The sequence below is a fragment of the Streptomyces coelicoflavus genome (assembly GCF_045041415.1).
Classification (GTDB): domain Bacteria; phylum Actinomycetota; class Actinomycetes; order Streptomycetales; family Streptomycetaceae; genus Streptomyces; species Streptomyces coelicoflavus.
The window spans coordinates 6,017,931-6,074,315 of sequence record NZ_CP108218.1 but is presented as its reverse complement, the minus strand read 5'-3'; the positions used below and the strand labels follow the sequence as shown (position 1 = coordinate 6,074,315).

Here is a 56,385-nt window from a genome sequence, read left to right as displayed (position 1 = left end):
GGCCGCCTCCGCGCCGTCGGACGCCTCCCCCACCACCTCCATGTCGGGCTCGGAGTCGACCAGCACCTTGAAGGCGCTGCGCAGCAGCGCCTGGTCGTCGGCGAGCAGGACACGGATCGTCATACGGGGTCCCCCGTGGCTTCGGTGGCGGCGTCGGTGCGGCTCTTGACCGGAAGGATCGCATGCACGCGGAAACCGCCGCCGTAGCGGGGACCGGTGGTGAGGGTGCCGCGCACGGCGGTGACCCGCTCGCGCATGCCGAGCAGCCCGTGCCCGCCGCCCTCGGCGGGGGCGTCGGGGGCCTCGCCGTCGGCGATGCCGTCGTCGAGGACGGTCACCTCGATGTCCGGCCCGACCCGTACGACGCTGACCTCGGCCTTCGCCTGCCGGCCCGCGTGCTTCTGCACGTTGGTCAGGGCCTCCTGGATGATGCGGTACGCGGCCAGGTCGACGGCGGCGGGCAGTTCGGTGCCCTGGTCGGTGCGGGCCAGCTCGACGCGCAGTCCGGCGTGCTGGAAGGTGCCCACGAGTTCGTCGAGGCGGGCCAGGCCCGGGGCGGGCTCGGTCGGTGCCTCAGGGTCGCCGGACTGGCGGAGCAGCCCGACGGTGGCCCGCAGTTCGTCCAGCGCGCTGCGGCTGGCCTCCCGTACGTGGGCGAGCGCCTCCTTGGCCTGGTCGGGCCGCTTGTCCATGACGTGCGAGGCGACGCCGGCCTGCACGTTGACCAGGGCGATGTGGTGGGCGACGACGTCGTGCAGGTCGCGGGCGATGCGCAGCCGCTCCTCGGCCACGCGGCGCCGTGCCTCCTCCTCCCGGGTGCGCTCGGCCTTCTCCGCCCGGTCCCGGATGGCCTGCACGAAGGCCCGGCGGCTGCGGACGGCGTCCCCGGCGGTGGCGCCGATGCCGGTCCAGGCGAAGACGGCGAGGTTCTCCTGCGCGTACCAGGGCAGGGGGCCGGCCAGCATGGCGGCGCCGGTGAGCACGGTCATGGTGAGCAGGCCGACCCGCCAGGTGGTGGGCCGGTCGGTGGAGGCGGCGACGGTGTAGAGGGCGATGACGGCCGCCATGACGACGGGGGCGCGGGGGTCGCCGGTGACGCTCTCGACGACGGAGACGCCGCCGGTGACGGCGAGCACCGCCATCGGCGCGCGGCGCCGGAAGGCCAGCGCGGCGGCGCCGGCGGTCATCAGGGCGAGGCTGAGCGCGTCGGGGGTGCGCAGGCTCCAGTTGACGCCCTCCGGGCCGTGCGGGTCCACGAAGGAGCCGGCGACCATGCAGATCAGGACGGCCACGGCGAGGGCGGTGTCCATGGCGGAGGGGTGGGCGCCGAAGACGCAGCGGGCTTTGGCGAGGGTGCTCACGGTTTTTTACGGTAGCTGGAGTGGGGGTGGCTTATGAGCGGGCCCGCGTTCAGTGGGCGTCGCCTGGGGGTCTGGGGGGCTGCCCCCCAGACCCCCTGCTTCGCCCTGAACGGCCTCGTCCTCAAACGCCGGACGGGCTGGTTGTTCTCGGTCTGCGTCAGGAAGGCGCCGTACGAGCCACCGCACAGGGCACCCGCATGCGTCAGGTGCCGCCCGGAATGAGCCCGTCGTCGCTCAGCAGCTCCCGTACCTCCTCCAGGGTCGCGTCAGGGGACGGGAGGATGAGGTCGGAGGGCTCCAGGGCGTCGTCGGGGAGGGGGTCGCCCAGTTCGCGGACCTTGGCCAGGAGGGCCTGGAGGGTCGCGCGGAAGCCGGGGCCGTCGCCGTTCTCCATCTCGGCGAGGAGCTCGTCGTCCAGCTCGTCCAGCTGGGTGAGCCGGCCGTCGGCCAGCTTCAGCTGTCCCTCCCCCATGATCCGTACGATCATGTCGGCCCTCCTAGGCGACTGCTGCGGTAGGCAGCTACTGCTTGTCGAAGCGCGGGGTGTCCTGCGGCTGCTGCTGGGGCTGCGACGGTGCCTGGCCCTCGCCCTGGCCGCCCTCGATGGCCTGGCGGTCGGAGGTGGAGCCCCCGGAAAGCTCGGCCTTCATGCGCTGCAGTTCCAGCTCTACATCCGTACCACCGGAGAGCCGGTCCAGCTCGGCCTGGATGTCGTCCTTGTGCATGCCGGACTGGTCGTCGAGGGCACCGGAGGCGAGCAGTTCGTCGATGGCGCCGGCCCGGGCCTGGAGCTGGGCGGTCTTGTCCTCGGCCCGCTGGATGGCCAGGCCGACGTCGCCCATCTCCTCGGAGATGCCGGAGAAGGCCTCGCCGATGCGGGTCTGCGCCTGGGCCGCCGTGTAGGTGGCCTTGATGGTCTCCTTCTTCGTGCGGAAGGCGTCCACCTTGGCCTGGAGGCGCTGGGCCGCAAGGGTGAGCTTCTCCTCCTCGCCCTGGAGGGTGGCGTGCTGCGTCTCCAGGTCGGTGACCTGCTGCTGGAGCGCGGCGCGCCGGGAGAGCGCCTCGCGGGCCAGGTCCTCGCGGCCCAGCGCCAGCGCCTTGCGGCCCTGGTCCTCCAGCTTGCCCGACTGGGACTGGAGCTGGTTGAGCTGCAGCTCCAGGCGCTTGCGGCTGGTGGCCACGTCGGCGACGCCGCGGCGCACCTTCTGCAGCAGCTCCAGCTGTTTCTGGTACGAGTAATCGAGGGTCTCGCGCGGGTCCTCGGCCCGGTCAAGGGCCTTGTTGGCCTTCGCGCGGAAGATCATCCCCATACGCTTCATGACACCGCTCATGGGCTTCGCGCGCCCCCTTCTGACCGACTCCAGCTCCAGCGACTGCAACAGAACCCACAGTACGGGCCCTGCATCCATTACCGCACTGTTCGGGGACGGATGCGCTCATCCCCAAGGACGACTGTGCACGTTCCCCGTCAGGCGCAGGGAGTAGGTACTTCCCGGGGTTGTCCGGAAAGTCCGGGTGTCCTGGGACGTACGCACCATCCGCTCCGTACTTCCGCTCTGTCCACTTACAGACGTCCGGCGTTGCCGGATCGTTCCCCACCGGACTGGGGTCCACACCCCGGCACCCCGTACCCTTGGGTTTTGTGTTCCGTAGCCGTGCCAAGGATGAGAAGGCCCAGAGCGCCGTCAGCGCGCCGGTGACCGACTCCAAGCAGCCCCGTGACCCGCAGGCCCCCAAGGGAAGGCCCACGCCCAAGCGCAGTGCGGCCCAGTCCCAGCGCCGCAGCGTCGCCCATACGCCGATGACGCGCAAGGACGCCGCCAAGCGGCAGCGCGAGGAGCGGCGGACCGCGATGGCCCGGCAGCGCGAGGCGCTGGCGAAGGGCGACGAGCGGTACCTGCCGGCCCGCGACAAGGGTCCGGTCCGCAAGTTCGCCCGTGACTTCGTCGACTCGCGGTTCAACATCGCGGAGTACTTCCTGCCGATGGCCGTGGTCATCCTCGTGCTGAGCATGATCAGGGTGGCCTCGCTGCAGAACATCGCGCTGCTGCTGTGGCTGGTCGTGATCGTGCTGATCGTGCTGGACTCGATCGTCACCGGCTTCCGGCTGAAGAAGCGGCTCGCCGAGCGCTTCCCGGACGAGCGCAGGCGCGGCGCGGTCGCCTACGCCCTGATGCGTTCCCTCCAGATGCGCCGCCTCCGGCTGCCGAAGCCGCAGGTCAAGCGCGGGGAGCGGCCCTGAGCACCACGCCGTTCGCCGGGGGCGCGGCCGAGGCCTGGACAGCGGGGCTGTCCGGGCTTCGCAATGTCGTACGGCAGGAGATGGTGGCCCGGCAGCTGGACGAGCAGATAGCCGGGCGTTTCGCCGTGGGGCGGCGGTTGCGCGTGCTCGACGTCGGGATGGGCCAGGGCACCCAGGCGCTGCGGCTGGCGCGGGCCGGGCACCAGGTGACCGGCGTGGAGCGGGACGCGACGATGATCGCCGCGGCCCGGGAGGCGCTGGCCGGCCAGCCGGAGGGCATCCGGGAGCGGATGCGGATCGTCGAGGGCGACGGCCGGGACACCGGCGTGCACTTCCTGCCGGGCAGCTTCGACGTGGTGCTCTGCCACGGCGTCCTCATGTACGTCGAGGAGCCCGACCCCCTGCTCGCGGGCCTGGCCCGGATGCTCGCGCCCGGCGGCCTGCTGTCGCTCGTGGTGCGCAACGGCGACGCGCTCGCGCTGCGCCCCGGTCTGCACGGCGACTGGGCGGGCGCGCTGGCCTCCTTCGACACCGTGAACTACCGCAACCGCCTGGGCCTCGACGTCCGCGCGGACCGGCTGGCGACGCTCACGGCGAAGCTCGCGGGCATCGGCGCCCCGCTGCACACCTGGTACGGCGTACGGGTCTTCACGGACACGGCGTCCGACGGCGCCCCGGCCCCCGCCGACCTGGACGCCCTGCTGGCCGCCGAGGAACGGGCCGGCCGGACCGATCCGTACCGCGCGGTCGCGGCCCTGCTCCACCTGTGCGGGGTACGCGGCTAGCCGATGTCCCGGCTCCGGCGCCCGTTCGGGTGATCACCGGGGGCCGGACGGCGGGGGCGCGGTGAGACTCGGGCCATGGACACTTCCCGCGCCCGTCTGCCCCGGCTGCTCGCTCCGATCGCCGTCCTGGCCTGCTCCGTGCTGCTGTCGAGCGGCTGTTCCGGCGCCGGTTCGGGGGCCGAGCAAGGCTCGGGGAGCGCACGGGAGGGCGACACGGCGCGGGCGGCGGCGCCGCGCGCGGCCAGTGATCTTCAGGCCGACTATGAGCGGGTGATCAAGGACGTACTGCCGTCGGTGGTGCAGATCCAGGCGGGCGACTCGCTGGGGTCGGGGGTCGTGTACGACGACAAGGGCCACGTCGTCACCAACGCGCACGTGGTCGGGGACGGGAAGTCCTTCCGGGTGACGACCGCCCGCACCGAGGGGGCGCTGGGCGCGAAGCTCGTCTCCTCCTACCCGGAGCAGGACCTGGCCGTGATCAAGCTGGACAAGGTGCCCGACGGCATGAAGGCGGCCCGGTTCGCGGACTCCGCGAAGGTCGAGGTCGGGCAGATCGTGCTGGCGATGGGTTCGCCGCTCGGCCTGTCCTCCAGCGTGACGCAGGGCATCGTGTCGGCGATCGGCCGGACCGTCACGGAGGGCGGCAGCGGGGGCGGCACGGGCGCGACCATCGCCGACATGGTGCAGACGTCGGCGGCCATCAACCCCGGCAACAGCGGGGGCGCCCTGGTGAACCTGGACGGGCAGGTGATCGGCATCCCGACGCTGGCGGCGACCGACCCGGGCCTCGGCGACAGCGCGGCGCCCGGCATCGGGTTCGCGATCCCGGCGTCGATGGTGACGACGGTCGCGGATCAGATCGTCAAGGACGGCAGGGTCACCGACTCGGGCCGGGCCGCGCTGGGCATCACCGCCCGGACGGTCGTCGACGGCAGCTACCGGCCGGCCGGTGCGGCCGTCGTCGAGGTGAGCGACGGCGGGGCCGCCGACGACGCGGGACTGCGGTCCGGGGACGTCATCGTGAAACTCGGGGACACGGACATCACCACCATCACCTCGCTGTCCGAGGCGCTGGCGTCGATGCGGCCGGGCGACCGGACGAAGGTGACGTACACCCGCGACGGCGACGAACACACCGCCGAGGTGACGCTGGGCGAGCAGTGACGGGGAGTTGCCCGCCCCCGCCCGCCCCGGGGCGACGGCCCCTCAGGCGTCGGACTCGGCCTCGGCCTCGGCCTCCGCCTCCTCGGCGTGCAGGCTCATCGGGCCGTAGATCTCCGTGGAGTCCTCGAAGAGCCGCACCTGGTCGGTGCCGCCCTCCTGAAGGTCCTTCCAGTGCTCCCCGATCCAGGACTCGGCGTCCCCTTGCGTGGTGAACTCCTCGGGCTGCACCGCGGGCTGGACCTCCGTCCCGTCGGCCGTCTCGAACCGCCACGTCCATGCCGCCATGTACGCCTCCAAGATGTGTGCACATGCAGAGCGGAAGCCGGATCTTGGTCCGGCCCCCGCCCGCAGCCTATGCGCTGACGCGGGCGCACCGTAGAAGGCCTGGACGTGCGGGGTGCGCTCGTGTGGGGGCTCGGGCGCGCATGTCGCCGGGCGACCGGCGAAAATCGGTGCGTGGACGTGACTCTGCTCGGCACCGGTGCCCCCGCGGGACTGCCCCGCCCCGACTGTCCCTGCGCGGCCTGTGCCGCGGCGCAGGGCGACGACGCGCGCGCGGCGACCGCGCTGCTGGTGGACGGGGCGCTGCTGCTCGACCTGACGCCGGGCGCCGCCTTCGCCGCCGCGAGGGCCGGGCACTCCCTGGCCGGCGTACGGCAGGTGCTGCTCTCGCACCCGCACGACGGTCCCGCCGTGGAGGTGCCGGCCGGGCTGCCGCAGCCGGGCCGGGTGCCGGACGGACGGGAACTGGCGCTGCTGACCGGGCACCGGGTGCGGGCGGTGGCGCTCGACGCGCCGGGCACCGGCTACGCCGTGACGGGACCGGACGGCGGACGGATCCTGTACGTGCCGCCGGGCGGGGCCCCGGCCGGTCTGGAGGCGCCGGCGGAACCGTACGACCTGGTCCTCGCGGACGTCGTGGGGCGGCCGGACGCGCTGGCGAGGCTGCGGGCGGTGGGCGCGGCGGGCCCGACGACGGACGTCGTCGCCGTCCACCTGGACCACGACGTGCCGCCGGGCCGGGAACTGGCGCGGCGGCTCGCGGCGGCCGGCGCGCGGGCGGTGCCGGACGGCACGACGCTGGCGGTGGGCTCGTACGAGGACGTACCCGACGTACCGCGGCGCACCCTCGTGCTGGGCGGCGCGCGGTCGGGCAAGTCGGTGGAGGCGGAACGCCGCCTCGAGCCCTTCCCCGACGTCCTCTACGTCGCCACCGGCGGCTCCCGCAACGGTGACGCCGAATGGGCGGCCCGGGTCGGCGCGCACCGGGAACGCCGCCCGGGCTCGTGGCGGACCGCCGAGACCTGCGACCTGGTGCCCCTGCTGGCGGACGAGGGCCCGCCCCTCCTCGTCGACTGTCTGTCCCTGTGGCTGACGGACGCGATGGACGCGGTCGGCGCGTGGGACGACGCGGAGTGGGCCGACGGCGGCGAACGGGCGCTCAGGGACCGGGTGCGGGAGCTGACAGAGGCGGTCCGCGCCACCCGGCGCACTCTGGTGGCGGTGTCGAACGAGGTCGGTTCGGGCATCGTCCCGGCCACGGCGTCCGGCCGCCGCTACCGCGACGAACTGGGCCGCCTCAACGCGGCGTTCGCGGCCGAGTGCGAGCAGGTGCTGCTGGTGGTGGCGGGCCAGGCGCTGGTGCTGCGGGGCTGAGGCGCCCCTGGGCCGGTTCACGGCGGGGCTCAGGCGTCCTTGCGTGCGATGACGCGGTGGACGCGGGTGCCGGTGAGGACCGTGCAGCCCTGGGCCACGAGTTCGGCGTTCAGTCCGACGGGGTGCACGGGGAACAGGCGGCGCGGGTCGGCCACGTCGACGAGCAGGTGCCCGCCGGGCCGCAGCGCCCCGAGCGCGGCCCGCAGTTCGGCGCGCGGGTCCGGGACGCGCTCCAGGTACTGGAAGAGGCTGACGACGTCGTAGCGCCCCCGCAGCCGCGCCGCGATGTGCCGGTCCGTCAGCCGCCCGACGAACGCCTCCTCCACCCGCTCCACGGCGCGGGCCCGCAGCACGCGGTGGGTGGGGTCCAGACCGTCGAACGAGGTGTACGGGAAGTGCGTACGGGCGGTCAGCGGGAAGTCGGCGTCCCCGGTGCCGACGTCCAGCCAGCTCTCGGGCTCGGGACAGCGGCGGGACATCGCGCGGGCGGCCAGGCCGTGCCGCAGCCGGACACCGGCCCGGACCAGGGGGCGCTCCGGGCCGGGCGTGAGCGGCGGGTTGCGGAAGACGTGCCGGCAGTCCGCACACCGCTCGATCAGCGACCGGTGGGGTGCGCCCTGCCGCGGCCCGTCACCGCGCAGCCGGGCCCTCAGCCGCCGCGAGCCGCACCAGGGGCAGTCCTGGCGGTACGGCCCGTACGACGGGACGGGAGGCACCGGCGGGACGGGAGGCACCGAGGGGGCGGAGGGTCCGGACACGGGCGGCTCCCGACACGAGACGAGGGCGTACGCGAGAACGTACGACATTCCAGGCAAAACGTTACGTAGGTGATCGCCTTCCGGGGTGCAACGACGCAGCCCGGGCGCGCTGCCCACGGGCCCTCCTCCGGGTTCGGCCGGGGCCGGTACTGTTCGGCGAATGAGCTCGCTGAATCTCGACGACTTCACCGACCTGATCGAGCGCCCCGACGGCGGGATCCGCCGCGACGCCGAGGCGCGCCGGGAGCGTCAGGCCGTCCCGCCCGGATCGCTGGGCCGCCTGGACGACCTGGGCGAGTGGCTGGCGGCCGCACAGTCCGCGGTACCGGTACGGCCGGTCGTACGGCCCCGGGTGGTGCTCTTCGCCGGTGACCACAGGATCGCCGAGCTGGGCGTCTCGGCACGGACCGCGGGCGGCGCCGGTGAGCTGGTGCGCCAGGTGCTGGAGGGCGGCCGGCCGGTGTCGGTGCTCGCCCGGCGCCTGGACGTGCCCGTGCGCGTCGTCGACATGGCCCTGGACTGCGACCCGGAGGCGCTGCCGGCCGAGGTGGCGGGACACCGGGTGCGGCGCGGCGGCGGACGCATCGACGTCGAGGACGCGCTGACCCCCGAGGAGGCGGAGGCCGCCTTCCGGGCCGGGATGGCGGTGGCCGACGAGGAGGCCGACTCGGGCACGGACCTGGTGGTGCTCGGCGACGTGAGCGTGGGCGGTACGACGGCGGCGGGCGTCCTGGTGGCGGCACTGTGCGGGACGGACGCGTCGGTCGTCACCGGCCGGGGCGGGCTGGCCATCGACGACCTGGCCTGGATGCGCAAGTGCGCGGCGATCCGGGACGCGCTGCGACGTGCGCGGCCCGTCCTCGGCGACCAGTTGCAGCTCCTCGCCACGGTCGGCGGCGCGGACCTCACGGCCATGACGGGCTTCCTCTTGCAGAGCGCGGTGCGGAAGATGCCGGTGATCCTGGACGGCGTCGTGACGGCCGCGTGCGCGCTGGTCGGGCAGCGGGTCGCCTTCCGGGCGCCGGACTGGTGGCTGGCGGCGCACGACAGCGGGGAGCCGGGGCAGGCGAAGGCGCTGGACCGGATGGCGCTGGAGCCGCTGCTGTCGCAGGGCGTGAAGGTGGGCGAGGGAGCGGGTGGGCTGCTGGCCCTGCCTCTGGTGCAGGCGGCGGCGGCCTTGGCGGCGGAGCTGCCGGAGGTCTCCGACGGTGAGCCGGTGGTCGAGGGCGAGTGACCGGGGTTCAGTGACCGGGGCTCCTTGGTTGCCCGGCGTGGGTGTGGGCCCGGGGTGGGTCGCGCGCCCGGCGCTACTGGGTGCCGCTGCGCCCACCCGTGCCGCCCCAGCGGCACGACTGCCCGCAGCCAAAGGGGGCGGGCGACTGCCCGCAGCTACTGTCACCTTGGGTTGGGGCGGCCGCCGATCCAGTCCTGGAAGGTGCGGCGGGGGCCGGACCAGCGGCGGTCGTGGTGGTAGGCGCGGAGGCGGGCCTTCGCGCGGGCGCGGGGGCGGCGGGCGTAGCAGCGGCGGGCCCACAGGGAGCCGGGGCGGGCCAGGCGGACCGCGCCGACCAGGGCGATCACCGGCACGATGACCCCGAAGATCGCCAGCCGCGCCTTGCCCTTGGCCAGGGCGAGGAGGGAGAACAGGAAGTTGCCGGCGACCGTCGCGATGACGTTCGTGCGGTCCTGGAGCTCGTCCTGGGACATGCCGTCGACGCCGAAGGGCGTGAAGCCCGCGAGGACCAGCCCGACCAGGGCCGCGGTGAGCACCACGACCTCCACGCTCTTGCGCCCCGCCTCGGTCCAGTAGACGTCGTCGAGGTGCAGGATCAGCGCGAACTCGTCCAGGACGAGCCCCGCCCCCATCCCGAAGACCACCGCGGCCAGGGCGGAACCGAACCCGTGGCGGCCCCCGGCGACGGCGCCGAAGCCGCCGACGACGGTGAGGACGACCCCGGGGACCACGTGGTGGATGTGCACCCCGCCCGCCTTGACGTTCCCGAAGGGGCCCTTGCCCGCCCGGATCAGACGCGTGACGACCCGGGTGATCACGAACGTCAGGACGAACGCCGTCAGCGCGAGGAGCAGCGGCAGCTTGCCCGGCTCCACGATGTTGCGCTGCCACCAATCTCCCATATGCGCACGTTACGGTGATACGTCCACCGGGGCCCGTCAGCGGCCCGCCGACCGCCCGGTAGTCTGCGCCGGTGCTCAGGACCCTCTCCCCCGACGGCCTCCGGTTCGCCTTCGGGACTCTCACCGTGCTCCCGGTCAAGGTGACCCGCTGGGACCGGGACGCCGCCCGCGGCGGCATGCTGTGGGCGCCGCCGGCCGGGCTGGCGGTGGGCGTCCTCGCCGCGGGCGCCGGACTGCTGCTGCTCGCCCTGGGCGCGGGGAACCTGCTCGCCGCGGTCGCGACGGCCGCCGTACCCGCCGTGCTCACGCGCGGGCTGCATCTGGACGGACTGGCCGACACCGCCGACGGTCTGGGCAGCGGCAAACCCGCCGAGGACGCCCTGCGGATCATGAAGCAGTCGGACATCGGACCGTTCGGCGTGCTCACCCTCCTGTTCACGCTCCTGGCCCAGGTGGCCGCCCTCGCGCAGGCCTACGACGGCTCGTGGGCGCGGGGCGCGCTCGCCGCCGTGGTGTCGGCGACCGCCGCCCGGCTGGCGCTCACGACGGCGGCCCGGGCCGGGGTGCCCGCCGCCCGGCCGGAGGGCCTGGGCGCGGCGGTCGCGGGCGTCGTCCCGGCCGGCCGGGCGCTGACCGCGACGGCGGCCGTCACCCTGGCCGGCGCGGCGGCGGGCGCGTGCCTGGGCCCGTACGACGCCCTGCGCACGGCGCTCGCCGTGGTGTGCGCGGTCGCCGCCGCCGAACTGCTGCTGCGGCACTGCGTCCGCCGCTTCGGCGGCGTCACCGGCGACGTCTTCGGCGGGGTGGCGGAGACGGCGGCCACGACCGCGCTGGTGGTCCTGGTCCTGGGCTGACGCCCCGCGGTTCAGGCTGCGGTCCCGGGGCTCAGCAGGCCTCCCGCCACGCGTCCAGCTCGTACTTCTTCAGCATCGAACTGAGCCGCAGCTCGCGGGAGTCGGCGCAGAAGCGTTTCGTCGGCAGCTCGTACTCGACGTGGAAGACGGCCTTGTCCGCGTCGATGAACGGCTGGTTGTCGGCGCACTCGCCGTACTGGGCGCACTGCTCGTTGACGGCGAAGTCGAAGTCGTCCACCAGGTCCGGGATCTGGTCCAGGTCGTTCTTCAGGCCGACGGCCATGCCGCGGTCGTGGGCGAGCTTCGCGATCAGCCGGTTGTAGCGGAGCTGGTCGTCACCGGTGAGCGGGAAGCCGGTGTCGTTCTTGTAGCCGTCCATGTTGTCCGGCTCGACCGCGTCGAAGCCCTTGTCGCGGCACATGTCGAGGCGCTCGGCCATCAGCGGCTCCAGGACGTCGGTCGCGCGGATGTCGAGCCACCGCTCGCCCTCCCAGCCGTTGCCCTTGCCCAGCACCGCCGCCGGGAACGCGTCGGCGTCGGGCCGGAAGTCCTCCCAGGCGCCGGTGGAGACGTAGCAGATGACCTTGCGTCCGTCCTCGTGCAGGCCCGCGACCGTGGCCCTGCCGTGGTCGAAGCCGTCGATGTCGTAGACCGGTACGTCGACGGACGTGTCCAGTGTGCCGCTCAGCTGCCACTGCCAGGCGGTGCCCGGAGCCGGCCGCCAGCGGCCGGCTGCCTCGCCGCCGTCACCTCCGTCACCGCCGGTACCGCCCTCGCCGGGGGCCGGCGTGCAGCCCGCGAGCAGCAGCAGGAAGAGGGCTGTCGACAGGACCGGGCGTCTCACGGGGGGTGCTCCAGAGGGGGGGGTTGGGGCGGCGGCGTACCCGGGGAATGATCTCCCATCCACGGCTCGGCGCGGAAACCGCGGCCCCGTGGGAGCAAGCGCGGCCGGGGGCGAGCGTAGGCTCGTGCCGAGTGTTCGCCTGCCCAGGCGAGGACCGCATCGCAGGAGGGATCTAGGGTCGGATGTCGGGCCCGGTCGACCCACCCGCATTCGGCCACACCAGACTTCATACGGAAGCGAGATTTCACCACCGTGACTGCTCTCACTCTCTCCACCGCCGCGGCGCCCGGCCTCCGGGCCGACGCGATCGTGATCGGTGTCGCCAAGGGCGCGAACGGCCCGTCCGTCGCACCGGGCGCCGAGGCCGTGGACAAGGCGTACGACGGCCGGCTGGCCGGCGTCCTGGAGACCCTCGGTGCCTCCGGCGCCGAGGGCGAGGTGACTAAGCTGCCCGCTCCGTCCGGCTTCAAGGCGCCCGTCGTGGTGGCGGTGGGCCTCGGTGCCGAGCCCGACAAGGACGCCGGTTTCGACCCCGAGGCGCTGCGCCGGGCCGCCGGTGCGGCCGCCCGCGCCCTGGCCGGCGCCAAGAAGGCCGCCTTCGCCCTGCCGCTCGCCGAGGCCGCCGACGCCGGTGTCGTCGCCGAGGGCGTGCTGCTCGGCGCGTACTCCTTCGACGCGTACAAGGAGTCCGCGAAGGAGGCGAAGGGCGCCAAGGCCAAGGCCAACGGCAAGGCCCCGCTGGCGGAGGCCGCGCTGCTCGGCGGCAAGCCCCGCGACAAGGCGTACAAGGCGGCGATCGAGCGTGCCGCGGCCGTCGCCGAGGAGCTGAACCGCGCCCGCGACCTGGTCAACACCCCGCCGAACGACCTCGACCCGGAGGCGTTCGCGGCGGTGGCGCAGGCGGCCGCCAAGGAGCACGGCATCAAGGTGCAGGTGCTCGACGAGAAGGCGCTCACCAAGGGCGGTTACGGCGGCATCCTCGGCGTCGGTGCCGGTTCGGCGTCGGGTCCGCGGCTGGTGAAGCTGTCGTACACCTCGCCCAAGGCCAAGAAGTCCCTCGCCTTCGTCGGCAAGGGCATCACCTACGACTCGGGCGGCATCTCGCTGAAGCCGGCCGGGCACAACGAGACGATGAAGTGCGACATGGCCGGCGCCGCCGCCGTGTTCGCCGCGGTCGTCGCCGCCGCGCGGCTCGGCCTGGAGGTCAACGTGACCGGCTGGCTGGCGCTGGCCGAGAACATGCCGTCGGGCTCCGCGACGCGCCCGGGTGACGTGCTGCGGATGTACAGCGGCAAGACGGTGGAGGTGCTCAACACCGACGCCGAGGGCCGGCTCGTGCTCGCCGACGCGCTGTGGGCGGCCTCGCAGGACAAGCCGGACGCGATCATCGACGTGGCGACGCTGACGGGCGCGATGATGCTGGCGCTGGGCAGCCGGACGTACGGGATCATGGCGAACGACGACGCGTTCCGCGCCGCGGTGCACGAGGCGGCGGAGGAGTCCGGCGAGCCGGCGTGGCCGATGCCGCTGCCGGAGCACCTGCGCAAGGGCATGGACTCGCCGACCGCGGACATCGCGAACATGGGTGAGCGGATGGGCGGCGGTCTGGTGGCCGGTCTGTTCCTGCGGGAGTTCGTCGGCGAGGGCATCACCTGGGCGCACCTGGACATCGCGGGGCCCGCCTTCAACGAGGGCGGACCGTTCGGGTACACGCCGAAGGGCGGTACCGGGACGGCGGTGCGGACGCTGGTGCGGGTCGCCGAGCGGGTTGCCCTCGGAGATCTCGGCTGACGTACGCCTGAGAGCTCGGGGGTGCGGGTGATTGCGCGGCTGCGGCCCGTCGTGGCTTGTCGCGCAGTTCCCCGCGCCCCTGGGTGGGATGCTCTGCCGTCGGCCAAGAGGAACCACAGCATGCCGCGCCCACGCGGCGGAGCCGCAGATCGACACGGCCCCGCGTCCCTTGGCCGGCTGTCCTGGCGTCGGCCGAAGAAGAACCGCAGGACGAACCCCGCTCACGTGAACGTGGGGTGTCTCACACCCCGGCCCCACGTCTCGTTCGTCTCTCACAAGTGCGAAGATGGAGCCCGGCAGGACAGGGCCCACCCAAGGGCCGAGAACAATGAGCGGCCGGACACCAGCCGCCGACCGGTCACTGGAGACCGGCGTGGCGCACATGCATGGAGGACGTGACGTGGCGAACGACGCCAGCACCGTTTTCGACCTAGTGATCCTCGGCGGTGGCAGCGGTGGTTACGCCGCGGCGCTGCGCGGGGCGCAGCTGGGCCTGGACGTCGCCCTGATCGAGAAGAACAAGCTTGGCGGCACCTGCCTGCACAACGGCTGCATTCCCACCAAGGCCCTGCTCCACGCGGGCGAGGTCGCCGACCAGTCCCGCGAGAGCGAGCAGTTCGGCGTCAAGACGTCCTTCGAGGGCGTCGACATGGCCGGCGTGCACAAGTACAAGGACGAGGTGATCGCCGGCCTGTACAAGGGCCTGCAGGGTCTGGTCGCCTCCCGCAAGATCACCTACATCGAGGGTGAGGGCCGGCTCTCCTCCCCCACCTCCGTCGATGTCAACGGTCAGCGTGTCGAGGGCCGCCACGTCCTGCTCGCGACCGGCTCCGTGCCGAAGACGCTGCCGGGCCTGGAGATCGACGGCAACCGGATCATCTCCTCGGACCACGCCCTCACGCTGGACCGCGTGCCGAAGTCCGCGATCGTGCTGGGCGGCGGCGTCATCGGCGTCGAGTTCGCCTCCGCGTGGAAGTCCTTCGGTTCCGAGGTCACGGTCATCGAGGGCCTCAAGCACCTCGTCCCGGTCGAGGACGAGAACAGCTCCAAGCTCCTGGAGCGCGCCTTCCGCAAGCGGGGCATCAAGTTCAACCTGGGCACCTTCTTCCAGAAGGCCGAGTACACGCAGGACGGCGTCAAGGTCACCCTCGCCGACGGCAAGGAGTTCGAGGCCGAGGTCCTGCTCGTCGCCATCGGCCGCGGCCCGGTCTCGCAGGGCCTGGGCTACGAGGAGAACGGCGTCGCGACGGACCGCGGCTTCGTCCTCGTGGACGAGTACATGCGGACCAACGTCCCGACCGTCTCCGCCGTCGGCGACCTCGTTCCCACCCTCCAGCTCGCGCACGTCGGCTTCGCCGAGGGCATCCTGGTGGCGGAGCGGCTCGCCGGCCTGAAGCCGGTCCCGGTCGACTACGACGGCGTGCCGCGGGTGACGTACTGCCACCCGGAGGTCGCCTCCGTCGGTCTGACCGAGGCCAAGGCGAAGGAGGTCTACGGCGCGGACAAGGTCGTCGCCCTGAAGTACAACCTCGCCGGCAACGGCAAGAGCAAGATCCTCAAGACCGCGGGCGAGATCAAGCTCGTCCAGGTCAAGGACGGTGCCGTGGTCGGCGTCCACATGGTCGGCGACCGCATGGGCGAGCAGGTCGGCGAGGCGCAGCTGATCTACAACTGGGAGGCGCTGCCGGCCGAGGTCGCGCAGCTCATCCACGCGCACCCGACGCAGAACGAGGCGATGGGCGAGGCCCACCTCGCGCTGGCCGGCAAGCCGCTGCACTCCCACGACTGACCCCCTCGGTCACTGGGCGCGACGACACAGACTTCCGCAATTTCGTAAGGAGCAACCGAAACCATGGCGGTTTCCGTAACCCTTCCGGCGCTCGGCGAGAGCGTCACCGAGGGCACCGTCACCCGTTGGCTGAAGGCCGAGGGTGAGCGCGTCGAGGCCGACGAGCCGTTGCTCGAGGTCTCGACCGACAAGGTCGACACCGAGATCCCGGCGCCCGCCTCCGGCGTGCTGTCCTCCATCAAGGTCGCCGAGGACGAGACCGTCGAGGTCGGCGCCGAGCTGGCGCTGATCGACGACGGTTCCGGCGCCCCCGCCGCCGCGCCGGCCCCGCAGGCCGAGCAGGTCGCCGAGCCGGCTCCCGAGCCCGCCCCGGCCGCCCCCTCCACGGAGCAGGCCGCCCCGGCGCCCGCTCCCACCGCCGACGCCGCCGCCGGTCAGAGTGGTGGCGGCTCCGCCGAGGGCACGGACGTGGTCCTGCCCGCGCTCGGCGAGTCCGTCACCGAGGGCACCGTCACCCGCTGGCTGAAGTCGGTCGGTGACAGCGTCGAGGAGGACGAGCCGCTGCTCGAGGTCTCGACCGACAAGGTCGACACCGAGATCCCGGCGCCCGCCTCGGGCACGCTGCTGGAGATCGTGGTCGGCGAGGACGAGACGGCCGAGGTCGGCGCCAAGCTCGCCGTCATCGGCGCGGCGGGTGCCGCCCCGGCGGCCGCCCCCGCCCAGGAGGCCCCGGCCGCCCCGGCCCAGCCCGAGCCCACCCCGGCTCCGGCAGCTCCGACCCCGGCCCCGGCCCCCGCGCAGGCCGCTCCGGCTCCGGCTCCGGCCGCGCCGGCCCCCGCCCCGCAGGCCCCGGCGCCCGCGCCGGCCCCGGCCGCCGCTCCGGCTGCCCCGGCCGCCGCCCAGCCGGTGGACGACGGTGCCTACGTCACCCCGCTGGTGCGCAAGCTCGCCGCCGAGAACGGCGTCGACCTGTCCACCGTCAAGGGCACAGGCGTCGGCGGCCGTATCCGCAAGCAGGACGTCGTCGCCGCCGCGGAGGCCGCGAAGGCCGCCGCCCCGGCTCCGGCTGCCGCCCCCGCCGCGCCCGCCGCGAAGAAGGCCCCCGTCCTGGAGGCCTCCCCGCTGCGTGGCCAGACCGTCAAGATGCCGCGCATCCGCAAGGTCATCGGCGACAACATGGTCAAGGCGCTGCACGAGCAGGCCCAGCTGTCGTCGGTCGTCGAGGTCGACGTCACCCGTCTGATGAAGCTGCGCGCCCGTGCCAAGGACGCGTTCGCGGCGCGCGAGGGCGTCAAGCTCTCGCCGATGCCGTTCTTCGTCAAGGCCGCGGCCCAGGCGCTGAAGGCGCACGCGCCGGTCAACGCCAAGATCAACGAGGCCGAGGGGACCATCACCTACTTCGACACCGAGAACATCGGTATCGCGGTGGACTCCGAGAAGGGCCTGATGACCCCGGTCATCAAGAACGCCGGTGACCTGAACCTGGCCGGCATCGCCAAGGCGACCGCCGACCTGGCGGGCAAGGTGCGGGCCAGCAGGATCAGCCCGGACGAGCTGGCCGGCGCGACCTTCACCATCAGCAACACCGGTTCGCGCGGCGCGCTGTTCGACACGATCATCGTGCCGCCGGGCCAGGTCGCCATCCTCGGCATCGGTGCCACGGTCAAGCGTCCGGCCGTCATCGAGACGGAGGACGGCCCGGTCATCGGCGTCCGCGACATGACGTACCTGACCCTGTCCTACGACCACCGTCTGGTGGACGGCGCCGACGCCGCCCGCTACCTGACGGCGGTCAAGGCGATCCTGGAGGCGGGCGAGTTCGAGGTCGAGCTCGGCCTGTAATTCCCCCCGCCAGTGGGCCCCTGCGATGCCCCCGCCCGGAACTTTCCGGGCGGGGGCATCGCCGTGTTCCGGCCGGGGCACGCTGTGTAAGTCTCGTCTCACCTGCGTAAAAGCGCCCCCATGCGCCCTTCCCGCCCGTCGTGACGGCCGTATTGTCTAAGCGTCAGCCGCCCCAGGGGTCCGAAAGGCGACCCTCCCGAAGGAGCTCTCATGACCGCGCCCGTCGTCCACTCGCTGCGCGAACAGATCCGCGAGCACATCCTGGAAGGGATCATCAGCGGACGCTGGCAGCCGGGCGAGCGGATCGTGGAGCGCCGGATCGCCACCGAGCTGGAGGTCAGCCAGACGCCGGTCCGCGAGGCGCTGCGGGAGCTGGAGTCGCTGCGGCTGATCGAGTCGGCGCCGAACAAGGGCGTACGGGTGCGGAACCTGACCGCCGCCGACCTGGAGGAGAGCTACCCGGTCCGGGCCGGTCTGGAGGCGATCGCGGCGGAGCTGGCGGCGGACCGGCTGGCGACGGACTGCTCGGCGCTGGAACCGCATGTCGCCGCCCTGTACGCGGCCGACCGGGCGTCGGACGGCACCGGCCAGGTGCGGCACACGGTGGGCTTCCACCGGGAGCTGGTGCGGGCGGCGGGCAACTCGGTGCTGCTGCACACGTGGGAGGGGCTGGGGATCGAGGTGTTCACGGCGCTGTCGATACGGTGGCTGGGGACGGTGCAGCAGTCGTACGCGGAGGAGCACGACGAGCTGGTGGCCGCGTTCCGCCGCCGGGACCCCCGCATCCCGGAAATCGTCAAGTCCCACGTCCTGGGCTGCGCGCCGCGCCCCTAGTTCTTCTTCGCCCCCGCCGCCCCTTCCCGTCCCGTCCCTGGGGGCTCCGCCCCCAGACCCCCGTTCGCGCCCACGCGGCGGAGCCGCACATCGACACAGCCCCGCGCCCCTGGAGAACGGCGCAGCCGTTTCCAGGGGCGCGGGGAACTGCGCGAGCAACCACGACGCAGCGGCACCCGCCACACAACCGAACCACCCGAGCCGCACCGCGCTCACCTGCACAAACCCCCAACTTCAAGGTCACCCCGTGCCACCGTCGGAGGCACCCCGTGCCGACTTTCTCGTGATCAAGAGGTTTTGCCCCTCAACCCTTTGATCGATCATCGATCAGCGAGTTACAGTCACGTTTGGACTCCCACCGGAGCCCAGCCCTGTCCTGCCAAAGACCTAGGGCACCCCCGAACCCTTGCCGATGAGGGAACCCCCTTCGACTGAGGAAGGCGGCGACATGACGACCGACCCCAAAGCCATCCAGCCGAGCGAGCTCGACCAGCTCCCGGACCGCGACCCGGAGGAGACCGCCGAATGGCAGGCCTCCCTGGACGCCGTCACCAAGGCGGCCGGGCCGCACCGTGCCGCGTACCTGATGCGCCGCACACTGGAGCGCGCCGAGGGCGCCGGCCTCGCGCTGCCGAAGCTCCTCGAGACGGACTACGTCAACACCATCCCCACCTCCGCCGAGCCCGCCGTGGACGGCGACGAGGCGCTGGAGCAGCGGATCACCGCCTGGAACCGCTGGAACGCGGCGGCGATGGTGACCCGCGGCAGCAAGCACGGCGTCGGCGGCCACATCGCCACCTTCGCCTCCGCCGCCTGGCTCTACGAGACCGGCTTCAACCACTTCTTCAAGGGCAAGGAGGGGGACGGCTCCGGCGACCAGCTCTACATCCAGGGCCACGCCTCCCCCGGCATCTACGCCCGCGCCTTCCTCGACGGCCGTCTGTCCGAGGAGCAGCTGGACAACTTCCGCCGCGAGGCCGGCGGCAACGGTCTGCCGTCCTACCCGCACCCGCGCCGGCTGCCCTGGCTGTGGGAGTTCCCCACCGTCTCCATGGGCCTCGGCCCGATCTCCGCGATCTACCAGGCACGGTTCAACCGCTACCTGACCAGCCGCGGCATCAAGGACCTGACGAACTCCCACGTGTGGGCGTTCCTCGGTGACGGCGAGATGGACGAGCCGGAGTCCACCACCGCGCTCACCCTCGCCTCCCGTGAGGGCCTGGACAACCTGACCTTCGTCATCAACTGCAACCTGCAGCGCCTCGACGGTCCGGTCCGCGCCAACTTCAAGATCGTGCAGGAGCTGGAGGCCCAGTTCCGCGGCGCCGGCTGGAACGTGATCAAGTCGCTGTGGGGCACGGCGTGGGACGAGCTGTTCCAGCTCGACACCACCGGCGCGCTCGTACGCCGCCTGCGCGAGGTACCCGACGCGCAGGTGCAGACGTACCAGACGCGCGACGCCGCCTACATCCGCGAGGACTTCTTCAACAAGGACCCGCAGCTCGCCGAGATGGCGAAGCTGCTGTCCGACGACAAGATCCTCGACTGCTTCCACTTCTCGCGCGGCGGTCACGAGTCCCGCAAGGTCTACGCCGCCTACCGCGCCGCGCTCGCCCACAAGGGCGCGCCGACCGTGATCCTGGCCCAGACGGTCAAGGGGCACACCCTCGGCACCGGCTTCGCGTCCAAGAACGCCAACCACCAGATGAAGAAGCTCTCGGTGGACGAGTTCAAGGACATGCGCGACCTGCTCGGCCTGCCGATCGCGGACAGCGCCTTCGTCGACGGCGTGGTCCCCTACGCCCACCCGGGCGCCGACTCCCCCGAGGTCCGCTACCTCCAGGAGCGCCGCGCCGCCCTCGGCGGTCCGGCCCCGGCCCGTCGGGTGCACCCGGTCGCCCCGCTGCCCGCGCCCGCCGACAAGGCGTTCACGGCCTTCGACAAGGGCTCCGGTTCGCAGAGCGTGGCCACCACGATGGCCTTCGTCCGCCTGGTCAAGGACCTGGTCCGCGACAAGGAGACCGGCAAGCGCTGGGTGCCGATCGTCCCCGACGAGGCGCGCACCTTCGGCATGGAGTCGCTGTTCCCGTCGCTGGGCATCTACTCGCCCAAGGGCCAGACGTACGAGCCGGTCGACCGCGACCAGCTGATGTACTACAAGGAGGCCAAGAACGGCCAGATCCTCAACGAGGGGATCACCGAGGCCGGTTCGATGGCCGACTTCATCGCCGCTTCGACGTCGTACGCGACGCACGGCGAGACGATGATCCCGTTCTACATCTTCTACTCGATGTTCGGCTGGCAGCGCACGGCCGACCAGATGTGGCAGCTCGGCGACCAGCTCGGCCGCGGCTTCCTGGTGGGCGCCACCGCCGGCCGCACCACGCTGACCGGTGAGGGCCTCCAGCACGCGGACGGCCACTCCCCGGCCATCGCGGCGACCAACCCGGCCGCGCTGTCCTACGACCCGGCGTTCGCGTACGAGATCGCGGTGATCGTCAAGGACGGTCTGCGCCGCATGTACGGCGAGGCGGCCCCGGGCGAGGACCAGAACGTCTTCTACTACCTGACGGTCTACAACGAGCCGATGCCGCAGCCGGCCAAGCCGTCCGGCATCGACGAGGGCATCGTCAAGGGCCTGTACCGCTTCAACACGGCGGAGACGGCGGGCCTGACCCCGGCCGCGAACGCCCCGCGCATCCAGCTGCTCGGTTCCGGCACGGCGATCCACTGGACGCTCAAGGCGCAGCGGCTGCTCGCCGAGGAGTGGGGCGTCGCCGCCGACGTGTGGTCCGCGACCTCCTGGACGGAGCTGCGCCGGGACGCCATGGACGCCGACGCGGCGCTGCTGCGCGGCGAGGAGCGGGTGCCGTACGTGCGCCGGGCGCTCCAGGGCGCCGAGGGTCCGGTCCTCGCGGTCTCCGACTACATGCGGCAGGTCCCGGACCAGATCGCGCAGTGGGTCGAGCAGGACTACTCGTCGCTCGGTGCCGACGGCTTCGGTCTGTCGGACACCCGTGACGCCGCCCGCCGCCACTTCGGCGTCGACGCCGAGTCCATCGTGGTCGCGGCCCTGGCCCAGCTCGCCAGGCGCGGCGAGGTCAAGGCGACGACCGTGAAGGAGGCGCGCGAGCGCTACGGCCTGTGAGCACGAGGCCGATGTGAGTGGAGGCCCCCGCCGCGGCGGGGGCCTTCCGCGTCCTCCTGCATCATGTGGGGATGCGTGCTGCCCGCCTCATCAAGATGGTGCTGCTCCTCCAGTCCCGCCCGGCCATGACCGCGGCCGAGCTGGCCCGGGAGCTGGAGGTGTCGGAGCGCACGGTGACGCGGGACGCGCAGGCGCTGTCGGAGGCGGGCGTGCCGGTGTACGCGGAGCGGGGGCGGGCCGGGGGCTACCGCCTGGTCGGCGGCTACCGCACCCGGCTCACCGGGCTGGCCCGGGGCGAGGCGGAGGCGCTGTTCCTGTCGGGGGTCCCCGGGGCACTGCGCGAGATGGGCCTGGAGGACGCGGCCTCGGCGGCTCGCCTGAAGGTGTCGGCGGCCCTGCTCCCCTCCCTGCGGGACGCCTCCCGTACGGCCGCCCAGCGGTTCCACCTCGACGCGCCCAGCTGGTTCCGCGAGCCCGAGACGCCCGAGCTGCTGCCGGCGGTGGCGGACGCGGTCTGGGACGACCGGCGCGTCGCCGCGCGCTACCGGCGCGGGGAGGAGGAGGTGGTGCGGGAGCTGGAGCCGTACGGGCTCGTGCTGAAGGCCGGCGTCTGGTACCTGTGCGCGCGGGTGGCACGGGCGGCGGGCGGCGGGTCCTTCCGGGTGTACCGCATCGACCGGTTCACGGCGGTGGAGGCGGGCGGGGAGCGCTTCGAGCGGGACGGGGACTTCGACCTGCCCGCGTTCTGGGCGGAGCGGGCCGAGGAGTTCGCGCGGTCGATTCTGCGGGCGGAGGTGATGGTGCGGCTGTCGGCCGACGGCGTACGGAGGCTGCCGCACGTCGTCGACGCGCCGGCCGCCCGGGAGGCGCTGGAGGCCGCCGGGGCGCCGGACGCGGAGGGCTGGGTGACGGTGACGCTGCCGGTGGAGTCGGAGGAGGTCGCGCACGAGCAGCTGCGCGGGCTCGGGCCGGAGGTGGAGGTGTTGGCGCCGGCGGCGCTGCGGGGGCGCTTCGCGCGGGATGCGGGGCGGTTGGCGGGGTTGTACGGGGGGTGAGTCCACCGGGGCCCGGCATAGGAGCGCAGCCCGGCGTCGCAGGGTGCCCGGCGTGGGTGTGGGCGCGGGGTGGGAGCGCAGCCCGGCGGTGCGGGGTGCCGCTGCGCCCACCCGTGCCGCCCCTGGGGGTACCTCCCAGGCCGTTCAGGCACTGGGGGAGGCACGACTGCCCGCAGCTACGGGGCGGCAGCAGCGGCAGCGGCAGCGGCAGCGGCAGCGGCGCGTATAACGATCCGTCGTACTCCGCGTGCGGCGTTCTCGTCCAGGGTCGATGCTGGAGCCGTGATGGACGAGACGGAGTTCTGGGAGTTGATCGACGCCGCCCGGCAGCGGGCCGACGGTGATCCCGAGGACCAGGCCGACCTGCTCGTGGAGCGGCTGCTCGGCATGGACCCGGACCTGGTGCTCGACTTCGCCCGCCACTTCGAGGCCCGCTACAACCGCGCCTGCGCCTGGGACCTGTGGGGCGCGGCGTGGGTGCTGCTCGGCGGGGCGAGCGACGACGCCTTCGACTTCTTCCGGTGCTGGCTGATCGGCCAGGGCCGTGAGGTCTACGAGGGCGCGGTGCACGACCCCGACTCGCTCGCCGAACTGCTGGACGACTTCGACGAGGAGCTGGACGGCGACGGCGAGGAGCTGGGCTACGCGGCCGACGAGGCCTACGAACAGCTCACCGGCACCGTCGCCCCCGATCTGGGCATCGCGCCCGCGCCCGCCGAGCCGCTGGGCACGCCGGTCGACCTCGAGAACGACCGGGCCCTCGCCGAGCGCCTGCCCCGCCTGTGGGCGAGGTTCGGGCCCGACTGAGGACCCGGACGGTCAGGCGCGGCCCTGGAGACGGGCCGCCGTGTCCCTGATGTCGCCGAGGCGTGCGGTGAGGGCGGCTCCCGGGCAACTGGTCGGGTAGCCGTCGTCGTGGCCCGCGACGGCGGGCAGCGTGGCGGTGGCGCCCGCGGCGAACCGGCTGAGGCCGTTGCTGGAGACCAGGACGGCCTTCCCGCGCGGGTCGGTGCCGCTCCCGCCGAGCTTCCAGGCGGTCACGGCGGCGATCGCGTCGGTCAGCTCGTCGGGCACGGGCACCCCGGCGGTGTAGGTGCCGAGGGCGGCGATCCCGGTGGTGCGGTGGTTGAAGCCCTGGGTGTGGGCGCCGGTGACGGGACGGTCGATGCCCCCGGCGCGGCCCTCGTAGACGGTGCCGCAGCGGTCGACCACGAAGTTGTAGCCGATGTCGTCCCAGTCCCGGGCGCCCGTCTGGCCCTGGTACACGCCGCGCAGGATGGCCGGCACGTCGGCGCAGTCGTAGCCGTTGGGCGTGTCCGTGTGGTGGACGAAGACGGCGACGACCTTGTCGTCGTAGCGGGGGGCGGGCTGGGCGCGGGCGGCGTCGCCCAGCCAGACCGACCGGGGCACGATGTCGGGCCGGGGCGCGGCGTACCGGTCGGTGGCGGCGGCCGGGGCGGCGTCGGCGGTCTGTGCGTCGGCTGCCCGTTGCACGCCGTTCGCGCACAGGAAGAGCGCGGCGACGGCGGCCAGCCCGGGCAGGGCGCCGAGCAGCGCCCGGGCCGGGGCCGGGACACCGGCGGCGCCGGGTGTGCGGGAGGTACGGCGCTCCCGGGCCCGGCGCGGTCCTCGGAAGACTGGCATGGTCCTACTGTCCGGCGGATCCGCTCTGTCCGCGATGTGTGGTGTGCCACCCGGTGGAACCATCGTCCCGGTGCACGGCGTTCCACGGTAGACCGCACACGTTCGCTCGCATGGACGACCCCTCTTCGGACGGTCGTGCGTTTCAGGCTGATCATCGGCCCGGTACGGCACGTACTGAGGGTCCCGGGGTCCGGCAGAAAGGCGGTTCGCGTGGACCTGCTCGACATCGTGCTGGCGCTGGTGGTGCTGGCCTACGCGGCGTCCGGGTACCGGCGCGGGCTGGTGGCGGGCTGCGTGTCGCTGGCCGGCTTCGTGGGCGGCGCGGTGCTCGGCGTGTGGGTGCTGCCTTGGGTGATGGACCTGGTCGCGCGGGGCTCGACCGGGGCGACGGTGGTCGCGGTGGTCACGGTGCTGCTCCCGGCGATGGTGGGCCACGAGCTGGCGGGGCGGCTCGCGCTGCGGCTGCGCCGGGAACTGGACGCCGGTCCGCTCAGGGTGGCCGACGGGGTCGGCGGGGCGGTGGCGAACTCGGCGGCGGCGCTGATCGTGGCGTGGGTGGCGGCGAGCGTCCTCGCGGCGTCCTCGTCCTCCCTGCTCACCTCGGCGATCCGGGACTCGAGCGTGCTGGGCGCGGTGCAGCGGGTGATGCCGGACACCACCCCGGCGTGGTTCTCCCGGGCGACGACCGCGCTGGCCGACGCCGGGTTCCCGCAGGTCTTCAACCCGTTCGAGAACGAGTCGGCCGCCGAGGTCGCCGAGCCCTCGGGCGACAGCGTCACGCCCGCGGCGACCCGCGCGGCCAGGCTGAGCACGGTGAAGGTGGAGGGCGTGGCCGGCGCCCAGGGCCGAGAGGGCAGCGGCTTCGTGTACGCGCCGGAGCACGTGATGACCAACGCCCACGTGGTGGCCGGCATCGACGCCCCGAGCGTCCGGGTCGGCGGCGTGGGCCCCACGTACGAGGCGCGGGTGGTGCTGTTCGACCCGGACAAGGACGTGGCCGTGCTGTACGTCCCCGATCTGCGGGCGCCGGTGCTGCGGTTCGAGGAGGACGCCTCGCGCGGCGACGCGGCGGTGGTCGCGGGCTATCCGCAGGACGGGGCGCTGGACCTGCGGGCGGCGACGGTCGCCAACCGGATCCGCGCCACCGGCCAGAACATCTACAACGACGAGAACGTCACCCGGGAGATCTACTCGATCCGTTCCACGGTCCGCCCCGGCAACTCGGGCGGACCCCTGCTGACCACCGACGGCCGGGTGTACGGAGTGGTGTTCGCCCGTTCCACCTCCGATGCGGAGACCGGCTACGTGCTGACGGCCGCCGAGGTGGCCTCCGAGGCGCGCGACGCCGCGGACGCCACGCGGGCGGTGGACACGGGCGAGCCCGTCACGTCGTGAGCGCGGCCCCGGCCGGGCCGGTCAGCATCTGTCCCATCAGCACGTCGTCGACGTACCGGCCGTCGAGGTGGAACTCCTCGGGCTGTACGCCCTCGACGACGAAGCCCTCGGACTCGTAGAGCTTCCGGGCCGCCGTGTTGTGGCCGAGGACACGCAGGGTGATCCGGCGGAAGCCTCGCTGCCGGGCGTCCTCGACGGCGGCCCGGACCAGGGCCCGCCCCACGCCGTGTCCCCGGGCCGCGCCCGCGACGGCGAGGCCGCGGATCTGGCGGACGTGGGTGTTGGAGTCCAGCGGGGTGGGGAAGCCGAGCCGGACGTAGCCGACGACGGCGCCGTCGAGTTCGGCGACCAGGTGGGCGTCGGGCCCGCAGGTGTCACGGAAGAAGGGCTCGTCCGGCCCCGGCGGGGGCGAGACGGCGTGCAGGTAGGACCAGGTCTCGTGGTCGATCCGGCGCAGCGGTTCCTCGTCCTCGGACCTGGCGGGGCGTATGTGCGGAGCTGGCATGACGGTCACTGTACGACGCGGTGGCGGCGACCGTTCCGTGGTTTTCCCCGGGCCACCCGGCAGGATGGGCCCATGAACGACGGACGCTTGGGCAGGGGACGTTCCCGCATCGCGGTGGCCGGCGCGTCCGGTCTCATCGGCAGCGCGCTGGCGCGGTCCCTGGCCGCGGACGGCCACGAGGTGGTGCGCCTGGTGCGGCACGCGCCCGGGAGTGCGGACGAGGTCCGCTGGGACCCCGAGCACGGGCGGGTGGACGCGGCCGGCCTTGAGGGCTGCGACGCCGTGGTCAACCTGGCCGGGGCCGGGGTGGGCGACCGCCGCTGGACCGACGCGTACAAGACCCTCATCCGCAGCAGCCGGGTGCACGGCACGACGGCGCTCGCGGAGGCCGTCGCCTCGATGGACCGGCCGCCGCGCGTCTTCGTGAACGGCAGCGCGATGGGCTACTACGGGGAGACCGGCGACCGGCCCGTGGACGAGAGCGCGCCCGCCGGGGAGGGCTTCCTGCCGGGCCTGTGCGTGGAGTGGGAGGCCGCGGCGGCCCCGGCCCGGGAGGCGGGCGTGCGGACGGTGTTCACGCGCACCGGACTGGTCGTCGCGCGCGGGGGCGGCGCCTGGGGGCGGCTCTTCCCGCTCTTCCGGGCGGGACTCGGCGGGCGACTGGGCGACGGGTCGCAGTACTGGTCCTTCGTGGCGCTGCACGACGAGGTGGCGGCGATCCGGCACCTCATGGACCGGGACGACCTGTCCGGCCCGTTCAACCTGACCGCCCCGCGGCCGGTGACGAACCGTGAGGTCACGGTGGCCATGGGCCGCGTACTGCACCGTCCGGCGCCGTTCGCGGTGCCCGCGCCGGTGCTGCGGGCGGCGCTCGGCGAGATGGCGGGCGACGTCCTCGGCAGCGCCCGGGTCCTCCCGGCCCGCCTCCTGGAGTCGGGCTTCCGCTTCGCGTTCCCGGAGATCGACGGGGCGATCCGGGCGGCGCTGTAGCGACGGCCGCGTCACGACCGATGCGCATCGGGATCGCGTCCGGACCACGGCCGCACCGCGACCGACCACGGCCGCACCGGGACCGACCACGACCGAATCGCGTCCGAAGCGCGTCCGAAGCATGACCGATTGACCGCCGCGTCGCACCCGTATGCGACCGCCGTGCGACCGTGTACCGCCTCCGTGCGACTCCCCCTGACCGTTCCGGACCCTAACCTCGTGTCGAACTCCGGTATTCCTCAAGCCTGTTGGGGGCATGACGTCTCCAGCGGCCGCGCAACCTCGAGGAGGGGCACGTGCTTGAGCCCGCGTACCAGGCGGACGTCGTCGTCGTGGGGGCCGGGATCGCCGGACTCGCCGCGGCGGAACGGCTGACCAGCGCAGGAGTGACGACCACGGTCCTGGAGGCCGCCCATACGGTGGGCGGCCGGATGGCCACCGAGAAGGTCGACGGTTTCCGGCTCGACAGAATCGGACAGCTGCTGTCCACGGCGTATCCCGAACTGCGCCGCACCCCCGGGCTCGACGGCCTCGCGCTGCTGCCCTTCGCCCCCGGGGTCCTGCTGCACAGCGAGGGCCGTCACCATCGCGCGGGAGCGCCGGCGGGCGTACGGAGCGCACGGGGCGCACTCCATGCGGTGCGCGCCCTCGCGAGCGCCCCCCGCTCGATGCCCGCCCCCCGGCGCACGGTCGGCACGCCCGGCGCGCCCGGCAGGCCGGCCGCCGCGCCCCGCACCCGTGCCGGTGCCCCGCTCGGCACCGCCGTCGACCAGGCCCGGCTCGGTGCCGCGCTGGCCCGGCTCGCCCACACCCCGGCCGAGCGGCTGCTGGCCCGGCCGGAGCTGCCCGCCGCCACGGCACTGGCGGCCCGCGGGCTGCCCGCCCGCACGATCGACGGCTTCCTGCGTCCGCTGCTCGCCGCCCTGCTGTACGACCCGGACCTCACCACGTCCAGCCGGTGCGCGGACCTCGCGCTGCGCGCCTTCGCTGGCGGGCGCCTCGCCCTGCCGGAGGGCGGCGCGGAGGCCCTGCCGGAGCACATGGCGCGCTCGCTGCCGCCGGGCACGGTGCACACCGGGGTGCGCGTCACCTCGGTGGCGACCAACGCCGTGACCACCGCGGAGCACGGCGTGATCCGGTGCCGGGCCGTCCTGGTGGCGACCGACGCCCGCGCGGCGGCCGAGCTGCTGCCGGGACTGCGGGTGCCGGACTTCCACCCGGTGACGGTGGTCCACCACACCACCGACGAACCGCCGACGACCGGCGCGTCCCTGCTGCTCGACGCCGACCGCGGCGGCCCGGTCGCCCACACGGCGCAGATCAGCCGGGTGGACCCGTCCCGCGCGCCCGCCGGGCGCACCCTCGTCTCGTCGACGGTCCTCGGCCCTCCCCCGCCCGACCTCGACACCGCCGTACGCATCCACCTGTCCCGCCTCTACGGCACCCCGACCACCCGCTGGGAGACCCTCGCCGTGCACCACACGCCCGAGGCGGTGCCCGCGATGCGCCCGCCGCACGACCCCCGCAGGCCGGTGCGGCTGCTGGCGGGGCTGTACGTGTGCGGCGACCACCGCGACACCAGCACCGTCCAGGGCGCGCTGCACTCGGGCCACCGGGCCTCGGCGGCGATCCTGACCGACCTCGGGGCCGGCCGGCCGATGCACACGGCGGAGGCGGTGGGACCGGCGCGGGCGGCCTAGGCCCGGTGTCCGGGCGCTACCCCAGGGCGGCCACCTTGTCCCGGTACCCCCGGACCGGGGCCGCGTCCCGGTACGGCTCCAGGCGGCGCTCGAAGTCGCGGACGTACTCCGCGGCGCGCACCGAGCGCATCTCGGCCGCCTGCCCCGCCGCCTCCGCGGCCAGCTGGCAGGCCTGGTCGAGTTCGCCGAGGCCGAGCCGGGCGGTGGCGAGGACGACCCGGCAGAACAGCCGGCTGCGGGCGTAGACGGGGGCGCGCAGTTGCAGCGAGCGTTCCGCGTGCTGGGCGGCGGCGCGGAACTGCTGGAGGTCGCGGTGGCAGTGCCCGAACTCGTCGGCGAGCTGCGCCTCGTCGAAGAAGCGCGCCCAGTGCGGCACCTCGTCGCCGGGCCGGGCGGCCTCCATCGCGCGCTCGGCCCGCACCAGCGCCGCCGTGCACGCCCGCACCTCCCCGAGCACGCCGTGCGCCCGTGCCTCGGCGGCGTGCAGCAGCGTCTGCACGACCGGCGGCGCGGAGGTCCCCACGCCCTGCTGCGCCACCCGCGCGAGCTGCACGGCCTCGCGCCCGTGGCCCAGGTAGACGGCCTGTCGGCTCATGGTGACCAGCACGTACGAGCCGTACGCCCGGTCCGCCGCCGCCTGCGACAGCCGCAGCGCCTGCACGAAGTACCGCTGGGCGAGACCGTGCGCGGCGATGTCGTACGAGGTCCAGCCCGCGAGGCGGGTCAGGTCGGCCGCGGCGGCGAAGAGGCGGCGGCCGGTCTGCTCGCCGTAGGTGCCGCGCAGCATCGGCTCCAGCTCGTGCTCCAGGTAGCGCACCAGGGCCTGGCGGGCGTGTCCGCCGCCGTACCGGTCGTCGAGGCTGCGGAACAGCTCGCCGACCGAGCGCAGCGCGGCGAGGTCGCCGCCGCTGACCCTCTGGCCCGGGCCGCGCTCGGCCGGGGCGGCCCGGCGCCTGGACGGGTCGAGCGGCACGGCGAGCCTCGGGGTCGCGGGGCGGCCCTGCGCGGGAATGCGCACGGGTACCTCGGTGCGGGCCACCTTCTCGTCGGCGCGGCCGATCAGCCAGTCGCGGCTGGGCACGACGAGCCCGGCCGGAGTGAAGGCGATCTTCCGCAGCTCGGCGTGGCTGCCGGAGTCCTTGCGCCACAGCCCGCCGATGATGTCGACCGCCTCCTCCGGGCTGCCGGCGAACTCCAGGCCCGCGTAGACGGGCGCGCAGGCGTCCAGGCCGAGGTCCTGGGCGGTCAGGCGGCGGCCCAGGCGCCGGGTGAAGACCTCGGCGATCAGGGCCGGGGTGGTGCCGCGGGGCTGCTGGCCGCGCAGCCACCGGGTGACGGACGTCTTGTCGTATCTCAGGTCCAGGCCGTGTTCGAGTCCGAGCTGGTCGACGCGACGCGCGAGACCCGCGTTCGAGAACCCCGCTTCGGCGATGAGCGCGGCGAGCTGGCGGTTGGGGGTGCGCTGCGCGGGTCGTTCCGTCATGGTGCGGTGCGGTCTCCTGCCTTCCGGGCGTTCGATTGCCCGGAGCGCCTGTGAGCAGCCCTTATGGCCTCGTGAACGGCGCGAATGTAGCGGAGAGTAAGCACCCGATCGCACAATTCGCCCTGCATTCATCCGATCGTGTGAGAATTGCCCGCCCGGCTGACGACGCACGGGCGGTCGTACAGTGGCGTGGGCACGCTTCGTGCCTTACGACCTTGCAGGGAGGCACGTGCCGTGAGTGAGCTGCGCTTCGTCCGGATGGGCTTCGGTGCCGAACGCGTCGACTACCAGGAGGCGTGGGACGAACAGCGCCGGGTGCACGCCGCGCGGTTCGCCGACGAGGTCCCCGACACCGTGCTGCTCCTCGAACACCCGCCGGTCTACACGGCCGGCCGGCGCACCGAGGAGAGCGAGCGTCCGCTGGACGGCACGCCGGTGATCGACGTGGACCGCGGCGGCAAGATCACCTGGCACGGCCCGGGCCAGCTGGTGGGCTACCCCGTCCAGAAGCTCCCGCGCCCGGTCGACGTGGTGGCCCACGTCCGCCGCCTGGAGGAGGCCCTGATCCGCACCTGCGCGGAGTTCGGCCTGGAGACCTCCCGGGTGGAGGGCCGCAGCGGCGTCTGGGTCCTCGGCGATCCGGTCGAGCAGCGCCCCGTTCTCGGCGGCCTCTCCCTGGACTTCGACCCCCGCCTGACCGACGACGAGTTCGACCCCCGCCTCAACGGCCCCGAGTACGCCCCGTCCAACGCGGGCCAGCGCCGCGAGGACCGCAAGATCGCCGCCATCGGCATCCGGGTCGCCAAGGGCGTCACGATGCACGGCTTCGCCCTGAACGTGAACCCCGACAACAAGTGGTTCGACAAGATCATCCCCTGCGGCATCCGCGACGCGGGCGTCGCCTCCCTGGCCAACGAACTCGGCCGCGACGTGACCATCGAGGAGGTCCTCCCGGTGGCCGAACGCCACCTCCGCGACATCCTGGAGAACGCGGACCTGAAGCCGAGGGTGATCGAGAAAGCCCCGGCGGCATAAATCCAGCCCGGCGGCACGAATCCAGTGCCGGGGGCATAAACCCAGCCCGTCCGGCGTTTGAGGACGAGGCCGTTCAGGCCGAAGCGGGGGCCTGGGGGCGGCAGCCCCCAGCAAGGCCAGCACCAACGCCGACCAACAAATCAACGGGCGTACCCTGAAGAACGCCGAAGAATCAATCGCTAGGGAGCCGGTCGTGTCCGCAGTCGCACCCGACGGACGCAAGATGCTGCGCCTCGAGGTCCGCAACAGCCAGACCCCCATCGAGCGCAAGCCCGAGTGGATCAAGACCCGGGCGAAAATGGGCCCCGAGTACACCAAGATGCAGAACCTGGTGAAGAGCGAGGGCCTGCACACGGTCTGCCAGGAAGCCGGCTGTCCCAACATCTACGAGTGCTGGGAGGACCGCGAGGCGACCTTCCTCATCGGCGGCGACCAGTGCACCCGGCGCTGCGACTTCTGCCAGATCGACACGGGCAAGCCCGAGGCACTCGACCGCGACGAGCCGCGCCGCGTCGGCGAGTCCGTGGTCACGATGGACCTGAACTACGCCACCATCACCGGCGTCGCCCGCGACGACCTCCCCGACGGCGGCGCCTGGCTGTACGCGGAGACGGTGCGCCAGATCCACCAGCAGACCGCGGAGCGCGCCGACGGCCGCACCAAGGTCGAGCTGCTGGCCCCCGACTTCAACGCGGTGCCGGAGCTGCTGCGGGAGGTCTTCGACTCCCGCCCCGAGGTCTTCGCGCACAACGTCGAGACGGTCCCGCGGATCTTCAAGCGCATCCGCCCCGGCTTCCGCTACGAGCGCTCCCTGAAGGTCATCACGGACGCCCGCGACTACGGCCTGGTCACCAAGTCGAACCTGATCCTCGGCATGGGCGAGACCCGCGAGGAGATCAGCGAGGCGCTGAAGGAGCTGCACGAGGCCGGCTGCGAGCTGATCACGATCACGCAGTACCTGCGCCCGTCCGTGCGCCACCACCCCGTGGAGCGCTGGGTCAAGCCGCAGGAGTTCGTGGAGCTGAAGGAGGAGGCCGAGCAGATCGGCTTCTCCGGCGTGATGTCGGGCCCGCTGGTGCGGTCCTCGTACCGGGCGGGACGGCTCTACGGCATGGCCATGGAGCAGCGCCGGTCCGCCACCGTGTGAATTCTCGCACAAGTCACTACTCGCCAGTAATGGCCGAGATGTCGCGGCCCCGACCGTCCTCGCTGATGAGGGCACCGGTCGGGGCCGCGCATCCGTTCCGGGGCACGGCAACGCGGCTTCATGTGCGTTTGACCGGCGGGTCACGCCCTGGTAACACCAATCAGTGACCCTGGAATCACAGCACGTACACCACCGCGTACACCCGTCTCCGTACCCGGAGCCGTACCGAGGGGGGACCTCCACGATGCAGGCCGCGCCCGTTCGCCCCACCGCCGTCCGTGCCACCACCGTCCGCGCCACCGCCATCCCGTCGTTCACCACCGCCCTGCGGGCCGTCGAGTCGCTGCTGATGAGCGGCGGCCAGCGCACCGCCCGGCGCAACGCGTGGAACTCGGTCCTCGAGGACCGCCGCCGCGCCAAGGACCGGATCGAGACGGAGCAGGCACTGCGGCAGTCCGTCGCCGGCCGCCCCTGAGCCCGGCTCCCGACCGCCCCGCCTCCCCGCCCGCCGGACACTGCCGTCGTCGGCGCTTTCGGGGGCACGTAGACTTCGTGCCATGGCGAGGAAGGAACCCGCAGCGGACGCTGCGAACCCCGGGCGACTGAAGCAGATCGCTCTGACCTACAAGATGACCCGCAAGGCCGACAAGAAGATCGGTCTTGTGCTCGCGGGTGTCGGCATCGTCGTCTTCGGTGTCCTCCTCGGGATCGGTTTCTTGATCGGTCACCCCATCTATCTCGGCATCCTGGGCCTGCTGCTCGCCTTCCTCGCGACGGCGATCGTCTTCGGGCGCCGGGCCGAGCGGGCGGCCTTCGGCCAGATGGAGGGACAGCCGGGCGCAGCGGCGGCGGTACTGGACAACATCGGCCGGGGCTGGACGACGACCCCCGCGGTGGCGATGAACCGCAACCAGGACGTGGTGCACCGCGCGGTCGGCAAGGCCGGCATCGTGCTGATCGCGGAGGGCAACCCGAACCGGGTGAAGTCCCTGCTCGCGGCCGAGAAGAAGAAGATGAACCGCATCGTCGCCGACGTCCCCGTGCACGACCTGGTCGTGGGCACCGGCGAGGGCCAGGTCGAGCTGAAGAAGCTGCGCACGACCATGCTCAAGCTCCCCCGCGTGCTGAGCGGCCCGCAGGTCACCGTGACCAACGACCGGCTGCGCGCCCTGGGCGACCTGATGAGCAACATGCCGCTGCCCAAGGGCCCGATGCCGAAGGGCATGCGGATGCCCCGCGGCGGCAACCCCAGGCAGCGCTGACCCGCAGCACTCCGAGACGCCGGTACGGCGACGGGGGCGGCCCGATCCACTCGGGCCGCCCCCGTCGTCGTACCGGCGCCGTCGTAACGGCACCGTCCGGTGCGTGCGGGTCAGACGCGGACTTCCACGGTGCGTGCCAGCCGGTCGTGCAGGCCCCGGCCGTCGCGGTCCCAGATCAGCGCCGGGAGGGCGAGGCACAGCAGGACCGAGCGCAGCAGGGCGCGCAGCGGGCTGGGCCGCCCCGTGGCGAGGTCCACGACCCGCAGGCCGAAGAGGCGCTTGCCGGGGGTGAAGCCGATCGTGCCGACGGTCAGCACGCTCAGCACGAAGAAGATCAGCAGGGCCCAGTTGCTCGCCGTCTGCCCGTAGCTGCCCGTGATCAGGCCGTATGCGATCAGGGAGCACAGGGCCCAGTCGACGGCCAGCGCGCCGAGCCGCCTGCCCGGACGGGCGATCGAGCCCGGTCCCTCCTCGGGCAGACCGAGCTGCTCGCCGCGGTATCCGAGATCGGCGCCGGACTCTTCGATGGCCGCGCGGGGGCCGGAGAGCCACGAGCCGATTGCTTGCCTGTTGTCCACCCGACCACGGTACTGCGCCCGTACACGGACCGGGGACGGTGGGGTGTGACGCCCCGAACCGGCCTAGGCTGGGGAGGGAGCCGGTTAACTTCTGCGAAACAAATGGGTCACGCCCGAGAAATCACCCGTCCCTAGGGTCGAGGAAGCGTGTGCCACCCGCACTGGCCGCACGAACGATCTACCAACCCGGCGGGACGGTCGGGAGTAGGAGGAGCTGGATGTTCCAGAACGCCGACGACGTCAAGAAGTTCATCGCGGACGAGGACGTCAAGTTCGTCGATGTCCGGTTCTGCGACCTGCCGGGCGTCATGCAGCACTTCACGCTGCCCGCCGAGGCGTTCGACCCCGACGACGAGCAGGCCTTCGACGGATCCTCGATCCGCGGCTTCCAGGCCATCCACGAGTCGGACATGTCCCTGCGCCCCGACCTGTCCACCGCGCGCGTCGACCCGTTCCGCCGGGACAAGACCCTCAACATCAACTTCTTCATCCACGACCCGATCACGGGCGAGCAGTACTCCCGCGACCCGCGGAACGTGGCGAAGAAGGCCGAGGCGTACCTGGCGTCCACGGGCATCGCCGACACGGCGTACTTCGGCCCGGAGGCGGAGTTCTACGTCTTCGACTCGGTGCGCTTCAAGACCGCCGAGAACGAGTCCTTCTACCACATCGACTCCGAGGCCGGCGCCTGGAACACCGGTGCCCTGGAGGACAACCGCGGCTACAAGGTCCGCTACAAGGGCGGCTACTTCCCGGTCCCGCCGGTCGACCACTTCGCCGACCTGCGCGCCGAGATGTCCCTGGAGCTCCAGCGCTCCGGCCTCCAGCTGGAGCGCCTGCACCACGAGGTGGGCACCGCCGGCCAGGCCGAGATCAACTACAGGTTCAACACGCTGCTCGCCGCCGCCGACGACCTGATGCTCTTCAAGTACATCGTCAAGAACGTGGCCTGGCGCAACGGCAAGACGGCGACCTTCATGCCGAAGCCGATCTTCGGTGACAACGGCTCGGGCATGCACGTCCACCAGTCGCTGTGGACGGGCGGCGAGCCGCTCTTCTACGACGAGCAGGGCTACGCCGGCCTGTCGGACACCGCCCGCTACTACATCGGCGGCATCCTCAGGCACGCCCCGTCGCTGCTGGCCTTCACCAACCCGACGGTGAACTCCTACCACCGCCTGGTGCCGGGCTTCGAGGCGCCGGTCAACCTGGTGTACTCGCAGCGCAACCGCTCGGCCGCGATGCGTATCCCGATCACGGGCTCGAACCCGAAGGCCAAGCGCGTCGAGTTCCGCGCCCCGGACGCCTCCGGCAACCCGTACCTGGCGTTCTCCGCCCTGCTCCTCGCGGGCCTGGACGGCATCAAGAACAAGATCGAGCCGGCCGAGCCGATCGACAAGGACCTCTACGAGCTGGCTCCCGAGGAGCACGCCAACGTGGCGCAGGTCCCGACCTCCCTCGGCGCGGTCCTCGACCGCCTGGAGGCCGACCACGAGTTCCTCCTCCAGGGCGACGTGTTCACGCCGGACCTGATCGAGACGTGGATCGACTTCAAGCGCGCCAACGAGATCGCCCCGCTCCAGCTGCGTCCGCACCCGCACGAGTTCGAGATGTACTTCGACGTGTGATCGAGACGTGTGATCGAGACGTCTGACTGAGACGTGTGACCGACCGGGCCCGGCCCGCGACGTCCGGCGCCCCCGTCCCTTCCCTTGCGGAGGGCGGGGGCGCCGTCGTTCGTGGCCCGTGCGTGGCCGAAAACACTTCACAGGCCGCGGGCGTGCCGGGATCATGTCCACTAAGACGGTTGTTCGAGTCAGGGGGACGGGGAGAGTGCCGGAGATGCCGGAACGGGACGACGAGGAGCGCGAGTACGACCTGAGGTGGGCCGACGGTGCCGAACACAAGGAGCCCTCGGCGCGGGCCCGGATGCTCGCCGCCCGCTGGAAGGAGAACCCTCCCGGGCCGGTCCCCTTCCGCGCCGACCCCGAGCACGTGCGCTCCGCGCGCCGGTCGTCGTGGGTGTCCACGGCCGTGGTGCTGGGCTGCGTGGCGGCGGTGATCGTGCTGCTGGGCTACCTCAACTTCCGGGCGCCCTACTAGGGCACCCGGCGGTTGTCGCCCGGCACTCAGTAGCCTCCGGGACGCCGGGTGCACACTGGACAGCGGGACGAGTGTGCGACTGCGAGGTGATACAGATGCAGAGCCGCTTCCGGAGTGACCGGCGGTTGACCGTGCGCATGGGGATCACGCTGTTCCTGCTCGGTCTGCTGTACGTGGGCTTCGTCGCCGCGCTGATCGCGGTGCTGAAGTCCTGGGTGCTGGTCGTGGTGATCGTGGCGCTGGTGCTGGGGGCGCAGTACTGGTTCTCCGACCGGATCGCGCTGTTCGCGATGCGCGGCCGGGTCGTGGAGCGGGACGAGTATCCGGAGCTGCACGGAGTGGTGGACCGGCTGGCGGCGATGGCCGACATGCCGAAGCCGGTGGTCGCGGTGTCGGAGACGGAGATGCCGAACGCGTTCGCGACCGGCCGCAATCCGGACAACGCGGTGGTCTGCGTCACCAGTGGGCTGCTGCGGCGGCTGGAGCCCGCGGAGCTGGAGGGCGTGCTCGCGCACGAGCTGTCGCACGTGGCGCACAAGGACGTCGCGGTGATCACGGTGGCGTCGTTCCTGGGTGTGATCGCGGGACTGATCGTGCGGTTCGCCTTCTACTCTCAGCTCTTCGGCGGGCGCCGGGACCAGAACACGATGGCCGTGCTGGCCGTCGTGATGGGTGTCTCGGCCGCCGTGTACGCGCTCAGCTTCCTGCTGATCCGGGCCCTGTCCCGGTACCGGGAGCTGGCGGCCGACCGGGCCGCGGCCCTGCTCACCGGACGCCCCTCGGCCCTGGCGGCGGCCCTCACGAAGGTCACCGGCGACATCGCCCGCATCCCGACCAAGGACCTGCGCACGGCGCAGGCCTTCAACGCCTTCTACTTCACTCCGGCCTTCGGCAGCGACCCCGGCCTCGGCCGGTTCTTCGCCACCCACCCGACCTTGGAGCAGCGGCTCGAGCAGCTGGGCCGGATCTCCACCGAGCTGGGCGAGGCGCCGGCGCCCGGCAGGGCCTGAGACGCGGGGAGCCGCGGGAAGGACGGACACCAGGGCATGGGACTGCTGGACATCCTGCTCGGCCGGTCGAGGGCGGTGGGGCCCGATCTCGACCGGCTCTTCGCCCTGCCCTCGGCGGCGGTGGGCCTGGAGGCGTCGGCCGGCTTCCGGCCGACCGGTCAGGGGGCGGTGTGCTTCGCGACGGTCGAGGGCGCCGCGTTCGAGCGCACGCACCGCGAGATCCGCGCCCTGCTGGACGCGGACGCCGGCCGGACCCCGGTGGAGCTGACCCACGACTCCTACGGCTACTCCTGGCTCGTCTCGCACCGCTCCCCGGACGAGCTGCCCCTCCTGGTGAACGACCTGCACGCGGTGAACAGCACCTTGGAGGCGGGCGGCTTCGGCCCGCGGCTGCTGTGTTCCCTGGCCGGTTTCGCGCAGGACGACGGGCGGCGGCTCGCCCTCGTCTACCTGTACAAGCGCGGCACGTTCTACCCGTTCGCGCCCCTGCCCGGCGAACGGCGGCAGCGGGACAACGCGCTGGAACTGCGGATCCGGGCGGCGCTCGCGGGCGAACTGCCGGTGGAGGGCGACCTGGGCCGCTGGTTCCCCGTGTGGGGAGCGCCCGGCCTCTGACCGCGACGCGCCCCCCGGCTGTCAGTGGTGTCGGGCAGGATGGCCGTACCGAGGACGCACGGGAACGCACACCGAGGACGTACGGGCGGACGGACGGGCGGAGGGCCTGCATGGGTGACGGCGGACGACGGCACATCGGGGCGGCGGAGCGGCGGGACCGGCTGGCCCTGCGGCAGCGGCTGGCGGCGAGCGCGCGGGCGGGGAGCCCGGAGGAGGTCGCCGGATCACTGGTCGCACTGCACGGCACGGACCCGGCGGCGGTCCACCTGGCCGTGGGCGCGCGGCTCGCGGACGCGGCGAAGACGGTGGGCGAGACGGAGCGGGCCCTGTACGAGGACGGGACGCTGGTCCGGATGCACGGCATGCGGCACACCGTGTTCGTGTTTCCCACGGAGCTGACGGCGGTCGTGCACGCCTCGACCGGCCGCACCGTCGCCGCCCGGGAGCGGGCCAGGCTGCTCAAGAACATGGCGGAGGCGGGAGCCCCGGACTCCGCCTGGCTGGCGGAGGTCGAGGAGTCGGCGCTGGCCGCGCTGGCCCGGCGCGGCCAGGCCACGGCGGCCGAACTGGCCCGCGACGAGCCGCGCCTGAAGGAGCAGTACGTCTATGCCGCCGGGAAGAGCTACGAGGGCGTGCACACCGTCTCCACCCAACTTCTGAGGGTGCTGGGCGTGGAGGGCAAGGTGGTGCGGGGGCGGCCGCTGGGTTCGTGGACGTCCGGCCAGTTCCGCTGGGCACCGGCGCCCGAGCATCCCGAGCTGGACCCGGGCGAGGCGCAGGCCGAGCTGCTGCGGCACCGGCTGGCGGCGTGCGGACCGGCGACCGAGGACGACCTCAAGTGGTGGACCGGGTGGCGGGTGACGGAGGTGCGCCGGGCCCTGACCGCGATCGGCGCGGAGGCGGTGGCACTGGACGAGGGCACGGGGTACGTCGTCGCCGGAGACGCCGGCCCGGTCGCCGGACCGGCCGAGCCGTGGGCGGCGCTGCTGCCCGCCCTGGACCCGACGGCGATGGGCTGGCAGCAGCGGGACTGGTACCTCGCCCCCGGGCTGCGGCCGAAACTGTTCGACCGCAGCGGCAACGTCGGCCCGACGGTGTGGTGGAACGGCCGCGTGATCGGCGGCTGGGCCCAGCGCGCCGACGGAGAGATCGTCTGGCGGCTGCTGGACCGCGAGGGCGTCGGCCGCGACACGGAGGCCGCGATCGGCGCTGAGGCGGAACGCCTGTCGTCCTGGGTGGGCACGACCCGGATCACACCGAGGTTCCGGACACCGTTGGAACGGGAGCTGTCGGCGTAGCGGGTCGCCCTTCGACCCGGCGCCGGGCACCGCGCAAGGTCACGGCACCCGGCGCCGGCGTCACCGCGAGTACCGCATCAACGCCCGCACCATGTGGCACGTGGTGTCCGACGGCGGGTGAATCCCGATGGTCAGGGCAGCGCTCCGTATCCGCTCGTTGCGCGCCTGGTCGGCCAGGTAGACGCCGGAGTCCAGCAGGGCGATGGCGAGCCGCATCGCCTTGAGCCGGCGGTTGTGCGTGACGTACCACTCGCGGGGGCGGCCGGCCGGCAGCGGACGCTTCTCCACGGGTTCGTACGGAAGGTCGAGCAGGACGGGCCGCTTGGCGGTGGACTGGGTGGGCTTCGGCTTCAGTGCGGCAGCGGGCACGGGCATCCTCCTGTCGCGGTCAGGGCGTCGGCCGGACCGCCCGGCGACACCCTCGAACACTGCTTCTATTTTACCGCCCCCCACTGACAAAAGCCCCTGCCCACAAGGCCTTTCGGGGCCGCTGAGACACACGGGGCGAACGGGTTTCCGCGCCTTCCGGCTACCGTGTGCGGCATGGAGATCTGGATCAATCCGGCCTGTTCCAAGTGCCGCAGCGCGATCACTCTGCTCGACGCCGAGGGGGCCGACTACACCGTCCGCCGCTACCTGGAGGACGTCCCGAGCGCGGACGAGATCCGCGAGGTGCTCACCCGGCTCGGGCTCGAACCGTGGGACATCACCCGCACCCAGGAGGCGGCCGCCAAGGAACTGGGCCTGAAGGACTGGCCCCGTGACGAGGCGTCACGCGACCGCTGGGTCACCGCGCTCGCCGAACACCCCAAGCTGATCCAGCGCCCGATCATCACGGCCGACGACGGAACGGCCGTGGTGGGCCGTACCGATGAGGCGGTTCGGGACGCTCTGTCCCGGTAGTTCGGGGATTGTCGCGCGCCGCGACTGGGGGTGGTGCACGCTGTTACCCTGCGCGGCCATGACACACGATGATCAAGGGCCGCACCACGGGCAGCGGCACACGCCGTACGGGCAGTACCCACCGTACGGACAGCAGCAGCCGTACGGACAGCAGCCGCCGCCCGAGCAGTACGGCCCGTACGGCCCGCACGCCACCTCGGCGGCCCCGGCCCCCTGGCCCGCCGAGCAGCACCGCGGGCGCGGCCGGCACCTGGGGCCGGTGGTGATCGCCGTGACGGGCGTCGTCCTCGTCGCGGCCGTCGCAGGCGGCGCACTGATGTACAGCGGCGACGACGAGGACCCGGCCGCGTCGGCCGCCGCGCCGGGCACCACGGCGACCGCGACGCCCGCCGCCGCCCCCTCGGTGACCGGCACGCTGCCCTCCGACGCCCCCTCCGGCCTGCCGTCGTTGCTCGCGCGGCCGGTCATACGCCCCGAGCAGGCCTTCCCGGAGACCGCCGTACGCCTGAAGGACGGCTCCCGGTACGAGCGCGTCGACCTGGCCACGACCACCGACTGCGCCCAGGGCATGTCGCAGGAGCTGGCCGCCCTGGCCGAGCAGGGCCAGGGCTGCTCGCGGCTCACCACGGCCCTGTTCACGGACGCCGAGCGGCGCTCGCAGGTGTCGGTGACGGTGGCGAGCTTCGTGCGCGCGGAGGACGCCGGAACGGTGTTCGGCATGGCCTCCATGGACCCGGTGACGTACCAGACGGTGTCGCTCGACCCGCCGCCCGAAGCCGGACTGCCGACGGCGCCGCCCGGGTCGGCCGGCGTCTTCCGGCGGCTGACGACCGTACGGTCGGTGGTGTTCGCGAACGGGCAGTGGGGCGACGGGTCGGAGACCGGGGAGGCGGACCTCACCCGGCAGACGGAGGACCTGCTCCAGTACGTCGACGACAACGTGGTGGCGTACGAACAGGGTTAGGGGCGTGTGACGCAGGTTACGTACGAGCATCGACGCGACCGCTGAGCAAGTCCGTTCGGTATCTCGTACATAGCGGCGTACGCTCCCCTACCTCTTCAGGAGGCGCGCATGTCGCGCAGGAGAACTCTCGGTACGAAGAAGAAGATCGCGCTCCTGGTCAGCGCGGCCGCCGTGGCGGGCGGCGGCGCCTTCGTCATGGCGAACGTGTCGAACGCCGCGCAGCCCACCCAGCAGGCGCGGACGAAGGCCGCCCAGGACTCGAACGTCTGCCAGGGCCTGGCCACCGCGCTCGGCAACAACCAGCGGTTCATCGAGGGCCAGCGGGCCCATCCCGACGCGCAGTCCGCGGCCCGGATCGAGAACCGCGAGGCCGTCGTCGCGGAGATCGAGCGCAAGCGGGCGGCGTCCGGCTGCACGGTGGGGGAGTCGGCTCAGGACTCCCAGGCCGCGCAGCCGCCGCAGGCCGGGCAGGAGGCGGGGCAGGGCGCCGGGGAACAGGCCGGAGAGCAGGCGGGCGGCCAGGACGGAGGTGCCGCGCAGGCCGACGAGCAGGTCTGCGCCGGGTCCACCGTCACCCTCTCCGGCGAGGGCGGCGCGCCCGCCGCCTCCAGCAACCAGTTCCCGGTGGGCACCAGGCTCAAGGTGACCAACCTCGACAACGGCAAGTCCACGACCGTCGAGGTGAACTCGGTCTCGGGAAGCTGCGCGCTGCTCAACAACGCGGCGTTCGAACAGGTCCGGGAGGAGGGCAAGTTCCTGATTCGGCGGGCGCTGATCGAGAAGGTCGGCTGAGGCTCACACGCCCGGCACGCCCGGCACGCCCGGCGCGGCCAGGAAGTCGCCGAGGCGGCGGCCGAGGCCGGGCGGCGCGGACTGGGGCAGCGCGTGGTGGGACACGCCCGGCAGGACCTCCGTCTCCACGTGCGGCAGCAGGGTCCGCGCCCGGGCCGCCACCTCGGCGGCGTCGTGCGTCCTGCTGTTCCCGGCCAGGAGCAGCAGGACCGGCACGTCCAGTGCGCGCAGGGCCTCCGGGGCCGGGCGCGGTCCGGTGACCGGCCTGCGCTCCGGGAAGCCGACGGCGGCCTCCTGGAGGGCGAGCCAGTCGGCGTCGAGCGGGGTCGCGCCGGTCTCCCAGTCCAGGAAGGCGCGGACCCGGCGGGGCGTGGGCCGCAGCAGCATCGGCAGCGCGTGCAGCAGGTAGGCCGCCTTGAACCCGGCGAAGCACTGGGTCGGGTCCAGGAGGAACAGGCGGCGTACCCGCTCGGGCGCGTGCAGGGTGTGGTGCAGGGCGATCCAGGCGCCGTAGGAGTGCCCGCCGAGGTCGGTCTCCGCGATGCCGAGACCGTCGAGGTGGGGGTACCTCCCGCGCTCTTAAGGCAGTGGGGGAGCGTCCAGCCAGCCGGTGAGGTCGGCGACCGTACGGGGGTGGCGGTCGCCGGCCGGGGTGCTGCGGCCGGGGGCGCCGATCAGGTCGACGGCGTGGACGCGGTGGGTGCGGGACAGTTCGGCGGCCTGGGCGTACCAGGACGCGGAGGTCGCCGCGCCGCCGCCCGGCAGCAGGACGAGGGGGCGGGCACCGGCCGGTCCCGTCACGTGGACGTGCGTCTCGCCGAAGGGGGTGGGGACGGCCACCGCCCCGGTCCCCGTGGGCCACTTGGCCATGTCCTTGTCGTAGGCGTCGTGGAAACGGCCGGCGTCGTACGGACCGCGAGCGCTCATCAGCGGTGCCCCCTGTTTCGCTTGCTCCCTGTTCCTGCCTCCCCGGTATTGTCTCGGTGAACGAGATACTTGTCGAGCGAGACGAATCCGGAAGGGGCCCACATGCCCGACCAGGAACCGGAGATGGAGATCGTCCATCTCCTGCGCGCGGTCACCGTCGAACTGGGCGCGCACAGCGCGCGGTTCGCGCAGCGCAACGGCATGCACCCCACCGACGTCCGGGCGCTGATCGCGCTCATGGACGCCGCCCGCGCGGGCGAGGCGGTGACCGCCGGGCACCTGGGCGCCGCGCTCGGGCTGAACTCCGCGGGGACGACGGCGCTGGTCGACCGGCTGGAGCGGGCCGGTCACGTGCGCCGGGTGCGTGACGAGCGGGACCGGCGCAGGGTCACCGTCGAGGTGGACGAGCGGGCCGTGGCGCTGGGCCGGTCCCACTTCGGACCGCTGATCGGACGGGCGGTGGAGCTGCTGCGCGGTTACGACGAGCGGGAGTTGGCGGCCATCAGGGGCTTCCTGACCGGCGTCCGGGAGGCGGCCGGGGACGACGGACGTGAGCCTGACCACAACGACCGCGGGTAACACGGGGTTCACATACGGGCAACGGCCGGGAAATCGCCGGTTGGCACGCTGCACGGCAGTAGACGCGGCGCCCCTGCCGCCCCAGCGCCGCGGCACCCGCGAGTGCGGCGAGACCACCCGAAGGATGTGGCCCCCGTGACCTTCAAGGCCGAGTACATCTGGATCGACGGCACCGAGCCGACGGCCAAGCTCCGTTCCAAGACGAAGATCATCACGGACGCCCCGGCCGGCCTCGACGCCCTGCCGCTCTGGGGCTTCGACGGCTCCTCCACCAACCAGGCCGCGGGCAACTCCTCGGACTGCGTGCTCAAGCCGGTCTTCTCCTGCCCGGACCCGATCCGCGGCGGCGACGACATCCTGGTGCTGTGCGAGGTCCTGGACACGGACCTGACGCCGCACCCCAGCAACACCCGCGCCGAACTGGCCGAGGTGTCGGAGCGCTTCGCCGCGCAGGAGCCGGTCTTCGGCATCGAGCAGGAGTACACCTTCTTCAAGGGCGCCCGCCCGCTCGGCTTCCCCGAGGGCGGCTTCCCGGCCGCACAGGGCGGCTACTACTGCGGCGTCGGCTCGGACGAGATCTTCGGCCGCGACGTCGTCGAGGCGCACCTGGACAACTGCCTCAGGGCCGGTCTGGGCATCTCCGGCATCAACGCCGAGGTCATGCCCGGCCAGTGGGAGTTCCAGGTCGGTCCGCTGGCGCCGCTGGAGGTCTCCGACCAGCTGTGGGTGGCCCGTTGGCTGCTCTACCGCACCGCCGAGGACTTCGAGGTCTCCGCCACCCTCGACCCCAAGCCGGTCAAGGGCGACTGGAACGGCGCGGGCGCGCACACCAACTTCTCCACCAGGGCGATGCGCGAGGGTTACGAGGCGATCATCACCGCCGCCGAGTCCCTCGGTGAGGGCTCCAAGCCGATGGACCACGTCAAGAACTACGGCGCCGGCATCGACGACCGCCTCACCGGCCTGCACGAGACCGCCCCGTGGAACGAGTACTCCTACGGCGTCTCCGACCGCGGCGCCTCGGTGCGCATCCCGTGGCAGGTCGAGAGGGACGGCAAGGGCTACATCGAGGACCGTCGTCCCAACGCCAACGTCGACCCGTACGTCGTGACGCGTCTGCTCGTCGACACCTGCTGCGCGGCGCTGGAGAAGGCCGGCCAGGTCTGAGACCGGCCGACTCAGCCACTGACCACTCCGCCACTGACGACTCCCTCACTGACGACTCCGGCCCGGGCCACTGCGGCCCGGGCCGCGTTGTCAGTGGCGCGTGCGAGGGTGGGGTCATGGAGATCGACGGGGTCCTGGCCATCAGGGTCGAGACGGAGAACTGGCAGAAGCACGCCCGGATTCGGGCGGCCGAGCTGCGGGAGCTGGTGACGCGCATCGGCCATGCCGGCGACCGCTTCCTGGTGGTGCAGCGGATACCGGACATCCCCGACGTGTTCGCGCAGGTGTGGCACGAGGAGGGCGGGGAGTACCGGCTGGAGTACCGGGCCGCCGCGGACGCGTTCTTCGGTACCGACCTCGACGATCCCCACCGCGTGGCCGACCTCCTGACCGGCTGGGCACGCCAGGAGCCCGGCTGGGACGCGGGCGTGGCCTGGGAGCCGATCGCCGTCCCGCCGCAGGAAGGGGTCCCCGACCTGCCGGACGAGGTCCGCGAGCAGGTCGAGCGGCGGGTGCGCGAGCAGCTCCGCTGCGGCTACGACAGCCGCGGGACGCTCTCCGAGATCGCGGAGGACTACCTCGTCGGTGGCGAGTACGGCGAACGACCGGTGTCCCCCGCCCAGGCCCGGCGGTTGGTGGACCGGCTGTGGTTGGAGCGGCTGGCCGAGCAGGAGTCCTGGGGCGGGGACACCACCGACCCGGACCGCCTCGCCCGGGTCTTCGAGGTCCTGGACGCGGCCGGTGTCACCGCCCGGGAGAACTTCGCCTGCTGCCGCGGCTGCGGCACCGCGGAGATAGGCGCGGAGCGCGAGGGGGCCCGCGGCTTCGTCTTCTTCCACCGGCAGAGCACCGAGGCCGCCGCCGAGGGACACGGGCTCATGCTGCACTACGGCGGTTTCGACGGCGCGGAGGAGACGACCACGGCCGTCGGGCACGAGGTCGTGGCGGCGTTCGCGGGGTCCGGACTGTCCACGGAGTGGAACGGCGACCCGGGCAGAGCGATCGCCGTCACCCCGCTGAACTGGCGCAAACGGCTGGAGGGCTGACCGGTCCGGCGGCTGGTTCCGGCCGGTCGGCGTCCACGCACTGAGAGGACCCTCCTCTCCCCCGCCGCCGTCTGCTTCAATGAGCCCATGGCCGGCTTCCGGAAGTACGCAGCGACGGGTCGCCGTGACCTCGAGCCCTTCTGGCCCTCCCGTCAGCACGACGACTTCGACCGGGTGTGTTGCCGCGCGACGATCGCGCCGGCCCGCTAGAAGCCGTACCTCACAGGCCTTCCGCGCCTGCCGCCGGTGCGCACGACGTACGTCCCGCGACGCGCCCGACCACGAACTCGCGCCCGTCGCCCCTCCCGACGAACTCACGCGCGAAAGAGCTGACGTCTCATGGCGACCACCCGTTCCCTGTCCACCGTCACCCTCGACTCCCCCACCGCCCTCCCCGACTCCCCCGGCCACCGGCACCGGCTGTGCGCCGTCGCCCCGGGCGAGGCGCCGGACGTCGCGGGCCTGCTGCCACCGGGCGCCACCTGGCTCCCCGCGCCGCCGCACACCCTGCCGGCCCTGCCGGGACACCCGCCGATGGTCGGCTACCTCGTGCTCGTCCCCGCCGACCAGCAGCCGCCGTTCCGGAACCCCGCCCCGGACACGGCCCCGGGCTCGGACCCTGCCCAGGGCTCGGACCCGGCCCGGGACCGCAGCGGGGGCCGGGCGGAGAACCCGCTCGTCCGGATCGACCCCGCACGCCGCACCGCCGCCGTGGACGGACGCGAACTCGACCTGACCTACCTGGAGTTCGAACTGCTCGCCCACCTCGTCACCCATCCGCACCGGGTGCACACCCGCGACCAGCTGGTCAGCACGGTGTGGGGCTACGGACACGTGGGCGACGGCCGCACCGTCGACGTGCACGTGGCGCGGCTGCGCCGGAAGCTCGGCGCGGAGCACCGGCGGACGATCCAGACGGTACGGCGCGTCGGCTACAAGTACACACCGCCCACCGGCCGCTGAGCCCACGGAACCCACTGAACCCACGGAACCCACGGAGCCATCGAGTCACTGAGCCGCCGAGCCGGGGACCCGTCGAGGCGCCGCGTCCGTCTGCCGACGGCAGAGACCCGTTCCCCGCAGCCGCCGCACCCGGCACAGTGACCGGCATGAGACTACTGGTGCTGGGCGGTACGGAATTCGTGGGGCGGGCCGTGGTCGAGGCGGCCCTCGGCCGGGGCTGGGAGGTGACCGTCCTGCACCGCGGACGGCACGCCCCGCCGCCCGGAGCGCGGGCACTGCACGGCGACCGCACCGCCCCCGACGGGCTCGCCGCCCTGGCCGGGGCCGAGGACACGTGGGACGCCGTCGTCGACACCTGGTCGGCGGCGCCCCGCGCGGTACGGGACGCGGCGCGGCTGCTGCGGGACCGCGCCGGACGGTACGTGTACGTGTCGAGCCGCTCGGTGTACGCCTGGCCCCCGCCCGCCGGGTGCGCCGAGGACGCCCCGCTCGTCGAGGGCGCCTCGGCGGACGCCGGGCAGAGCGACTACGCCCGGGACAAGCGGGGCGGGGAGCTGGCCGTCTCGGACGCCTTCGGCGCGGACCGCTCGGTGCTCGTGCGGGCCGGGCTGATCCTCGGCCCGTACGAGAACATCGGCCGGCTGCCGTGGTGGCTCGACCGCGTCGCCCGCGGCGGGCCCGTCCTCGCACCGGGCCCGCGCGACCTGCCCGTGCAGTACATCGACGTCCGCGACCTCGCCGACTGGACGCTCGGCGCGGTGGAGCGGGAGCTGAGCGGACCGTACAACCTGGTCTCCCCGCCGGGGCACACCACCATGGGCGGACTGCTCGACGCCTGCGCGACGGTCACGGGCGGCGCGGCGGAGCTGCGCTGGACCGACCCCGGGACGGTCCTCGCCGCCGGCGTCGAGCCCTGGGTGCAGCTGCCGGTGTGGACGCCCCCGGGCAGCGACCTGCACGACGCCCTGCACACGGCGGACGTCTCGCGGGCCCTGGCGACGGGGCTCACGTGCCGGCCCGTCGAGGACACCGTGGCCGACACCTGGACCTGGCTGCGGGACATCGGCGGCACGGCACCCCGGCGCCCCGACCGGCCACCGGTCGGCCTGGACCCGGAGACGGAGGCGAAGGTCCTCGCGGCCGGCGCCGGCGGACCCGGCGGTGGTGTACCTGGCACCACCCCCTGACCGGGGTGCCCGGCCCAGTGCCCCGCGCCGCCGCCTCGGCGAGACTGGTGCCATGAGCATCGAGACGAAGAGCGGCACACGGCAGGCACGGCTACCGGAGCGAACGCGGACGCGGACGCGGGGTATGGCGCTGTCGGCCGTGCGGGGACTGGCACTGACGTTCGTGTCCCTGCCCGTCGCGGTGGTCTGCTTCTGCCTGACCCTCGTGTCCGTCGCCCTCGTCCCGATCGGGATCGGCATCGTCACCACCCCCTGGGTACTGACCGGCGTGCGGATGTTCGCGGACTGGCGCCGGGTGCTCGCCGCCGAGTGGGGCGGGGTGCGGATCCAGCGGGCCTACCGGCCGCTGCCCGCGGACGCCAACCCGTGGACGCGCACCTTCGGGATGCTCCGTGACCCCGCGACCTGGCGGGACTTCTTCTGGCTCCCGGTCGACATGACCGCGGGCTTCGTCACCGCGCTGCTGGCCTTCGCGCTGCCGGTCTACGCGCTGGAGGGGTTCGTGATCGCGGCCGGGCTGTGGCGGGCCTGGGACGACACCTACTGGTACGGCTTCGTGCCCGTGACCGGCCAGATAACCGCGCTCTGCGCCGCCGCCCTGGGCGCCGTCCTCCTCGTCGCCGCCGTACGGCTCTCCCCGCTCGTGCTCCAGGCCCACTTCCGGCTCACGAGTGCGATGCTCAACTCGGGCCAGGGCGAACTGGCCGAGCGGGTACGGGTCCTGACCGAGACCCGGCGCGACGCCGTCGACACCTCCGCCGCCGAGCTGCGCCGCATCGAACGGGACCTGCACGACGGGGCGCAGGCCCGGCTGGTCGCCATGGGCATGGACCTGGGCACCATCGAGGCGCTGCTGGAGAAGGACCCGGCGAAGGCCAGGGAACTGCTCGCGCAGGCCCGCCGGTCCTCCGCCGACGCCCTGACCGAGCTGCGTGAACTCGTCCGCGGCATCCACCCGCCGGTGCTCGCCGAACGCGGCCTGGGCGACGCGGTGCGCGCGCTGGCGCTGCGGCTGCCCGTCGCCTCGGAGGTCGACGTGGACCTGACCGGCCGGGCCGACGCCCCGGTGGAGGCGGCCGCGTACTTCGCGGTCAGCGAGATCCTCACCAACGCCGTGAAGCACTCCGGTGCCGACCGGATCTGGATCGACATGCACCACGAGGAGGGCCGGCTGCGCGTCTCCGTCACCGACAACGGCAAGGGCGGCGCCTCGATCGGGGCGGGTTCGGGCCTGGCCGGGGTGGAACGGCGGCTCGGTACATTCGACGGTGTCCTGGCCGTCGGCTCGCCCGTCGGCGGCCCCACCATGGTCACCATGGAGATCCCTTGCGTGTTGTCCTAGCCGAAGACCTGTTCCTGCTGCGCGACGGGCTGGTCCGGCTCCTGGAGGCCCACGACTTCGAGATCGCCGCGGCCGTCGAGACCGGCCCCGAGCTGTCCCGGGCCCTGGCCGAACTGAAGCCGGACGTCGCCGTCGTCGACGTCCGGCTGCCGCCCACGCTCACCGACGAGGGCCTTCAGTGCGCGCTCCAGGCCCGGCGCGACCGGCCCGGGCTGCCGGTGCTCGTCCTCTCCCAGCACGTGGAGCAGCTGTACGCGCGCGAGCTGCTGGCCGACGGGAGCGGCGGGGTGGGGTATCTGCTGAAGGACCGGGTGTTCGACGCGGAGCAGTTCATCGACGCCGTACGGCGGGTGGCGGCGGGCGGTACGGCGATGGACCCGCAGGTCATCCAGCAGTTGCTGAGCCGGCGGGCGGCGGAGGACCGGCCGCTGGAGCGGCTGACCCCCCGCGAGCTCGAGGTGCTGGAGCTGATGGCGCAGGGCCGGACCAACGCGGCGATCGCCGGGAAGCTCGTCGTCACGGAGCGGGCGATCGCGAAACACACGGCGAACATCTTCACCAAGCTGAGCCTCGAGGTCTCGGACGACGACAACCGCCGTGTGCTGGCCGTTCTCGCGTATCTGGACCGCGGCCGCTGACCTCCGCTCGGGTCCCGCACGTCCCACGGGACCCAGCAATTCCCCCTACGGGTGAACACCTCCGGAGCGGCTTCCGTATGGATGGGAGCCGCTTCACCCCTGTCGGGCGCCCTCGATGCCCCGCAAGCGATGCCTCCGCAAGGAAGTTCAGAGGAGTTCCATGGGACGCAACACGAGAAAACGCCGTATGCCGCTGGCCACCAAGATCGTTGCCGGGGCGGCGGCCCTGACGGTCGGCGGGGGCGGGCTGGTCTGGGCCAACTTCTACGCTTCGGCGCACGAGGATCATTCGGGCCACAACCGGACCCGGTCGGCCGCCGCGCAGGTGGCGACGATCGACTGCCCCGACGTCGGCCAGAAGATCCGGGACGTGCCGGACCGGGCGCGCGGGGAGGTGGACGGCGAACTGGCCACGATGGACAGCCAGATCACCAACGCCTACCAGCGCCTGGCCACCACACGGCGGGCGCAGGCGGGTGACGCGCAGTTCGTGCAGAACTCCATCCTCGGCCCGCTCAAGGACCGGCGGAAGGCGATCATCGACCGGATCCAGCTGGAGATCAACCGGGCCGGCGGCAAGGCCGACGACAACCTGGACGAGCTGGCCGCGTGCCAGGGCCGCCCCGCGGACCAGATGCAGAACGGCGGCGGCCAGAACGGTGACGGCCAGATGGACGACGGCCAGAACCAGGGCGGCGACGGCGACGACAACGGCAACGGTGTCGCGGGCCCGGTCGCCGACGACTTTGTCGACATCAACGACGTCCAGCCGAACACCCGCGACAGCCGCAACGGCCTGGCCGCCGACGGCGACGGCGGCTCCACCGGCACCTTCACCACCGACTGCGGCGTCAACGAGAACAACCTGTTCAACAGCGACAACCTGATCGCCGCCCCGGGTGTCGACAACGGCGCGCACCACACGCACGACTACGTCGGCAACCAGGACAACGACGCCTTCTCCAGCGACGAGGACCTCGCCAACGCGGACACCTCGTGCCAGAACCAGGGCGACAAGTCCACCTACTACTGGCCGGTGCTGCGCCTCCAGGACGGTACGCAGGAGTTCGACGCGAACGACCAGGGCGGTGGCGCCGAGGGCAACATCGGCAAGATCCTCAAGCCGGCCGAGGCCCAGATCAGGTTCGTCGGCAGCCGGCAGGGCGACGTGGTCGCGATGCCGAAGTTCCTGCGGATCATCACCGGTGACGCCAAGTCCTTCACCAACGGCGACGCCAACGCCAACACCTCGTGGAGCTGCTCCGGCTTCGAGGACCGCCAGGTGACGGACAAGTACCCGCTGTGCCCCGACGGCAGCCAGGTGCTGCGCACGGTCAACTTCCAGAGCTGCTGGGACGGCCAGAACATCGACAGCGCCAACCACCGGGACCACATGGCGTTCGTCCAGGAGGACGGCAGCTGTGCGAACGGCTTCCAGGCCGTCCCCCAGCTCCAGATCCGCCTCGCGTACGACATCCCCACTCCGACCGTCGAGAACGGCCAGGTGCAGAACCCGTACGCGGTGGACAGCTTCCCGGAGCAGTTGCACAAGCCGATCACCGATCACAACGACTTCATCAACGTCATGGACGAGGACCTGATGAACGAGGTGGTCGACTGCATCAACCGCGGCGAGGACTGCCAGTAGCGACGGGGGGTCGTTGAGCCGGGAGAGGGCCGGTGACGGAGATCGGATCCGTCACCGGCCCTCCTGGTGTTCCCGTGCGTCCGGTCAGCCGCCGTGTCCGGCGTGCTCGCCGTGCCCGGCCGAGTGCCCGCCGCCGTGCTGGACGCCCTGCTCCAGGGTCCCGCCGAGCCGGCCGCGCAGGTCGGCCACCACGTCCTCGTGGCCGACGGCGACCCATTTGCGGCCGACGAGGTAGTAACCGCCGTAGTCCTTGGCGGTGTTGATCCACTCGCGCTGGCCGCGGTCGGTGGCGAAGGTGGCGAGGACGTATTTCTCGTCGCCCTCGCGGCAGAGGGCCTGGCGGATGGTGTCGGCGTCGGTCTGCATGTTGGGGGCGCACTCGGCCTCGGCGGCCAGGTGTTCCAGGCTGCCGGTCGCCGTCTCGGGGACGGCGGCCCCGCCGTCCCCGCCGGCGCCGCAGCCCGTCAGTGCCAGGACCGCCGCCAGGGCGGCCGGCGCGAGCAGTGGTCGGGTCAGCCTCATGTGTTCCTCCGGTCCGCTGGTGCGACATGCCGCACGGAGCCCCGGCGAGGGGCTCTCGCCATCGGTACGGCTGCCGGAGGCGAAGTACTCAGTAACGCTGGTGCCCTTGTGCCGGGGCCGTGCGAGAGTGGCGTGGTGGAACAGGACTGGGAAGAGCGCGTGACGGCCGCCTGGGCGGCATTCGACGACTACGCCGAGGAGGACGCCGCCGACTTCCGGGCGGTCGTCGACGCCCTCGCCGACGAGTTGCCCGCGGGCGACCCCCGCGGCCTGTTCGAGCGGGCCTGCGCCTGGGACTCCACCGGCCACTCCGACCGGGCCGTGCCGCTGTACCGGGAGGCACTGGAGGGCGGGCTCGGCGAGGTCAGCCAGTACAAGGGGCGCCGGGCGAAGATCCAGCTCTCCAGCTCCCTGCGCAACACCGGGCACCCGGAGGAGGGCGTGAAGCTGCTCTCGCCGGAACTGCTGGCGCCGTCGGACGAGTTGGACGACGCCGTGCGCGCGTGTCTCGCGCTCTGCCTGTCGAGCATGGGCCGCGACCGCGAGGGTCTGTCCCTGGTGCTCGGCGCGCTGGCGCCCCATCTCCCCCGGTACCAGCGGTCGATGGCCAACTACGCGCGGCTCCTGGTGGAGCCGGAGGAGGAGTAGCGCGCCCTCGTCCGGCGCGGCCGGACGGTGACCATCGCCCCGTTCGCTCGTTCTGCTGAACGTGCAGCCACAGGATGTCGCCCCGCGCCCCGCACCGTCCTCCGCCTCCTCGGCCGACCCGGTCGTCGACGTCGAGCAGGCCGAGGCCGCGCTCGTCGAGCACTATCCGCGCCTGGCCCGGCTGGCCTATCTGGTGCTGCCGCCGGGCCTGGGCCGGGGCCGCCGTGTCCTGACCGCGCACGCCCTGGCCCAGCGCGCCCTGCCCCGGAACCGGACGACGACCCCGGTGATCCCGGCCCAGTCCACCGGCCGCCCGGTCGACCCCGGGTACGCGCTGGTCCGGCTGCGGGTGGTGCGTACGGCGCTGGAAGCGGGGCTTCCGCTGCGGCGGCGGGCGTGGCCCCGGCGGTCCCAGCTGCCGCCGCTGCTGCCGCAGGTACGGGGGCTCAAGCTCTTCCCGCGCTCGGGCGGCGCCGACGAACTGGCCCTGGACCAGCGGCTGTCCGCGCTCTCCGGTCCTGGCCGGGCGGCGTACGCGCTGCGCGGTCTGGAGCGGCTGTCCGAGGACGGGGTGCGCCAGGTGCTGCGTGCCGCGGGCGTCTCCGACGCGGACGCCGCGCTGCGGGAGGCCGACGGGGTGCCGGGGCAGTACGGGCTGCTGGACTCCCCCGAGTTCGACCCCTGCTCGTTGCAGGCCAGGCCGACCGATCTGCTGCGCCGGCGGCAGCACACGAGGGCCGCGCTGGTCGCCGGGGCGGCGCTGGTGGTGTGCGCGGCGCTGCTCGGCCTGCCCGGGGACGGCTGGGGGCCCGACGGTGCCGCCGCCCCGCCCTACGCGCGGAACCCGGCGGCCGAGGCGGCCCTCGACCCCGGCAAGCTCGGCAGGGTCGCGCCCGCCGCGTGGGAGACGTCCGCGCGCACGGACTTCTCGGTGTGGCCGGCGCGTGGTGACCTCACCGGCGACGAGGAGCTGCTGCGCCGTGCCCTGGCCGTCTGGGCCCGGCCCGGTGAGAGCGTGGGGGTGTCCGCGACGCCGGGCACCCAGACCGGCGGTCCGGCCGGTCCGCCCCAGCTGCTGTACGCGGGGAACGTGGACAACGCGCGGGTGGTGATCCTGCACGACGGTCTGCGCCTCGTCCGGTACGCCGAGCCGAAGGACGGTTCCGCCGGTGCCGCCCTGGACTTCGCGCGGACCGACGGGGCCGGCCGGACCACGGCGACCGCGGTGGTCCTGGGCCGGGCCGACGGGAACGTCCGCTATCTGACGGCCCCGTGGGTGACGGAGGTGGCCGCGCGCGATCTGGTCGAGCCGGACGCCGGTCCCAGGGAGCTGACGCTCACCGGCGGTGTGACGTCCCCGCTGGCCAGCCCCGTGCAGCAGCAGTCCGGCGCGTGCACGTCGTGGAACGTGCTGGAGCTGACCGACGGTTCGGACACCCGGGTGGTGACCGACCTGGGCGAGCTGGTGCCGGCCCGCCTGACCACCGGGCGCCCCGGTTCCGCGAAGGACGCCTCGGGCACGAAGGCGCTGGACGACTGGGCGCCGTACGCCTGTTCGCTGGGCGCGGTGCGCGGGCAGGGGGTCCGATCGGTGAACGCCTGGGAGTTCGCGGCGCAGCCGCTGCCCGACGGGACGGGGTCGGGGGACTGGGTGTGCACCCGCGCCGAGACCTGGCGCGGCGGAGGAGCCCGGGTGCTGGCCCAGTTCCGGACGCCGGGCGGGGCGCAGGGCGCGGTGGCGGCGAAGGCGCAGTCCGTGCCGGCCTGCGGCGAGCGGGACCCGCACGTGCTGGCCGGGGTGCTGTGGAAGTCGCAGGGCGGGCACTGGTACCTGCTGGCCGCGGGCAGCCGGGGCACGACGTCGATCGAGGCCACCGGCGGTATCAGCGACTCCGCCGACGGGAACCTGCTGACGGCGAAGGCCGAACAGGGCGCGCGGGCCGAGCTGAAGGGCACGCTGGACGACGGGCGGACGATCGGCGGACTGCGCTAGCCACCTTCCACGGCACCCGGGCATTCTTGCTGACATCGGCGTCAACAAGTATCGGCGGAAGGGTTCCCCGCGGACTTACCGCTCAGTACATTGACGCCATGTCTAACAAGCCTGTCCCGCTCATGGCACGGCTGCGGAAGCCGACGACCCTGCTCTTCGCGGCCGGCGCCGCGCTCGTCGTGGGCGCGGGCGCGGTGCGGCGCCGGACGTCGGGCTCGCCGCCCCGGACGAGGTCCGCCCCGCGCCCGTCCGCCTCCGGTCCGTCCCGCCCCCGCGCGCTGACGCTGCTGGTGACCGCGCACGAGCGGCTGGCCGACGGGGTGGTGCTGCTGCGCCTCGAGGGGACCGGACTGCCGTCCTGGGAGCCGGGCGCGCACCTGGACCTGGTGCTGCCGTCGGGCCTGGTACGGCAGTACTCGCTGTGCGGCGACCCGGAGGACACCTCGTCGTACACGGTGGCCGCGCGGCTCGTCGAGGACGGGCGGGGCGGCTCGCGCGAGCTGCACGAGCAGGTGCAGGAGGGCACGGAGCTGGAGGTGCGCGGCCCGCGCAACCGCTTCCCCCTGGTCGACGCCCCCTCCTACGCGTTCGTGGCGGGCGGCATCGGCGTCACGCCCGTGCTGCCGATGCTGCGGGCGCTGCCGGAGGGCGCGGAGTGGCGGCTGCTGTACGGCGGGCGGACGCGCGCGTCGATGCCGTTCCTGGAGGAGGTCGAGAAGCTGGACGCGGACGGCGGGAGGATCACCGTCGTCGCCGAGGACGAGGACGGGCGGCCCGATCCCGGCGCCTTCCTGGCGGGCCTCCCCGAGGGCACGGCCGTGTACTGCTGTGGCCCGGAGGGCCTGATGGCGGCCGTGGCGGAGCGCCTCCCCGACGGCGCCGCACTGCACCTGGAGCGGTTCGCGCCGCGCACGACGGCCGACGGCGACGGGGAGTTCGAGGTGGAGCTGCACCGCAGCGGGCGCACGCTGACCGTGCCCGGTGACTCCTCGGTGCTGGCCGCCGTGCGCGCCGAGCTGCCGAACACCCCGTACTCGTGCGAGCAGGGCTGGTGCGGGACCTGCCAGCAGACGGTGCTGGAGGGCGAGATCGACCACCGGGACGAGCTGCTGACCGACTCGGAACGCGGCGACTCGATGCTCATCTGCGTGTCCCGGTGCCGCGGTACGCGGCTGGTGCTCGACATGTGAACACCGATGTCCGGTCCGGCCCGTTCGGGGCCGGATTCGATCGGTAAGGTGTTCGTATGACTACCGGGGTACGCCGCAGAATGGGCGTCGAGGAGCGGCGGCAGCAGTTGATCGGCGTCGCGCTCGATCTGTTCAGCCGCCGCTCGCCCGACGAGGTCTCCATCGACGAGATAGCGTCGGCCGCCGGGATCTCGCGCCCGCTGGTCTACCACTACTTCCCCGGCAAACTCAGCCTGTACGAGGCCGCGTTGCAGCGGGCCGCGGACGATCTGGCGGCCCGGTTCGCGGAGCCGCGGCAGGGTCCGCTGGGGGCGCGGCTGCTGCGCGTGATGGGCCGCTACTTCGACTTCGTGGACGAGCACGGCCCGGGTTTCTCGGCCCTGATGCGCGGCGGTCCGGCCGTCGGCTCGTCGACGACCAACGCGCTCGTGGACTCCGTACGGCAGGCCGCGTATGTCCAGATCCTGTCGCACCTGGACGTCACCGAGCCGCCCGCGCGGCTGGAGCTGGTGGTCCGCTCCTGGGTCTCGCTCGCCGAGTCGACGGCGCTGATCTGGCTGGACGGCCGCCGCGTCCCGCGTGCCGAGCTGGAGAGGCAGCTCGTGCACGACTTCGCCGCGCTGCTGGCGGTGAGCGCCGCCTACGACGAGGAGATGGGCGCCCTCGTGCGCCGTGTCGTCGCGGACGAGCCGGCCGACGGCCCCTTCGCGGACCTGGCCGCCCGGCTCGTCACCCTGACCGCCCGGTGAACGCCGTACCGGCGTGGGGCCTGGTGGTGGAGACGACCGTGGGCACCGGGGAGCGCAAGCACACGGAGGCCCAGGTCGTCGGGCACGTCACGGGGTCGCGCCA

55 protein-coding genes and 1 pseudogene (2 of these 56 running past the window's edge) are annotated in these 56,385 nt (G+C 73.2%); 41 read left to right on the top strand and 15 right to left on the bottom strand.

Translation table 11 applies throughout. The annotated features are described in order from the left end of the window. The 4 genes from OHA99_RS27200 to OHA99_RS27185 all read right to left on the bottom strand — a co-directional run. On the bottom strand, nt 1–123 hold the beginning of the coding sequence (locus OHA99_RS27200; protein ID WP_087791321.1) for a response regulator transcription factor. 561 nt of this gene lie to the left of the window's left edge; the window shows 123 of its 684 coding nt (coding positions 1–123); its start codon is at nt 121–123; the stop codon falls past the left edge of the window. Further along, nucleotides 120–1,361 (bottom strand): sensor histidine kinase, encoded by a 1,242-nt coding sequence (locus OHA99_RS27195; RefSeq protein ID WP_405698261.1) that lies wholly within the window; start codon nt 1,359–1,361, stop codon nt 120–122. Before OHA99_RS27195 ends, OHA99_RS27200 begins: the two co-directional genes overlap by 4 nt. 202 nt (nt 1,362–1,563) lie before the next feature. After that, nucleotides 1,564–1,848 (bottom strand): PspA-associated protein PspAA, encoded by a 285-nt coding sequence (gene pspAA, locus OHA99_RS27190; protein ID WP_087791319.1) that lies wholly within the window; start codon nt 1,846–1,848, stop codon nt 1,564–1,566. A gap of 34 nt (nt 1,849–1,882) precedes the next feature. Beyond that, nucleotides 1,883–2,680: a PspA/IM30 family protein gene (locus OHA99_RS27185; protein WP_265592414.1), complete on the bottom strand. Its 798-nt coding sequence runs from the start codon at nt 2,678–2,680 to the stop codon at nt 1,883–1,885. 284 nt (nt 2,681–2,964) lie between these two features. Between OHA99_RS27185 and OHA99_RS27180 the strand changes: the two genes are divergently transcribed. The 3 genes from OHA99_RS27180 (at nt 2,965) to OHA99_RS27170 (ending at nt 5,552) form a co-directional block, all read left to right on the top strand. Beyond that, complete coding sequence (locus tag OHA99_RS27180) at nt 2,965–3,603, top strand: DUF3043 domain-containing protein (protein WP_165687396.1); 639 nt, start codon at nt 2,965–2,967, stop codon at nt 3,601–3,603. Between the two features lie 83 nt (nt 3,604–3,686). Beyond that, nucleotides 3,687–4,388, top strand: a complete 702-nt coding sequence (locus tag OHA99_RS27175) for a bifunctional 2-polyprenyl-6-hydroxyphenol methylase/3-demethylubiquinol 3-O-methyltransferase UbiG (RefSeq protein WP_165687395.1) — start codon at nt 3,687–3,689, stop codon at nt 4,386–4,388. 75 nt (nt 4,389–4,463) lie between these two features. Beyond that, entirely contained in the window at nt 4,464–5,552 is a 1,089-nt protein-coding gene (locus OHA99_RS27170; RefSeq protein ID WP_153180226.1) for a S1C family serine protease, read from the top strand. Between the two features lie 42 nt (nt 5,553–5,594). Here OHA99_RS27170 and OHA99_RS27165 read toward each other — a convergent pair whose 3' ends face one another. Next, nucleotides 5,595–5,837, bottom strand: a complete 243-nt coding sequence (locus OHA99_RS27165) for a hypothetical protein (RefSeq protein ID WP_153180225.1) — start codon at nt 5,835–5,837, stop codon at nt 5,595–5,597. 171 nt (nt 5,838–6,008) lie between these two features. Between OHA99_RS27165 and OHA99_RS27160 the strand changes: the two genes are divergently transcribed. Further along, on the top strand, nt 6,009–7,208 hold the full coding sequence (locus OHA99_RS27160; protein ID WP_153180224.1) for a bifunctional adenosylcobinamide kinase/adenosylcobinamide-phosphate guanylyltransferase: 1,200 nt from the start codon (nt 6,009–6,011) through the stop codon (nt 7,206–7,208). Nucleotides 7,209–7,237: 29 nt separating this feature from the next. Here OHA99_RS27160 and OHA99_RS27155 read toward each other — a convergent pair whose 3' ends face one another. Further along, the gene (locus OHA99_RS27155; RefSeq protein ID WP_405698260.1) at nt 7,238–7,966 is read right to left on the bottom strand and encodes a class I SAM-dependent methyltransferase; all 729 of its coding nucleotides are present in this window, start codon (nt 7,964–7,966) and stop codon (nt 7,238–7,240) included. A gap of 160 nt (nt 7,967–8,126) precedes the next feature. Here OHA99_RS27155 and cobT point away from each other — a divergent pair, with 160 nt between their 5' ends. Continuing rightward, on the top strand, nt 8,127–9,200 hold the full coding sequence (gene cobT / locus OHA99_RS27150; protein WP_366472022.1) for a nicotinate-nucleotide--dimethylbenzimidazole phosphoribosyltransferase: 1,074 nt from the start codon (nt 8,127–8,129) through the stop codon (nt 9,198–9,200). Nucleotides 9,201–9,361: 161 nt separating this feature from the next. On the opposite strand, the gene OHA99_RS27145 is transcribed toward cobT, so the two are convergent. Further along, a complete protein-coding gene (locus OHA99_RS27145) occupies nt 9,362–10,102 on the bottom strand; it encodes a hypothetical protein (protein ID WP_165686255.1) in 741 nt (246 codons plus the stop codon). A gap of 71 nt (nt 10,103–10,173) precedes the next feature. Between OHA99_RS27145 and OHA99_RS27140 the strand changes: the two genes are divergently transcribed. Next, the gene (locus OHA99_RS27140; RefSeq protein WP_153180220.1) at nt 10,174–10,956 is read left to right on the top strand and encodes an adenosylcobinamide-GDP ribazoletransferase; all 783 of its coding nucleotides are present in this window, start codon (nt 10,174–10,176) and stop codon (nt 10,954–10,956) included. Between the two features lie 31 nt (nt 10,957–10,987). Here the strand turns inward: OHA99_RS27140 and OHA99_RS27135 are convergent, their stop codons facing one another. Then, nucleotides 10,988–11,800: an endo alpha-1,4 polygalactosaminidase gene (locus OHA99_RS27135; protein WP_153180219.1), complete on the bottom strand. Its 813-nt coding sequence runs from the start codon at nt 11,798–11,800 to the stop codon at nt 10,988–10,990. Between the two features lie 252 nt (nt 11,801–12,052). Between OHA99_RS27135 and OHA99_RS27130 the strand changes: the two genes are divergently transcribed. The 7 genes from OHA99_RS27130 (at nt 12,053) to OHA99_RS27100 (ending at nt 23,066) form a co-directional block, all read left to right on the top strand. Further along, nucleotides 12,053–13,591, top strand: coding sequence for a leucyl aminopeptidase (locus OHA99_RS27130; RefSeq protein WP_282879984.1), 1,539 nt, complete (start codon nt 12,053–12,055; stop codon nt 13,589–13,591). Nucleotides 13,592–13,991: 400 nt separating this feature from the next. Continuing rightward, on the top strand, nt 13,992–15,380 hold the full coding sequence (lpdA, locus tag OHA99_RS27125) for a dihydrolipoyl dehydrogenase (RefSeq protein WP_164385054.1): 1,389 nt from the start codon (nt 13,992–13,994) through the stop codon (nt 15,378–15,380). Nucleotides 15,381–15,443: 63 nt separating this feature from the next. Beyond that, on the top strand, nt 15,444–17,222 hold the full coding sequence (gene sucB / locus OHA99_RS27120) for a 2-oxoglutarate dehydrogenase, E2 component, dihydrolipoamide succinyltransferase (protein WP_153180217.1): 1,779 nt from the start codon (nt 15,444–15,446) through the stop codon (nt 17,220–17,222). 210 nt (nt 17,223–17,432) lie between these two features. Continuing rightward, nucleotides 17,433–18,056, top strand: coding sequence for a GntR family transcriptional regulator (locus OHA99_RS27115; RefSeq protein WP_153180216.1), 624 nt, complete (start codon nt 17,433–17,435; stop codon nt 18,054–18,056). A gap of 448 nt (nt 18,057–18,504) precedes the next feature. Beyond that, the gene (gene aceE / locus OHA99_RS27110) at nt 18,505–21,204 is read left to right on the top strand and encodes a pyruvate dehydrogenase (acetyl-transferring), homodimeric type (protein WP_366472020.1); all 2,700 of its coding nucleotides are present in this window, start codon (nt 18,505–18,507) and stop codon (nt 21,202–21,204) included. Nucleotides 21,205–21,275: 71 nt separating this feature from the next. Further along, entirely contained in the window at nt 21,276–22,259 is a 984-nt protein-coding gene (locus OHA99_RS27105; protein WP_405698259.1) for a helix-turn-helix transcriptional regulator, read from the top strand. 285 nt (nt 22,260–22,544) lie between these two features. Next, complete coding sequence (locus tag OHA99_RS27100; RefSeq protein WP_164385050.1) at nt 22,545–23,066, top strand: DUF4240 domain-containing protein; 522 nt, start codon at nt 22,545–22,547, stop codon at nt 23,064–23,066. 12 nt (nt 23,067–23,078) lie between these two features. Here OHA99_RS27100 and OHA99_RS27095 read toward each other — a convergent pair whose 3' ends face one another. Further along, the gene (locus OHA99_RS27095; RefSeq protein WP_405698258.1) at nt 23,079–23,966 is read right to left on the bottom strand and encodes a peptidoglycan recognition protein; all 888 of its coding nucleotides are present in this window, start codon (nt 23,964–23,966) and stop codon (nt 23,079–23,081) included. Between the two features lie 147 nt (nt 23,967–24,113). Between OHA99_RS27095 and OHA99_RS27090 the strand changes: the two genes are divergently transcribed. After that, nucleotides 24,114–25,298 carry a MarP family serine protease gene (locus OHA99_RS27090; RefSeq protein ID WP_405698257.1) on the top strand — a complete coding sequence of 395 codons (1,185 nt, stop codon included), beginning with the start codon at nt 24,114–24,116 and terminating at the stop codon, nt 25,296–25,298. Here the strand turns inward: OHA99_RS27090 and OHA99_RS27085 are convergent. Then, nucleotides 25,288–25,803 carry a GNAT family N-acetyltransferase gene (locus tag OHA99_RS27085; RefSeq protein WP_205616744.1) on the bottom strand — a complete coding sequence of 172 codons (516 nt, stop codon included), beginning with the start codon at nt 25,801–25,803 and terminating at the stop codon, nt 25,288–25,290. The genes OHA99_RS27090 and OHA99_RS27085 overlap by 11 nt on opposite strands. 72 nt (nt 25,804–25,875) lie before the next feature. Here OHA99_RS27085 and OHA99_RS27080 point away from each other — a divergent pair, with 72 nt between their 5' ends. Then, on the top strand, nt 25,876–26,793 hold the full coding sequence (locus tag OHA99_RS27080) for a TIGR01777 family oxidoreductase (protein WP_153180209.1): 918 nt from the start codon (nt 25,876–25,878) through the stop codon (nt 26,791–26,793). 296 nt (nt 26,794–27,089) lie between these two features. Beyond that, on the top strand, nt 27,090–28,493 hold the full coding sequence (locus tag OHA99_RS27075; protein ID WP_405698256.1) for an NAD(P)/FAD-dependent oxidoreductase: 1,404 nt from the start codon (nt 27,090–27,092) through the stop codon (nt 28,491–28,493). Nucleotides 28,494–28,509: 16 nt separating this feature from the next. Here OHA99_RS27075 and OHA99_RS27070 read toward each other — a convergent pair whose 3' ends face one another. Beyond that, nucleotides 28,510–29,976: a regulator gene (locus OHA99_RS27070; RefSeq protein WP_153180207.1), complete on the bottom strand. Its 1,467-nt coding sequence runs from the start codon at nt 29,974–29,976 to the stop codon at nt 28,510–28,512. A 234-nt stretch (nt 29,977–30,210) separates the two neighbouring features. Here OHA99_RS27070 and lipB point away from each other — a divergent pair, with 234 nt between their 5' ends. The 4 genes from lipB to OHA99_RS27050 all read left to right on the top strand — a co-directional run bounded on the left by lipB (nt 30,211) and on the right by OHA99_RS27050 (nt 33,420). Continuing rightward, a complete protein-coding gene (gene lipB, locus OHA99_RS27065) occupies nt 30,211–31,011 on the top strand; it encodes a lipoyl(octanoyl) transferase LipB (protein ID WP_405698255.1) in 801 nt (266 codons plus the stop codon). 193 nt (nt 31,012–31,204) lie between these two features. Then, entirely contained in the window at nt 31,205–32,158 is a 954-nt protein-coding gene (lipA, locus tag OHA99_RS27060; protein WP_102927476.1) for a lipoyl synthase, read from the top strand. 244 nt (nt 32,159–32,402) lie between these two features. Further along, nucleotides 32,403–32,633, top strand: coding sequence for a hypothetical protein (locus OHA99_RS27055; protein WP_153180205.1), 231 nt, complete (start codon nt 32,403–32,405; stop codon nt 32,631–32,633). 82 nt (nt 32,634–32,715) lie between these two features. Further along, nucleotides 32,716–33,420, top strand: a complete 705-nt coding sequence (locus OHA99_RS27050; RefSeq protein ID WP_153180204.1) for a DUF4191 domain-containing protein — start codon at nt 32,716–32,718, stop codon at nt 33,418–33,420. Between the two features lie 110 nt (nt 33,421–33,530). Here the strand turns inward: OHA99_RS27050 and OHA99_RS27045 are convergent, their stop codons facing one another. Then, nucleotides 33,531–33,998, bottom strand: coding sequence for an RDD family protein (locus OHA99_RS27045; protein ID WP_054103302.1), 468 nt, complete (start codon nt 33,996–33,998; stop codon nt 33,531–33,533). Between the two features lie 218 nt (nt 33,999–34,216). Between OHA99_RS27045 and glnA the strand changes: the two genes are divergently transcribed. The 5 genes from glnA to OHA99_RS27020 all read left to right on the top strand — a co-directional run bounded on the left by glnA (nt 34,217) and on the right by OHA99_RS27020 (nt 39,024). Beyond that, entirely contained in the window at nt 34,217–35,626 is a 1,410-nt protein-coding gene (gene glnA / locus OHA99_RS27040) for a type I glutamate--ammonia ligase (protein WP_153180203.1), read from the top strand. A 214-nt stretch (nt 35,627–35,840) separates the two neighbouring features. After that, entirely contained in the window at nt 35,841–36,101 is a 261-nt protein-coding gene (locus OHA99_RS27035) for a hypothetical protein (protein WP_164385042.1), read from the top strand. A 95-nt stretch (nt 36,102–36,196) separates the two neighbouring features. Beyond that, on the top strand, nt 36,197–37,111 hold the full coding sequence (htpX, locus tag OHA99_RS27030; RefSeq protein ID WP_405698254.1) for a zinc metalloprotease HtpX: 915 nt from the start codon (nt 36,197–36,199) through the stop codon (nt 37,109–37,111). 36 nt (nt 37,112–37,147) lie between these two features. After that, complete coding sequence (gene pspAB, locus OHA99_RS27025; RefSeq protein WP_153180200.1) at nt 37,148–37,726, top strand: PspA-associated protein PspAB; 579 nt, start codon at nt 37,148–37,150, stop codon at nt 37,724–37,726. Nucleotides 37,727–37,836: 110 nt separating this feature from the next. Continuing rightward, complete coding sequence (locus OHA99_RS27020) at nt 37,837–39,024, top strand: winged helix DNA-binding domain-containing protein (RefSeq protein WP_405698253.1); 1,188 nt, start codon at nt 37,837–37,839, stop codon at nt 39,022–39,024. 60 nt (nt 39,025–39,084) lie between these two features. Here OHA99_RS27020 and OHA99_RS27015 read toward each other — a convergent pair whose 3' ends face one another. Then, nucleotides 39,085–39,393: a hypothetical protein gene (locus OHA99_RS27015; protein WP_087791285.1), complete on the bottom strand. Its 309-nt coding sequence runs from the start codon at nt 39,391–39,393 to the stop codon at nt 39,085–39,087. Between the two features lie 174 nt (nt 39,394–39,567). Between OHA99_RS27015 and OHA99_RS27010 the strand changes: the two genes are divergently transcribed. The 3 genes from OHA99_RS27010 (at nt 39,568) to OHA99_RS27000 (ending at nt 41,683) form a co-directional block, all read left to right on the top strand. Continuing rightward, nucleotides 39,568–39,927 (top strand): arsenate reductase family protein, encoded by a 360-nt coding sequence (locus tag OHA99_RS27010; protein ID WP_153180198.1) that lies wholly within the window; start codon nt 39,568–39,570, stop codon nt 39,925–39,927. A 58-nt stretch (nt 39,928–39,985) separates the two neighbouring features. After that, entirely contained in the window at nt 39,986–40,891 is a 906-nt protein-coding gene (locus OHA99_RS27005) for a hypothetical protein (protein WP_405698252.1), read from the top strand. 108 nt (nt 40,892–40,999) lie between these two features. Next, on the top strand, nt 41,000–41,683 hold the full coding sequence (locus OHA99_RS27000; protein ID WP_405698251.1) for a hypothetical protein: 684 nt from the start codon (nt 41,000–41,002) through the stop codon (nt 41,681–41,683). A gap of 3 nt (nt 41,684–41,686) precedes the next feature. Here OHA99_RS27000 and OHA99_RS26995 read toward each other — a convergent pair. Then, a pseudogene (locus OHA99_RS26995) lies at nt 41,687–42,610 on the bottom strand (alpha/beta fold hydrolase). A gap of 102 nt (nt 42,611–42,712) precedes the next feature. On the opposite strand from OHA99_RS26995, the gene OHA99_RS26990 reads away from it, so the two are divergent. The 8 genes from OHA99_RS26990 (at nt 42,713) to OHA99_RS26955 (ending at nt 51,180) form a co-directional block, all read left to right on the top strand. Then, a complete protein-coding gene (locus tag OHA99_RS26990) occupies nt 42,713–43,189 on the top strand; it encodes a MarR family transcriptional regulator (RefSeq protein ID WP_007448849.1) in 477 nt (158 codons plus the stop codon). Nucleotides 43,190–43,324: 135 nt separating this feature from the next. Continuing rightward, the gene (gene glnII, locus OHA99_RS26985) at nt 43,325–44,356 is read left to right on the top strand and encodes a glutamine synthetase (protein ID WP_153180195.1); all 1,032 of its coding nucleotides are present in this window, start codon (nt 43,325–43,327) and stop codon (nt 44,354–44,356) included. Nucleotides 44,357–44,472: 116 nt separating this feature from the next. Continuing rightward, on the top strand, nt 44,473–45,402 hold the full coding sequence (locus OHA99_RS26980; protein ID WP_405698250.1) for a DUF6891 domain-containing protein: 930 nt from the start codon (nt 44,473–44,475) through the stop codon (nt 45,400–45,402). Nucleotides 45,403–45,741: 339 nt separating this feature from the next. Beyond that, nucleotides 45,742–46,365 (top strand): winged helix-turn-helix domain-containing protein, encoded by a 624-nt coding sequence (locus OHA99_RS26975; protein WP_405698249.1) that lies wholly within the window; start codon nt 45,742–45,744, stop codon nt 46,363–46,365. 146 nt (nt 46,366–46,511) lie between these two features. After that, nucleotides 46,512–47,552, top strand: a complete 1,041-nt coding sequence (locus OHA99_RS26970) for an SDR family oxidoreductase (RefSeq protein ID WP_366472014.1) — start codon at nt 46,512–46,514, stop codon at nt 47,550–47,552. A gap of 52 nt (nt 47,553–47,604) precedes the next feature. Continuing rightward, complete coding sequence (locus OHA99_RS26965; RefSeq protein WP_164385034.1) at nt 47,605–48,894, top strand: sensor domain-containing protein; 1,290 nt, start codon at nt 47,605–47,607, stop codon at nt 48,892–48,894. Next, the gene (locus OHA99_RS26960) at nt 48,879–49,532 is read left to right on the top strand and encodes a response regulator transcription factor (RefSeq protein WP_153180190.1); all 654 of its coding nucleotides are present in this window, start codon (nt 48,879–48,881) and stop codon (nt 49,530–49,532) included. Before OHA99_RS26965 ends, OHA99_RS26960 begins: the two co-directional genes overlap by 16 nt. Before the next feature lie 160 nt (nt 49,533–49,692). Further along, nucleotides 49,693–51,180 carry a DUF1996 domain-containing protein gene (locus tag OHA99_RS26955; protein ID WP_405698248.1) on the top strand — a complete coding sequence of 496 codons (1,488 nt, stop codon included), beginning with the start codon at nt 49,693–49,695 and terminating at the stop codon, nt 51,178–51,180. Between the two features lie 84 nt (nt 51,181–51,264). Here the strand turns inward: OHA99_RS26955 and OHA99_RS26950 are convergent, their stop codons facing one another. After that, nucleotides 51,265–51,702 (bottom strand): hypothetical protein, encoded by a 438-nt coding sequence (locus OHA99_RS26950; RefSeq protein WP_153180188.1) that lies wholly within the window; start codon nt 51,700–51,702, stop codon nt 51,265–51,267. Between the two features lie 135 nt (nt 51,703–51,837). On the opposite strand from OHA99_RS26950, the gene OHA99_RS26945 reads away from it, so the two are divergent. The 5 genes from OHA99_RS26945 to OHA99_RS26925 all read left to right on the top strand — a co-directional run. Next, the gene (locus OHA99_RS26945) at nt 51,838–52,350 is read left to right on the top strand and encodes a tetratricopeptide repeat protein (RefSeq protein WP_042826023.1); all 513 of its coding nucleotides are present in this window, start codon (nt 51,838–51,840) and stop codon (nt 52,348–52,350) included. A 61-nt stretch (nt 52,351–52,411) separates the two neighbouring features. Continuing rightward, nucleotides 52,412–54,343 (top strand): hypothetical protein, encoded by a 1,932-nt coding sequence (locus OHA99_RS26940; RefSeq protein ID WP_266571910.1) that lies wholly within the window; start codon nt 52,412–52,414, stop codon nt 54,341–54,343. 98 nt (nt 54,344–54,441) lie between these two features. After that, nucleotides 54,442–55,533, top strand: a complete 1,092-nt coding sequence (locus OHA99_RS26935) for a PDR/VanB family oxidoreductase (protein ID WP_405698247.1) — start codon at nt 54,442–54,444, stop codon at nt 55,531–55,533. A gap of 56 nt (nt 55,534–55,589) precedes the next feature. Next, nucleotides 55,590–56,282, top strand: coding sequence for a TetR/AcrR family transcriptional regulator (locus OHA99_RS26930; RefSeq protein WP_153180185.1), 693 nt, complete (start codon nt 55,590–55,592; stop codon nt 56,280–56,282). Further along, nucleotides 56,279–56,385, top strand: partial view of a hypothetical protein gene (locus OHA99_RS26925; RefSeq protein WP_153180184.1) — the beginning only. The gene runs 334 nt beyond the window's last position; 107 of the gene's 441 nt are visible here — the first part of the coding sequence; the start codon lies at nt 56,279–56,281; the stop codon falls past the right edge of the window. The genes OHA99_RS26930 and OHA99_RS26925 overlap by 4 nt, the downstream gene beginning before the upstream one ends.

Coding starts and splice junctions, on each gene's coding strand:
- pspAA (WP_087791319.1), bottom strand. CDS start 1,848: ATGATCGTACGGATCATGGGGGAGGGACAGCTGAAGCTGGCCGACGGC.
- OHA99_RS27185 (WP_265592414.1), bottom strand. CDS start 2,680: ATGAAGCGTATGGGGATGATCTTCCGCGCGAAGGCCAACAAGGCCCTT.
- OHA99_RS27170 (WP_153180226.1), top strand. CDS start 4,464: ATGGACACTTCCCGCGCCCGTCTGCCCCGGCTGCTCGCTCCGATCGCC.
- OHA99_RS27165 (WP_153180225.1), bottom strand. CDS start 5,837: ATGGCGGCATGGACGTGGCGGTTCGAGACGGCCGACGGGACGGAGGTC.
- cobT (WP_366472022.1), top strand. CDS start 8,127: ATGAGCTCGCTGAATCTCGACGACTTCACCGACCTGATCGAGCGCCCC.
- OHA99_RS27145 (WP_165686255.1), bottom strand. CDS start 10,102: ATGGGAGATTGGTGGCAGCGCAACATCGTGGAGCCGGGCAAGCTGCCG.
- sucB (WP_153180217.1), top strand. CDS start 15,444: ATGGCGGTTTCCGTAACCCTTCCGGCGCTCGGCGAGAGCGTCACCGAG.
- OHA99_RS27115 (WP_153180216.1), top strand. CDS start 17,433: ATGACCGCGCCCGTCGTCCACTCGCTGCGCGAACAGATCCGCGAGCAC.
- aceE (WP_366472020.1), top strand. CDS start 18,505: ATGACGACCGACCCCAAAGCCATCCAGCCGAGCGAGCTCGACCAGCTC.
- OHA99_RS27105 (WP_405698259.1), top strand. CDS start 21,276: ATGCGTGCTGCCCGCCTCATCAAGATGGTGCTGCTCCTCCAGTCCCGC.
- OHA99_RS27100 (WP_164385050.1), top strand. CDS start 22,545: ATGGACGAGACGGAGTTCTGGGAGTTGATCGACGCCGCCCGGCAGCGG.
- OHA99_RS27095 (WP_405698258.1), bottom strand. CDS start 23,966: ATGGTTCCACCGGGTGGCACACCACACATCGCGGACAGAGCGGATCCG.
- OHA99_RS27085 (WP_205616744.1), bottom strand. CDS start 25,803: ATGCCAGCTCCGCACATACGCCCCGCCAGGTCCGAGGACGAGGAACCG.
- OHA99_RS27080 (WP_153180209.1), top strand. CDS start 25,876: ATGAACGACGGACGCTTGGGCAGGGGACGTTCCCGCATCGCGGTGGCC.
- OHA99_RS27070 (WP_153180207.1), bottom strand. CDS start 29,976: ATGACGGAACGACCCGCGCAGCGCACCCCCAACCGCCAGCTCGCCGCG.
- OHA99_RS27055 (WP_153180205.1), top strand. CDS start 32,403: ATGCAGGCCGCGCCCGTTCGCCCCACCGCCGTCCGTGCCACCACCGTC.
- OHA99_RS27050 (WP_153180204.1), top strand. CDS start 32,716: ATGGCGAGGAAGGAACCCGCAGCGGACGCTGCGAACCCCGGGCGACTG.
- glnA (WP_153180203.1), top strand. CDS start 34,217: ATGTTCCAGAACGCCGACGACGTCAAGAAGTTCATCGCGGACGAGGAC.
- OHA99_RS27035 (WP_164385042.1), top strand. CDS start 35,841: ATGCCGGAACGGGACGACGAGGAGCGCGAGTACGACCTGAGGTGGGCC.
- htpX (WP_405698254.1), top strand. CDS start 36,197: ATGCAGAGCCGCTTCCGGAGTGACCGGCGGTTGACCGTGCGCATGGGG.
- pspAB (WP_153180200.1), top strand. CDS start 37,148: ATGGGACTGCTGGACATCCTGCTCGGCCGGTCGAGGGCGGTGGGGCCC.
- OHA99_RS27020 (WP_405698253.1), top strand. CDS start 37,837: ATGGGTGACGGCGGACGACGGCACATCGGGGCGGCGGAGCGGCGGGAC.
- OHA99_RS27010 (WP_153180198.1), top strand. CDS start 39,568: ATGGAGATCTGGATCAATCCGGCCTGTTCCAAGTGCCGCAGCGCGATC.
- OHA99_RS27005 (WP_405698252.1), top strand. CDS start 39,986: ATGACACACGATGATCAAGGGCCGCACCACGGGCAGCGGCACACGCCG.
- OHA99_RS27000 (WP_405698251.1), top strand. CDS start 41,000: ATGTCGCGCAGGAGAACTCTCGGTACGAAGAAGAAGATCGCGCTCCTG.
- OHA99_RS26990 (WP_007448849.1), top strand. CDS start 42,713: ATGCCCGACCAGGAACCGGAGATGGAGATCGTCCATCTCCTGCGCGCG.
- OHA99_RS26980 (WP_405698250.1), top strand. CDS start 44,473: ATGGAGATCGACGGGGTCCTGGCCATCAGGGTCGAGACGGAGAACTGG.
- OHA99_RS26975 (WP_405698249.1), top strand. CDS start 45,742: ATGGCGACCACCCGTTCCCTGTCCACCGTCACCCTCGACTCCCCCACC.
- OHA99_RS26970 (WP_366472014.1), top strand. CDS start 46,512: ATGAGACTACTGGTGCTGGGCGGTACGGAATTCGTGGGGCGGGCCGTG.
- OHA99_RS26965 (WP_164385034.1), top strand. CDS start 47,605: ATGAGCATCGAGACGAAGAGCGGCACACGGCAGGCACGGCTACCGGAG.
- OHA99_RS26955 (WP_405698248.1), top strand. CDS start 49,693: ATGGGACGCAACACGAGAAAACGCCGTATGCCGCTGGCCACCAAGATC.
- OHA99_RS26950 (WP_153180188.1), bottom strand. CDS start 51,702: ATGAGGCTGACCCGACCACTGCTCGCGCCGGCCGCCCTGGCGGCGGTC.
- OHA99_RS26935 (WP_405698247.1), top strand. CDS start 54,442: ATGTCTAACAAGCCTGTCCCGCTCATGGCACGGCTGCGGAAGCCGACG.
- OHA99_RS26930 (WP_153180185.1), top strand. CDS start 55,590: ATGACTACCGGGGTACGCCGCAGAATGGGCGTCGAGGAGCGGCGGCAG.